Below are 56,533 nucleotides of genomic sequence, written 5' to 3'. Positions count from 1 at the left end.
AACTGAAAAAATACTCAAAACATTCCGTTATTTCTGTAATGGTCGTCGCCATTCTTGTCTTCCTTACTTGCTTTGCCGCGCTGACTTAAGGGCATATCGTTCCGGCCATAGGCTCTCCGGCGTAGTTTCCAGAGCATCTGCGATAATGCGTTCCGCACGAGGGTAATGGCGCTCCAGAGCATTGTTCAGTGTGCGGGGAGCGAGTCCATGGCTGCGTGAAAGGGCTGCAAGAGTAAGCCCGCGTTTATGCAGCGCCGCCACAATATCGGCACGATGCCAGTTCCCGGAACTTCCGTTGCCCCGGTTTTTCTGCGATGCTGTTGAGTTACGCACTGTATTAACTCCATGGAATCAGTACATGGATATTAAATGCAAACAAAAGATACCTTTCAAGTATTTTTATTATCTTTTTGTGGTTTTTGAATTAACGCATTGATATCTGTAATAATTTAGATGGGTAACGCAAAGGCTAATATGGATAAAAAAACCTTACCTTCCACGGTTGCAGATGAACCCAGAGACTGGCTGACGGCTGAAGAATTTACGCGCGTTGAAGGGATGCCGGGCACTGCAAGGGGAGCAAGAATGCGCCTTGAAAAGCTGGCAGAGCTCCACCCGGAAATCCGGCGTAAGCGAAATGTCGGCAAAGGTGTGGTTTATCATATAAGTGCTGCTGCGATGTCGCTTGAAAACGAACGAAGCAGGGCCAAGGATGACGCATTCAGCGTTGCAGGCGCTGATAAACAGCTGAGTCTGTGGGTTCAGCTTTTCCGTAACATGTCACCAGCGTCACGTGCATTGCTGATGGAGCAGGCTTTAAAGCAGGTGACCAAAGATTTGGCCAGCCAGCATCAGGATGTATCCCTCCTGGCTGAACAAATAATGAAACTTCCCCAGGAAGAGCGGGAGCGCTTGCTTGAGCAATTCAAAGACCAGCAATGAGCTTATTTACTATGCCGGTATAGCCGCCCGATAATAAATAACTTTAACTGGTTACCTTTATTTCCCACCACGGCAGGCAGGAGGAACCACCCCGGAACCCTGTCCACCTGCCATGGAGGTAAATCAGTATGCCATTCTTCTTTAGAAATAAATTTTGGGTTAGCATATTAATATTGGGAAATTAGTTTCTTGGTGAAATTATTTGCTTTGCAAGCATATTCCTGGTAAAATGTCATTACTGGATAGTGTCATATTATTCAGTAACTGATGCATAAACTAATAGCTAACTTAGCGTTTCATTTTATATCCCTTCTGGCGGTAGGACGTCCATCGTCTGAATAGTCAGTACGGGTTAGGGTTAATTAGTGGTTTGTGTCATCAACCCAAACGTATATTTACCGGAATAAATACAATGAATATTATCCGTCAGGAAGGGCTGTCCATGCCCGTAAGTCAGGAACTCATTAATATTATACTGGCTGAACTCAGTAAAAAGCCGCCAGTTAAACCGAATATTCGTGCTGTCACATTGCTGTTCAAGGATATCAATTACAGCGCTGAAAATGGTGGGTTTCATCCGGTCGAAATAAGGCTTATTTCCCGCAACGATGAATGGTATTTCGATTACATCACTGACTTCAAATATATGGGAACAGACCCGGAGTTGGAAAAGGAAATCGATATCAGCTGGAGCCAGCGCTATGTCTTCCTGTCCTATGCCGGTGATTTACCCCCAGGGGAAGGGCGCGACATTTTTGCACTCTGGCAGAGAAATTTCGTTCATTACCATTTCCTGAATATCTACACGCTCACCGTGATGTGGGAAAGCTAATCCCGCCACACTGACAGCTAATTATTGATGGAGACATTATCTGTGACTGCTAACAGAGGGATACACGCGTCTGTACAGGGAGAGCTTGACTCTCTTTGCGGCGCGTACTGTGTGGTGAATATGCTGAGCTGGCTTTATGACGGTCGGGTGAAGCGAAAACCACTCATGAACCGACTTCTTCAGGCCTATCAGCAACGCTGGCCTTTGCATGAGTGGCTGACCCAAGGGATAGATGAAAACCGTCTCGACTGGCTGATTGCGCAGGTACTCCGGAAAGGCCACTACCACCGCCAGTTTCCGGTCCAAATCAGCAAACCTTTCGGCGGAAGTCGCGGTCTTGTGGAGGGGCGGGTTTTCAGTGAAATGAGGCGGTTCCTGGCGGTAACAGACCACTCCCGCCTGATTATGCTCAGCGACCAGTTTCACTGGTCCCTTATCACCAGAATGGACGAAGAAACGCTCTGGTTCTTCGACAGCAACGGGCGAACCTCCATGCCCCGCAAGGCCTTCTCCTTACGTGCTGGCGCGGCCCGCCGCCAGTTGTTTCCCGAAGCCATTTACTTCATTGAACGGGAGTTCTGAACATGACGACGTTTACCCTGCGTGAGACCCGCATCCTGGACCAGGCCCGTGACATTATCAGCCGGTGTTACCAGCGTGGCGTTCAGCTTTGCTCTCCTGATGATGTACGACAGTGCGTGATGTATGAAATGGCTCTGCTGGAGCATGAGGAGTTTGGCATCATCCTGCTCGATAACCAGCACCAGTTTCTGCATCGCGAAATGCTGTTCAGGGGCTCGTTAAATACGGTCAGCGTTCATCCCCGTGAGGTAATCAAGCGGGTACTCAGACATAACGCCGCCGCTGTCATCCTTGTGCATAACCACCCCAGCGGCGAGGCTGAACCCAGCAAGTGCGATATTCAGATAACGAAACGGCTGCAGGAGCTACTGCAAATGCTGGATGTGCGCTTGCTGGACCACTTTATTGTGGCCGGGACGGAGACGGTGTCACTGGCTGAACGAGGGCTGGTGTGATGCAGACAGTTACCTGGTTTAATACATGTTATAGCAGGTTAAACGCATGAGAAGGGCTGCACTGCGCCAGATCGCGCCGGTGGTGGAAACCACCGTGCTGGATGCCTATATCAGCGGTCTTGCCCCGTCGGGGCGGCGGGGTATCACCAGCCTGTTAAACCGCAGCGCCAGTATAATCAAACGCGGTGCGGATGCTGCCAGCTACCCGTGGGAGCAACTTAGCTTCGCTGCCGTCGCTAAAGTACGTGCGGCACTGCTGGATGACGGTTACGCCGTGTCGTCGGTCAACATGGCACTGTCAGCACTCCGGGGCATTGCGCAGACGGCCTTTAACCTAAATTGCCTGGAGGCGGACACCCTTGCCCGTATCCGGGCAGTTAAGCGCGTCAATGGCGATAACCAGCGCAAGGGCAGGGCACTCAGCCGGGAGGAGGTTCGTGCACTCGTTCAGGCCGCTAAACGGCATCCGCAGCGTATCCGCTGCTGTCGTGATGCCGCCATTGTAATGACCCTTTGCGGTGCAGGTTTGCGGGCCGGGGAACTGGTCAGCCTTGAATGCCGGGACTATGACAATGGCATCCTTACAGTGAGGCAGGGGAAGGGGCGTAAATACCGTGAGATACACGTTGCGGCAGCGGTAGATAAAGCCATCAGCGCATGGATTAAAGCCAGTGGCGTGAAAGAGGACGGGGATGCATTATTTAACCGCATTCAGCGCAACGGCAGGGTTGCCAGCCAGCCGCTGACAACGACCGGTTTAACCGGCATCCTAGAGCAGTTACAGCAGGGCGCAGCCATAGCGCGTTTTACTCCTCACGATATGCGCAGGACTTTCATTACACGCTTGTTAGAGCAGGGTGTGGATATTAACACGGTACGCCAGTTGGCAGGCCATAGCGACATATCCACGACTACCCGTTATGACTATCGTGAAGAGGGTATGAAAATGAACGCCAGCAGGAACATCCGGTGCTGGTGAATCACTCTTCATTCAGCTTATGGATTTTGTCGTAAACTTTCTGCTTATCCAGTAGAGGCTTTACAGTTTTCTCAGACCATGTCCGCTCCTTACTCCCCTCAAAAACTGCTTTTGGCGTTAATTCCTCTTTTTCAGTCATGAGTTCGGCAATTCCCTCTTCGTTCATGCCCTTAATATTTTTCAGATACCACACTGTATTGTGCAGGCGAAAAAGCCTTTTAGGAGCGATTTTTTTAATTTGGTAGAACTCAGACCCGGTTTCTTTTTTAAGCAAATATTCGAACACATGGGATATTGTCGCCATCCGGCCAGGTGTTGAAGATGCGGGTGGGGGGAGGGTAAGCGTTTTACTTATTTTTTCTATCATTGACAACATTTCTTTGCTAACAGGAATCTCAAGTGAACCGCTTTTTTTCCTGCTGTTTTTTTTGTACTCGCGTTCCTTCTCTCTCAGCGCAGTAAGTTCTTTTGGGGTTAATGTACGTCTGTCAATGTTGGGCATGAAAACATCCTTCTCATCATTACTGACCGTCAGTTTTGGTTTGGAACAATCAGGTTTTTAACATGACAGTCAGTTTTTCTTGGTGAACTGACTGTCAGTATCTTCGTTTGAATTGCATGTTACTTACTGACAGTCAATGTTGTCAATTAAAAATACTGACTGTCAGTTTTTTTGAAAATTATTAACATAAAAATCAATAAATTGCGTGGTTGTAAAAGCACCTTCGGCATCAGGTGATGTCGACTGAAAATAGGTGTGTTATGGCTACTATTCGAATCCTCAAAGTCCCGGAAGTTCTTGAGCGTTGTGCCATTAGTCGGGCGTCGCTCTACAGAATGCTCCAGCGTAACGAATTTCCACGGCAGGTCCGGTTGGGTATCCGTTCGGTAGGTTTCTACGAGCACGAAGTTAACCAGTGGCTGGCTGACCGTCAGCGTGTTCAGTAAATATATATGCGTCTAACAGCACGTTATAAGCGCACTTAAAAGCATGAACAGAGAACATATCAGCCAACATTGACGCTGGGTTAATTAAACCAACAGTAAAGAACAGTTATCAACAATAACTGTACGGGAAGCTATTGCTCTCTGTTCCCCACCAGGTTAATGCCTGAGAGGAACAACAATGACTCTGAATAATAACTGGCTTAACAAGAAGAATGTTGAGCTCAACATATCAACTGAAATCTGCTGTAGTAACTATGGGCACCGGATGACAATGCGAGCTGATGGTATTACATCAGTTTCTCGCTTCCATAGTGAGGAAGAGAAAGAGGAGTTCTTGCAGAAGCTTGAGCGCATTCTTGGGAGGAAATGGAAGCAGTATCGTGTTGAACGCAAATCAACGCAGAATAAAGCAGGTAAGCCTCATCCCTATAAATATGGGCTGTCAGTATATCGGAAGGATGATGACTCACCCATGCTTCTGCACATCAACTGGGGACCTCGCCGCGCCAATACAGGTGGGATACGCTTCGAGTTCCGGCCGCAACATATGGATGCAAAAGCGATGGATCACATGCTGGGATGGCTGAGCGACCGATTCGGTGCCATTTTCTACCGTCTGTTAGCGAGGTCTTGGGTAACCCGCATTGATGTCGCTCTGGATGTATATGGTTGCAAACTCAATGACTATGTCTGGGATTTAAAGGGAATATCTGCCTTCAAGGACCACATTAATTTTAAGGGGTTACCTGGTCTGAACTTAGGCGGGAAGCGGTCTGAGCTACGGTTTAACCTTTATGAGAAGGTATATGCAGGTGTGCTGAATTCGCTGGGTTTTAACCAGCGTAGTGAGGTTGTATTAAAGGACGGCAAGGCCAGGCAGGAACAGTTTATTGAGATCTACCAGGAGGAGTTTGAAAGTTTTCTGCGCATAGAAGCGCGTATCATGCCAGGTCGGCGTGCTGGTTCATGGTCGGTCATGCTGGCGAAGCTCGCTGAACTGAAAAACCCGTTCGGGCGCATTGTGGTTTATAAAGGAAGGCTTAAATCGGTTCTGGTTAATGACTTCATTGAGTCATCGCGGCCAAAGAGTAACAGCGCCAAAGCCTGGGCTAAGCACGCCATGGGTGATGTAAACAGCCGTATGTCACGCCGGTTGAAAAGGGCACTAGTGACGAATGAAACGGAGCTATTCAACAAGGGTGAAGTCTGGGCGTATTGGTCCTCTTGTGTGGCTGCACTGGGTGAGATAATCGCAAAGTTGAAGCCAGAGAAAGCAACGAAGAAGGAGATGGCTGTAAGCCAGTTCGTTGAGTCGAAGCCGAGTAGAAAGCGTAATTCCCGGCGATTAACAAGGCGCGAACAGGTACGTCCGAAGCGTAAACGTCGGGGTTGAACTGGTATGATGGCGGTCGTATGGCTGCCATCATATAATGGATTACCGGAATGTAGTGGTCGATAAAATTTGGCCACGCTATGAGAGCTTTTAGAACCACTAAATGTCTGCTTCTGGCACAGGACTGCTGTTGCAGCCCTGACAACCTTAGACTTCAATCGATTCAGAGATCTCTAACGCATCATCGACTTCAATGCCCAGATAACGGACTGTGCTTTCCAGTTTCCTATGGCCCAACAGAAGTTGGATCACCCGAAGATTTTTGGTTTTCTTGTAGATCAGGTAAGGTTTTGTTCTTCGCATGGAGTGTGTGCTGTAAAGCGAAGCTTCGAGACCAAGCTTTTCTACCCACCCATGAAAAATTCGGCTGTATTGCCGGGTTGATATGTGCCGGTTAGTTCCGATCCGAGACCGAAACAAGAAGTCTTTACTGTGCAAATTGCCAAGCTTTATCAATGCAGCAACAGCTTCTCTTGTCCCTTTGGTTATCTCAAATTGCACAGGGCTACCGGTTTTCTGTTGCAGCACCGTTGCTCTGCTTGAAACCGAGCTACCATATGCAACATCAGATACTTTGAGGTTCACCAGATCACAGCCTCGTAGCTTACTGTCTAAGGCCATGTTGAACAGAGCTAAATCACGCGTTTTACCTTCCAGTTCAAGCCGGATTCGGATCCCCCAGATATGAGATATCTGAAGTGGTCTTTTTTGGCCTATGATACGGTCTTTGTTCCACGGTGACATGATCATACTCAAATCTCCTGCAATGTTGGAGATTTGAGTATGGTTGTCCCTTATGAGCGAGAAGCGGATCTTTAGTTTTCGAATTGAACGTATGTGGTGAGTATTATATGCTCATCCACATACACTACAAAAAGAGACTGTTGATGACGACGTTCGGTGCTATTTTAAAGGCCCAACACATTGACTATAAGCCTACTAACCGTTCATCTTTGGATGAGTGGTTTTATTCTATTTTGGATATACCAATCGATGAACTCAGTATTTTTGACATATCCCGATCAATCAGACAGGATGTCTTTTTGGAGTATGTTTTACCAAGGGCTGAGGTTTTTTTAAACGAAGATCCTTTAGCTGGAGATTATGACGGACAACTTCTTTACGATATTTCGATGCTGGCTGAAGCACAGTCCCCTTCGATAATGGCGATTTTGAAGCGGATTAGCGCCTATTTGAGTCAGTTGGATAAGCATAATCTTGACAGCCAATCAATTAAATCTATTGAAAAAATATCAGCGCTTGCTCGCAATTGATATTTTTAAGAATTGAGAAAAATTCATCCAAAATTAAGATATTACAATGTTAGCAAAATCTACTTCTGGCAATTACTGTGGGGGTAATTACTTCTTCAAATCAGGATACCCGTTTTAAGGTCGAGCTTAAAAGGTTCCCAGCCTCCCGGCGGGTCCCACTCTCCCTGTCCAAGCACTGTATCATTCTCTATTGATGTTATGATTACACCATCTATGGCACACTGCCTGGATTTCCAGATAACGCCCGCTGCAATATCCATTAGAAAAACGTGGCAGTAAGTGGCGACCAGAACCCGGTCATGTAGCTTGTCTGCATAGATGTCAGGAACTGAATAAATATGTCCAACGTAATCATCTAGTGGATGGCTTATGAACATGTGTGTGGCCATGTCAAAAACATGAAAATGGTCGCCACAAATAATAGCCATGTGAGATTCATTCAGGAGAAACTCAGAAAAGGCGCTGGAAATAAGCCAGCCATACTCATCTGCACGTATATATAACTGTAAAATCAGAAGGGGCTCACCGTCGTTACTAATTAGCAATCGCCGATCTTTTTCTCCCTTAGAGCCAAAAGGATTGACGTCTATGATCGGAACACCTTCCGTTTCATCGCCGGGCGTGGCCTGTTCAAGATAGGTCGCTTGTAATGTCATTGAGTATTCCGAGTGTATAATGCAGAAGTATACATACTACTTTACAAGCTGAGGTCATGACAGCAACATATGTTGTCATATTGCACTTACCAGCACCGCAGATTAGTCATTCCGAAGTTAGCAACGTCCGCTTCACGCCCTGAGACATTCGACAAGCTTTTTATGGCTTCAGTAAGGGCGACTTTCGCGCTTCCAGTGCCAGCAAGTATTTCGCTTCGTCGTACCGGGTTTTGGTCTTCCAACAACGGTAAATGATCCTTATCCATTTAAACGCCAGAGCCCGGATAGCTGATTGATGCGATTTCCCTTTTTCTCGCTGGCCCTGGTAATAAAGTCTGGCCCAGTACGATGAGTTAACCGTCTTCGCAGTCCATTCCACGAATGTCTGTCGGACGAACTTCGCGCACTGCCAACGCCAGTGTACCCAAGATTTTTGACCACTTCGCTCGGTTACTGGTGCGATGCCAGCGTAGTTTTGAATTTCTTCTGCGCTGTTGAAGCGGTCGCGGTTATCACCCAGTGCGGCAAGCATCCGTGGGCCCATACACGGTCCCATTCCAGGGAGTGATTTGAACAGTTCTGCATCCGGAAGCGTATCGAATAAGGATTCAATACGTTCGTCGTAGGTTCTGATTAGGTCGCCTGCCAGTTTGATTTGGGATGCAAGTGCTGTTGCCATCAATGCATTTGCCTCGATGACAGTTTTATCTGTGGTCAGGGGAATAGCGCTGGCAATACTTGCAACCCGCTGTTCGGTATATGCAACAGCAGGACCACCTTTAGCGTTCATAAAATGACGGACAGTATCGCTGCGAGCCCGTTTGAGTTGTTGCAGGCTCGGCCAGCGAATGATTAGCTCGCAGAACAGTGAGCTGTCCCGATGAGAGAACCATTCCAGGGGCAGGGGGTAATACTGCTTAAGTGTGTTGATGAGCCGATTAACAAAACGACGCTTGTCTTCGACCAGCAGTCTGCGCTGCTCAACTAATTGCTGGAGTAATTGGATATCCGGATTGTCGGCTTCAATGGCTTTTATCTTGTGGGGATAACGTAGCATCAGGTCTAATGCCAGCTCAGCATCCTGCGGATCATCCTTCGCACCGCTGGGCCAGAAAGCCTGTCGGTAGCGGGCCAGTGACAAGGCGTGTATTAGAAAAACGGTGACAAATGGGTACTTCTGGAGGGCATACACTACCGGGCCTTTCTTCAGCTCAATGGCAATAGCAATCCTACCTTTCACCCTCTGGTGTAACTCATTGAGCCAGATATCAAGCGCCTCAGGCGTATGTTCAATCACATGGAATATGCGATCACCGTTTTTAAACTGAACGCAGACATCATGTTTTTTATCCGCCCAGTCCAGACCAACATGAGCAGCAAACTGATCTTTCGCAGTCATCACCAACTCCTTTTATCGGGGATTGGTATGCATTCCACGCTCTTCGAAAGAAATATAGTCAGCAGTTTTTCTGCATGCCCTGAGTATTCGTTAGCGAACGTGGAGCACTTACTGGCTCGAAAGCAAAGCGGCAATCATCAAATCACATGATTCTGGCACAATATTCGTAACCAATAAGCGCATACCCTGAATCACTTAAAAGTGTAACTCTCAGGGTGTGAATGACTATATCTGGCACACAGCGGACATGCCGCACCTCTTCCATGAGGCAGCAGATTTAGTTCCTGAGGCAACAGACTTTAGCAATTGTCTTTTATGGTGGGCAGACGCAAGCAGCAGTTGTTGTCACTCTTGTATCGTAACGACAACTTTGCCCTTCGCATGTCCCCCGGCAAGATAGTCAAGAGCATCCTTTGTCACTGCAAAGGGATATACCTTGTCGATCACAGGGATAATGTGTTCCGCTTCAATGAGCTTGCTTATTTGAGTTAGTTGAGCGCCATCAGGTCGAACAAAGAGAAATGAATAGGTCAGGCCCCGTTTTTTCGTAAGACGTATAATCTTGCGGCTCATCAGCCCGAGCACAAAACGCAATAAGAAGTTCAATCCCCGGACCCGTGCGAACGCGACATCTAACGGCCCGATGAGAGAAATAATCTTTCCGCCAGGTTTAAGAATTTGAGTGGACTTTGCAATCACATCCCCCCTGAGGGTACCCAGAACAATATCGTAGCCACTCAGCACGTTTTCGAACGCCTGCTTTTTATAATCAATCACCTCATCGGCCCCAAGACGGCGTACCCAGTCGACATTCTCTGTACTCGTTGTCGTTCCCACGCTTGCGCCCAGGTGCTTCGCCAGCTGGATGGCAAAGCTGCCAATTCCTCCGGAGCCTGCGGGTATAAAAACGTTCTGACCAGGCCTGAGCCCGGCACGTTCTGTCAGCGCCTGCCAGGACGTGAGGCTCACCATCGGCAACGAAGCCGCCTCGACGAAACTCAGATTGGCAGGTTTCAGGGCCGCAGCGCTTTCAGGAACCCGTGCAAATTCGGCAAGGGAGCCTGTTCCCGTATCGAAAATACTGGCAAAAATTTCGTCACCCGGGATAAAACGGGTCACACGAGCCCCCACTGCAACGACGACCCCGGCCAAATCACTGCCCAGCGTCGCAGGGAGTTTAAAATGCAATACTGGCTTGAACATTCCGGTTGGGATCATGTTGTCAATCGGGTTAAGGCCCACCGCGTGTACCTTCACCAGGATTTCATCAGCGCCGGGGGAAGGAAAATCCACGTCATCGAATCCCAGGTCAGGGGATTTACCATAGCGTTTAAACGTAAAGGCTTTCATCGTCCTGCTTTTCATTTGTTTTTTATCCTTTGGTATTTGCCAGTAACATTTTTCACAGGGGTTCTGTTACTGAGTAAAAAGGCGGCGCCCAGAAACAGCTCGATTAACACGGCAAAAAGGATCTGTCCGCTGACATGCCCTTCGCGCCATTCAGCGATGCCCAGCACAGCTGAAATAATCGATATGGTGCTGATACCCGCGGCCAGCGCATAACGGGTCGGGGAAGGCCCGGCATTTCTGGCCAGGAAACACATAACGCTTATTCCTGCAAAAAATGCGGCCGAGCGGCGACAAATAACGCGGGTACCCGGCGTTGGTTCAATTCCCCACTGTGTTAAAAGCTGTTCCGGGAAAAACATCCATACCGTGGCCAGGATGAAAAACAACACTGCAGTCAGAACAGCCAGTTGAGAAAATTTCATTTTTACTCCTTCGCATCCAGCTGAAGACTTTTGCGCACGACCTTATCCATGAATGAGGCTGGCGCGAACCTGAGGAGAAAATTCAATTTACCGGCCAGCGTTCCCGCCGTGTAGCGCACCTTCGGACGTAAAGTCTGAGCCGCTTTAACCACTACGTCACCCACCACCTCCGGGCTTTCCGCTTCGGCCATTGCCTTGCTAAGCACTTTCGCCAGCTTCACCCGGATCAGGTCATACTCTTCAAGCCTGGCATCCGGCTCTATATTATTGGCTTCAAACTGTGTTTTCATGTAAGCCGGTTCGATGACAGACACCCGGATACCCTGCGTGCGTAATTCATGATCCAGTGCCCCCGTATACCCCTCGACCGCATACTTACTGGCCGCATAAAGTGCCACATACGGAAACGGAACGACCCCGAGTATCGAGCCGATGTTAATAATGCGTCCACTGCCCTGGCGGCGCATGTGAGGGATCACCGCCCGGGTCAACCTGACGATGCCCAAAAAGTTAGTGTCGAACATCTGCCTGGCCTGTTCGACAGAACTTTCTTCCGCAGCCGCCGGAGCGATCCCAAAGCCTGCATTATTCACCAGAAGATCGATCCGCCCCTCCAGACGCAGCAACTCCTCAATGGCGGCCCCGACAGAAGCGTCGTCTGTCACATCAAGCGTCAGTAACGGAAACGGATGCTTTCCCGCCAGGGCGCCACGCCGGCTTGTGCCATATACCGTATACCCCGCCGCTAAAAGTTTAATTGCCGACGCTTCGCCAATACCTGAAGACGCGCCGGTAACCAACGCTACTCGTTTTTTTGTCATGCTGAATAAGGCCTTCATGATGTGTTTGAGGTTTCTCATCGCTGCTGAGAGGAAACGCTATAAGGGATTGATATCGGGTTTACTTCTGTGCAGAACAGCCGGAAAACCGCTCTGCACAGTGCACCTCATTGACTACAGTGCTTTATATCGTTCAGCGGCTTCATCTTGTTTGATGTCTGAGAGCAGAGCCTGACGCGACGCATCGAGGGTGTCCCAGCGGGCAGCATTATGTAACGGCGGGATGGTGACGAGCTCACGGCGATCAAAGCCAACCAGTGCGGCATCCACCAACTCGCCCACTTCCATGAATTTTGCTGAGTTACTGATATCGATACCCGCACGGTCCCAAATTTCCGTGTAAGTGCCGGCAGGGAGCACCGCCTGGATATAAATGCCCTTAGACGACAGCTCCACATTCATTCCCTGGGACAGGAAAAGCACAAAGGCTTTGGTTGCGCCGTAAACCGTCATGGCAAATTCCGGGGCGAGGCCTACGACGGAACTGATATTAACGATCGAGCCCTCTCCGGCTTTTACCAGTCGTGGTGCCACGGCACTGGCAAGTTTCGTCAGGGCGGTGACGTTAAGCGCAATAAGGCTTTCTATCGATTCCGGCGTCTGCTCTGTAAAACTACCCGACTGCGCGATACCCGCGTTATTGATAAGGATGCCAATCCGTGTGTCTTCACGCAGACGGGCTTCGACCACGGCCAAATCACTCGTTTGCGTGAGGTCGGCAGGCAGAACGTCGACAGAAATGGCATTTTCCTTTCGCAGACGCTCGGCCAGTGTCTCTAACTTCGCTTTGTCGCGCGCGACCAGAACAAGGTCGTGGCCCCGGCGGGCAAACCGTTCAGCGTAAACAGCACCAATACCCGTGGATGCGCCTGTAATGAGAACTGTAGCTTTAGTCATAAGTTGATCTTCGTTATTAATGTGTAAACAGAATTCGCACTGCGCGATGTATGTAGAACCGTGACACCACAGATCTACTTGTTGGTCTCGGCAAGCGACGGATAATCGGTGTACCCTTGCGCGCCACCGCCATAAAGTGTTTCAGGATTGAGTGGGGCCAGAGGCGCGCCCGTCTTCAGTCTTTCGACCAGATCCGGATTGGAGATGAACGGGCGACCAAACGCGAACAGATCGGCTTTGCCTTGCGCAAGTTGAGTGGACGCCAGCGCCAGGTCATAGCCATTGTTGCCGATCCAGGTGTTTTTAAAGCGTCGACGCAATGAGTTGTAATCGAAGGGTGCTACATCACGCGGGCCGCCTGTAGCACCTTCAACCACATGGAGATAAACAATGCCTAATGCATCGAGTTGCTCAGCGAGGTAGTCATATTGAGGTTGCGGGTCACTGCATGAAATCGCATTAGCAGGAGAGACCGGTGAAATGCGCACACCAGTGCGATCGGCACCGATCTCATCTATGACGGCAGCAGTGACTTCTAACAGCAGGCGCGCACGATTCTCGACAGAGCCGCCGTACTCATCGGTACGCTGATTAGCGCCGTCTTTAAGGAACTGTTCCAGCAGATACCCATTCGCGCCGTGGATCTCAACGCCGTCAAACCCGGCAACAATGGAATTGGCGGCAGCTTTTCTGAAATCGTCGATAATCCCCGGTATTTCCTGCAGCTCGAGCGCACGTGGTTCAGAGACGTCCGTAAAACCGTTGTTCACAAAGGTCTTGGTCTCAGCACGGATGGCGGACGGGGCGACTGGTGCCGCGCCACCCGGCTGTAAATCGACATGCGAAATTCGTCCCACGTGCCATAACTGTACAAATATGCGCCCGCCTTTGGCATGCACCGCATCCGTCACTTTGCGCCAGCCATCGATTTGAGCCTGTGTATAGATACCCGGCGTATCCTGATAGCCCTGTGCCTGTGCGGAGATCTGCGTGGCCTCAGTAATCAACAAGCCTGCTGTTGCGCGCTGGGCATAGTAGGTCGCCGCCAGTTCGCTGGGTACCAGACCGGTTCCGGCCCGGTTACGGGTCAGCGGTGCCATCACGATATGATTGGCAAGTGTGATTGGCCCGAGATCATAAGGTTGAAATAATGTCGTCATGTTTATTCTCTTGCTAAGTGGTGGGTCAACGGTCAATTTAATGATGATGATCATAATCTATAAAGTCAACTGGTTTGATTATGATCATCATCAATGTATACTTAGACCCTATTTTTGAGAGGGGTAGCAAAGCATGAAAGTGTCAAAAGAGCAGGTTCGGGAAAACCGGACTCGCATTGTAGAAACGGCCTCCGAACTTTTTCGTGAACGCGGTTTTGACGGCGTGGGCGTGGCGGAACTGATGTCAGCGGCAGGGTTAACCCACGGCGGTTTCTATAAGCACTTTGGCTCTAAGGCTGATCTGATGGCGGAGGCAATGAACTGCGGTTTTACGCGTTCTGCAGAAAGCACGGCAGGTGTGGACCGGGAAAAATTTATTGAATACTACCTCTCCCGACCCCATCGTGATGATATGGGAAAGGGCTGCGTGATGTCGGCACTTGGTGCTGATACAGCCCGGCAGTCTGAATCAATCAGGGAGACGTTTGCGGCCGGAATTGAACGTCAGTTGGCAGTTTTAGAAAATGAACATGAAACGCGTGCAGACCTGCTCGATACCATGGCGCATCTTGTCGGTGCCCTGGTGCTCTCCCGAGCCTGCCCGGATAATTCCGCTCTTGCTGATGAAATTCTGAATGTGTGCCGCACACGTCTTCTCCGTAAGGATTAATGTTGCACGGAGAAATGAATTTTTTCTTACTGAGTTGCATGCAGTTAAAGCCCCCAAATTAGTTTGGGATTTTGATAGCTGCCATTAAGTCATACGCATATGAGAGGTTCTTCAGCGGTATTAGCGATAACATGCTCAACGGCGATGATGATGGCGGTTATGTTGATTTTGGTCACGGTAACGTGCTGCATGTCCATGCCGCTCTGCATTTTGGTAACCAGTCTGAAATGGCTTTAGGTCAGGGCTCATCCACACTTCCGGGCCATGAGCGCGATATGAAGCATAGCGTCAGTGAACTGCCGGTAAGCTAGTGGATAGGTCCGTCGGTGGTTCGGACGTTCAGCTCACAGGGTAACCTGAATATGGGTACGGCAACCCCGGGGAATAATGTCACGTTCAGTCCGTCACAGGACGGTACCTCGGCTGAGTTAGTGGCCAGTGTATCAGCCCAGACTCAGGAGAATGTGACTCAGGGTATTCAGGGTGGATATACCCCCAGTGTCAGCGTGAACGGCGTTGAGGGTTATAACGGACAGGCCAGTGTGAACATATTCTGACAAAAAAACTGGCCCAAAACGCTCCCTGAGCTGGGAGAGTTTTGTATAAAGCGGGTATCGGCAATAATTGGAAGAAAGTGCATAACGTCCACACTCTGGTACTATTTTTGAGTGTAAAAAACAGGACTTGACTGGCTGCTATGAACGATCAGCGGACATATAAACGCCAAATTGGTTAGGTGGGGAGTCATGACTGATAATTATGCCATAACCCATATGAAACAGGCCGGATAACTGATCATCTTAGGCTTCACAAATGATTTCATTGACAATAAAAAGTAATATATAAAAGTCAGTTGATGTTTTTATTCGTATAAAGAAGCCTCTCCTTCCGGACGGGTTTTAAACCGGCGATGCATCCACAGGTATTGTTCTGGGGCGCGGAGGATTTCATTTTCGATGATCTTATTCATGTAACCAGCTGCGACGATCTCGTCTCCCTCGGGATACCCTGGTAAAGGATTACTGACATACATCTGATAACCTTTTTTATCGCTCCGTCGGATCATGCTAAGAGTGATCAAATCTGCGCAAGCAAGTTTTGACAGTGCATACGTTCCATTCGTCGTGGCTGCTTTTTTTACGGAGAAAAAGGGAGCGAAAACGCTACCCTTAGGCCCATAATCCTGATCAGGTGCAAACCACACAGCTTCACCGGCCTTAAGTGCATGAACAAAGCCAGATAAATTACGTCGATTAATCATTGCCTTATTTGAGCGCATACGTCCTTTTGTCTGAACCCATTCCATCAATGGATTATTGTGCGGGCGATAAGTCGCCATCATAGGGTGACATAACCCCATTACTCTTCCGCATAATTCAAGAGACATGAAATGAATCCCGACAACCATTACCCCTCTGGTTGCATTTGTCAGGTTTTCAATTCCTTCGACATCAAACCATTTTTTGACTCTTGCATCACTCCAGAACCAGGCCATACCCGTTTCAATCAGTCCCAGCCCAAGAGAAACAAAGTTTTTACTAACCATCTGGCTTCGGACAAACGGTGTCATCTCAGGAAAGCAGAGTTCAATATTTCTGACCGCAATACCTTCCCGACGTTTCAGAAAGGGTCTGGATATTTTTCCAAGACCAGATCCCAGCACATGTAATATTGGATAAGGAAGTTGAACGATAATCCATAGCAGGCCCAAACCAGTCCATATAAGCCAGTAGCGTGGATGAAGTAAATGGTTAGTAAATGGTTGTGACATGGTTTTTCCTTAAGGCAATTGAAGGTGGTAACGCATAAGGAAAAAATGAGAAATTCGTCTTTAGCGATACACATCTTTTTAGACAGCTTAAGGGGGATTAAATTCAATAAAATAATTTTTCGCTACTCTTAAGAGATTCGGAAGATTGCGCGAAATTTTTAATCCAATGATTTTTGACGAAAAATTAATATTTTTATTATTAACGTCCAACAAATTATCTTGTTGGTTTGTCATTCTCAACACATTCAATAGGGTGAAAACGAATTTTGGGAAATTAGCTATCGTTTTTCTAGAGAACCTCGCCTTGTTTGAAGAAATCCCAGAAATTTCCGGGGCGATTGCATATTTGTCATTATTAAATCGAATTCTGTGAATAAAGAAAGGTTGACCTACCTGTGATGGCGACTCTAAGGGACATTTTGCTCAACAAGTACTGGAGGTTTCATTTCATTATCCTGTCGTCTTCAACTGCAGTAAAAAGAAATCTTTTGATCTTCCTGTATTGTCACGTTCGGTTACAAGGACTGATCAACTGCCGATGCACTAACATTCTGGTGCACTACATAATTACATTCAGGGCATTCCAGAACCGATTCTTTTCGTAATTTCCACACTGTCTGAGCGGCCCTGTGTGTATGTCTGGCAGGCAACATGAACAGGTTTTTCTTTAAAATGGCTGAGTTCTTGCGTATAAGAAATGAGTGTCTGTAAACTATAATATTTATTATGTGTTTTTATAAAAATGACTGTATTGAATTCCGACCATTGATAACTGAATCATAAATTGAATCTCTGTTTTATGATACAATACCCTTCCATGAGAAATTTATGATGAAATCTGATGATACACTTGATTGGTACCCGGCACAGTTGCCGCCAGTGAAAATGATCCTTGGTGAAGCCCTGCTGGCTGTGGGCAAACAGGGCAGGCCGATTAACACCCGTACGTTGCTTGAATATTTACAGGTGATGCAGGGCAAGCAAAAAAGACGGGATGACAAAGTTGCCATGCAGACCGCGATTGATGTTCTCAGGGATAATCAGCGCATTAACGGCAGGCGTTAATGCGCATTTTAATTCCGCGTCAGTTCTGAATGATTTCCACTGTATGGTTTTGTCCGTCATCCAGCAGAGGAATTCTGTCATCAGGCAGACTGTGACCATCCAGAGTGACCCGATATACTCCGTCACCGCGCGAAATATTAATCTGATAATGGCTTTCGCCATATTGGTATGTCATAGCAAAAGATGACCACTCCTCCGGCAACCGAGCATGGACAGTGAAGGCGGTACCGGATCGTTTTATTCCCAGTAATTCCTCGGTCAGAAGACGCCAGGCCCAGCCTGCGGAACCGGTATACCAGCTCCAGCCTGCTCGTCCGGTATGGGGAGCAACGCTATAGACATCAGCACTCATAACGTAGGGTTCTGCTTTATAGACCGCAACTCCTTCTGCATCCAACGTGTGATTGATCGGGTTGAGCATTGACCAGAGTTGCCAGGCGCGTTCTGTATTCCCCATTCGGGCAAATGCCATTACTGCCCAGATGGCACCATGTGTATACTGCCCTCCGTTCTCCCGAACACCAGGCAGATATCCCTGAATGTAACCCGGGTTAGAACCATGCCCATCGAAAGGGGGGATTAACAGTTTTATTAATCCTCCTTCGTTATCTACAAGGTGCTTATCCAGCGCCTGCATGGCCTGTGTGTAGCGGACCGGGCTTGCGGCCCCGGACAATACAGACCAGCTCTGTGCAATCGCATCAATCCGGCAGTCCTGCGAAGCTTTCGACCCCAGGGGAGTACCATCGTCAAAATACCCGCGCCGGTACCATTCGCCATCCCAGGCGTGGGCTTCGAGATTGTTTTGCAGGCGCAGGGCCTGTGAACGATATATCGAGGCGACAGTGTCATCCTCCCTGCGCTCCGCCAGGGCTGCAAACCGCTGCAAAATGTCGTACAGGAAAAAGCCCAGCCAGACGCTTTCACCTTTACCTTCAATACCAACCCGGTTCATCCCGTCATTCCAGTCGCCTGCCCCCATCAGAGGCAGGCCATGCTCTCCGAACCGCAGACCATATTGAATCGCTTTGACGCAGTGGAACCAGAGAGTCTCTTCGGTATCGCTGATGATCGGTGTGTCATAGACAGACTCTTCACCTGGCAGAAGCGGACGCCCCTCCAGATAAGGGATACGTATTTCCAGAACATCCTTATCCCCCGTCGTTTCCACATAGTGGCAAACGGCAAGTGGAAGCCACAGGTAGTCATCAGAACAGCGGGTACGAACACCGTTGCCATGTGGCGGGTGCCACCAGTGTTGCACATCTCCCTCAATAAATTGCCGTGATGCACAAAGTATTATCTGTTCACGCATTCGGTTCGGATCGGCATGACTCAGTGCCAGTGTATCCTGCAACTGATCGCGAAAACCAAATGCACCGCCAGACTGATAGTAACCACTGCGGGCCATAAGGCGACAGGCGACTGTCTGATACATTAGCCAGCCATTAACCAGTAAATTTACGGAAGTGTCGGGGGTGTTAACCACGATTTTATCGAGCACATTGTGCCAGTGGTTGTGAACCCGGTTTAGCTCCTGGCGGACCGTATTCTCATTCATATAATGGGCAAGACTCTCTTGAGCACGTGCGTGATTTTCATCTGCGCCGAGGATAAAAATAAATGTCCTCTGATCCCCATCAATTAATGTGACCGCCGATTGTACCGCCCCGCAGGGATCCACCCCTGCTCCCGTCTTACCTGAAAGTCTGCGCAATTTCATAGCAGACGGATCGTGCAGAGAACCATTACGGCCGATAAACTCGCGACGGTCGCCTGTCAGTGAACAATCATTACCGCTGACGGCAAAAAATGCAGTACGCTCACCACCGTTATCACCGTAAAAATTGTTCGCCAGTACCCCGCAGCCGCCAGATATACTGGCCGCCTGTGTCACAATGTGAGGAGCTGAACGCGTTCGGGCCTCTCCGAGTGTCCACTCAACATAGCCAGTGGCAGAGAGTTTACGTGTCCGTCCCGAAGTGTTACTGATCGTCAGGAGCGCCAGTTTTACCGGCGCCTCTTCGGCAACCAGGACCGTCAGCTCGCTGTCTATACCGTTCTCACGATGGGCAAAAACGCTGTAACCAAAACCATGACGAGTCAGATAATTACCGTGTCCGCGAACAGGCAAAGCCGTCGGTGACCAACACTCACCGCTCTCTTCATCGCGCAGATAAAACGCCTCGCCGCTGCGATCGCTCACCGGATCGTTCTCCCACGGTGTTAACCGGTATTCATGTGCATTCTCATACCAGGTGTAAGCCTGTCCCGCCTCTGAAATCACGCTGCCAAAATGGGAATTAGCCAGTACGTTTGACCAGGGGGCCGGTGTCAGCGCATTTTCACGCAGGACAATCTGATATTCCCGACCATCCTGCGAAAATCCACCGTACCCATTGAAATGGCATAACTGACTGATGTCGGGAATCCAGTCCGTATGTTGATTACGCTCCCGCACAGCATGTGGAATGAATGCTCTTACCGGAGGTTTCAGGGTATTAATACGCTGGTTAAGCTGCTCATTAATTCCACCTGTGCGGTCATCAAGATAAAGACAGGCCACGCTCATCAAAAGCAACTTATCCTCAGCGGAGAGGTGCTCGCCATTCCGGACAAAAAGCCCGCCCGGTTTATCCAGCAGACTGGCCTCAGACCCGGCATAAATTAAATCCATAATCTGATTTTGTAATTCCTGCTGGTAGCCCCCGGGGCTGTTATTCATGATCACTAAATCAACATCCAGTCCTTTCTGTCTCCAGTACCGGTGTGCCTGAATCAGTGTGGTAACGGAGGCGATACTTTCCTCGCTGGTAATAATGAGCAGCACTATCGGCAGATCACCTGAAATTGCCCAGCCCCACAGACCTGACTGACCACGCCGGTTTCGGCTGATCACCCGACCTTCGGCGCGTAGCTCCTGGACAGGGTAAAGCACTGCGCTGGCGAGACGATTAAACAAGGTGGCATCATCTTCACTGGCGTTCATCTGGCGTAATACCACCAGACTATGAGACCAGGCCAGTTCAAAGACTCGATCAGCAATAGGGTAGTCGCGATATTTCTCCAGCAACTCCAGACTCTGCTGGCGGTTATCGCTGATACCATAAATGATATCAATCGTGACCGGCTGCCCCGGCTGCAGAATGATGGTGTTGCGTATCGCCAGTATAGGGTCCAGTACTGGCCCCGATGTGTTGCTGAGCGACCCTCCGCCCTCTATTGCAAGGGCGTTAGCGGGAGTTCTGCCACGACCAAGAAATTTTGCCCTGTCCGTTTCAAACGAGACGTTATGACGGTTATCGCCATGCACCACCATCATATGAAACAGGCAGGGACTCGATTCATCCGGTGAGCGCGGGCGCCGGTGGCAAAGAATAGCGTCACGTTCAGGATTCAGCTCAGTCTGAATAAACAAATTGCTGAATGCCGGGTGTGCCTGATCGCTGGCATCAGGTGCCAGTACCACTTCGGCATAGGTTGTCAGCTCCAGGGATCGGGGCTGGCGACCACGATGAATCAGTGTGAGCCGTCGCAGCTCAATATCATCCTCAGGGGAGATCACAACCTGAGTTTTGACGCTGAGTCCAGCGAAGGTACGTCTGAATTCAGCGCTCGCATCGGTGAAGATCACTTCCTCGTCGTGTTCGCTGGCATTGCATGTCGGCTGCCAGGTATTGCTCCACACGTCGCCCGTCTGCATATCGCGGATATAGCAGAATGTTCCCCAGTTATCGCGCGTAGTATCACTGCGCCAGCGCGTAAGAGCAATATTATTCCAGCGACTGTAACCTCCCCCTCCCGCTGTCAACATCAGATGATAATGGCTGTTAGACAGCAACTGAATATCCGGGGCTGGTGTGTCTACCCCATTGAAAATCCGGGGTTCATAGCGAACGGGTTTCATTCTGCCCTCATGAGATTCAAAATGACGCCGCGGGCTATAGAGATCGACCGCATCCGGCACGCGTTCCTGTAAGAGCAGACTCGCTGACCGGAAAACTGTACTGGACATGAATCGCTCAGCCATGGGGGCACCAAGCAGCACATGGGCCAGCGCCTGAAAAGCCATGCCCTGGTGATGTGCCATCCATGACTGCACCACCGCATAGAGCTGACCGGTTGCGAGGCGTGAGGGGGTATAGTCCAGCGCTTCGTAAAAACCGTATTCTCCATGGGCGCCATTTTTTTGCAGTCTGAACAGATTCTCACAGGCTCTCTGTGGTGAGACTATCAGCGCCAGCAGTGTGGCGTACGGGGCGACAACCATGTCATCCGCAAGTCCCCTGCGCAGACCGAGCCCCGGTACGCCAAATGCCTGATATTGATAATTACGCTGAACATCAAAAGCATGATAACCAGACTCTGAAACTCCCCATGGTACCCCGCGTTCTTTCCCCCAGTGAATCTGGCGCATAACCGCAGACTGACTCATCTCATCAAGCAGACTGCCTGGCCAGGTGGGCATCACCAGATTCGGCATCAGGTATTCAAACATAGACCCGCTCCATGACATCAGGGCCGTTTCATTATCAATCGTGGTAAACAGCCGCCCCAGCGCGTACCAGCTTTTAAGAGGCAACTGATTAGTCGCAATAGCGAGAAAACTAGTCAGGCGGATTTCAGAGGGCAGCAGATCATAATGGCTCTTATCAGGCGTATTCGTGTCACAGTTATAACCGACACTGAGCAGACTGGTTGCTTCGCTGTACAGAAAGGCGAAATCCATTCGGGCATGCTCATTCAGCCGCTGTTCAAGCTCGGTGATAATATTCAGTCGCATCCGGGCCTGCTCTGCCGCTGACGCCGTAGGTGTTCCCTTACCGGAAAATGTTGCCCGGGCAAGCTCGCTCAGCGTCGGCAGCGGCTGTTCGTTCCTGGAGGCAGGTAGCCAGCCAAGCAGCAGCGACCACTCATGGCAAAGCTGAACCAGTTGATGCTCCAGATGCCCTGACCAGCGCATCTGAAGGGGAGACCCCTGATGACAGTGCGTTGTCAAATGGTTGCACTGGGTACGCATTCTTTTCAGCTCGCTGAAAAACGCCTGCGGAGGTAGCGACACCGCACTCAGCCAATGTTTGCGTAGCAGCCGCAGGCTATCAGGCGGGTTCTGACCCCACTGTTTTTCCAGAATATCCAGCGTATCGTTCAATCCAGCCAGTATCCGTTGGGTGTTTAAAACGGGCTGATGACGCATAGCGGACAGCCCTTCACGCAGTGTCAACAAGTGCCCCGCCATGTTTCCGCTGTCGACGCTTGAAACATAGCGTGGGCTGAGGGGGGCCAGTGTACGGGTGTCATACCAGTTATAAAGATGGCCCCGGTAATGCTCCATTTTATCCAGTGTGTCGAGGGTGAGCGACACGCGTCGTAGCACCTCTCCGCCGGGCAGGTAGCCAAAGTCCCAGGCTGTCAGGTTAGCCATAAGGGAAAGGCCAATATTGGTAGGAGAAGTACGATGGGCCACCGTCGGTTGCGGTATTTCCTGGTAGTTATCAGGCGGAAGCCAGTTTTCTTTTTCTGTGGCAAAGGTCTCAAAAAATGACCAGATTTCACGGCTTGTCTGGCGTAACAGCTGTATTTGTTCCTTATTTGGCGAAAACACCTTGTGCACAGGCTGGCGACTCAACCAGCTCATCAGCAGCGGTGCCAGACACCATAACAAACCGATCGACAAGGCAATCGACAGTAGTGGCGGTGCAAATTGTCCAGTCAGTATTGTAAGCGTCACGCCACATGCAACATTCAGCCACATCGCCTGATAAAAACGTGCAACAGAGGGTTTGTCCTGATTGCTGTCCAGACTGTGACTGACCCACTGGCTGAGGTGACGCCTGCTGACTCCCAGTCGCCATAGCGTCACGGCAATCGCCTTGAGCGAATATCCGGCTTCATGCGGCAGTATCGCAAAATTAAGGCCGACGCCTGACAAACGCTTCAGCGCGCCTGCCCCCACCAGTAACAGATACGGCCTCAGGCGACGACGCAGAGGCTTATGCAGAAAGTTGTGGACGATGCTGAGGATGGTAGGTAACAGCCATATCAGTGCCAGTACGCCAAGCCAGTAAAATGGATTGGGTACCCAAATCAGGGAAAAGAACAGCAATACCAGTAAAGAAGGGGCGACCATACTGCGACGCAAATTATCGAGTAATTTCCAGTAAGAAAGAGTGGACAGCGGGTTCTTGTCCCGGGTTCCATCAGTTTTTCTGACATGTGGCTTCAGCCAGTTAAGCAATTGCCAGTCGCCCCGGATCCAACGTGAACGACGCGCGACGTCCGAAAGGTAATTATTGGGGTACTGTTCGTAAAGTAAGACCTCACTTAGTAGCCCCGATCGTGCATAGCACCCTTCAAGTAAGTCATGGCTGAGAACCAGATTTTCCGGGCAAGTGTTGGCAGTGGCCTGTACAAAGATATCGACATCATAAATCCCTTTACCGACGAACGATCCTTCCCCAAAGAGATCCTGATAGATATCCGAAGACATCATCGAATAGGGATTAGTGCCCGGTATGCCGCTGCGCATGGCGGCGTAACGTCCCTGACCGTTAAGAGGTATCTCCTCTGCAAGGCCGGGTTGCAGAATGCCGAATCCTTTGACAACCCTCTGACTTGCAGGATCATACTCTGGCGTATTCAGCGGATGCGCCATCGTTGCGACCAGTTTGTGCGCCGTATCGCGTGGCAGCACCGTATCACTGTCCAGAGTAATGACGTATTTAATATGACCCGGTAAAAGCTGAGCAGGCATATCGGCAACGCTGACGAATTGTGTCCCCGGATGGCGCAACCAGCTATTCAGCAGTGCCAGTTTTCCCCGCTTGCGTTCATAACCCATCCACGTTCCTTCTGCGGGGTTCCATTCAGGCTGGCGGTGTAACAAATAAAAACGTGGGCGGTTGGAGGGATAACGGCGATTAAGTGCCTGCGTATCGACAATAGCCTGTCTGAGCAGAGCATTACTTTCCGGTGAGGGTTCATTCTCAGAATCAGAGAAATCGGTGAGCAGAGCAAACCTGAGATTTTCGTTTTCATTCCCCAGCCAGCAGACTTCCAGACTGGTGAGGAATTTGCTGAAACTGTCGTGGCTGGTCAGCATGCAAGGGATGACGATCATGGTTGCACTGTCAGCGGGAATGCCGGTTGAAAAGTCCATGCCTGGCAATGGACGAGGAACGCGAAAACGGGTTGTTGCGTCACTAAGTAAATCACTCATTAACTGAGTGAGAGCAATAATTAGAGGCAATGTTATCGGGATCAGCAGCCAGTCTGCACCCTGCAGGGCAGTTTCGTGCAATATTGCCGCTGTTGTTGCGGTAGTCAACAACGCAAGACTTCCAAGCCATGACAGCAGGGTTACTCGGTTGAAACTGTGGCGCAAACGTATGAGCCAGGAGGTGTTTGCCAACAGATGAATCTCCAGCTCCTGTCGCCCCTCACCCGCGAGATAATACCCTACGTGATGTTCCTGTTCGTCGGAAGCCTTACCCCCTGAAAGTGCCAGTACTCTCTCAGCAACCTCAGGCTCACTGAGACCACTATCCCTGGACAGGAGCTCAACAACGTGGCGGTAATGATCCCGGGTATTGAAGTGCATCCGGGAATAGATACCTGCAGGATCATTGCGTAATGCCTGTTCGACGACGCTTATCGTTTCGGCGAAATCAGCCCAGTCCGTTTCGCTCAGTAATCGCAGACCCGCGATGCTGTTACTGACAGATAGCTGGCTGGCGGCAAGCTGTTGATTGAAGCCATGTATGAGAAAATCAGTGGTGCGCCCTTGTTCCCGGAGGCACTGATCAACCCAGGTAAGAGGTAACGACAGCGTGTTACCATGTCCTTGCAGGCGCCTCACCAGCTCAGCGACAAACGCACTGGTTAACGGAGGACGGGAGCGCGCCATATCGGCAACCACCATGATTAAATCACCAGGCTTGTTCTCCGCACATTCGAAAATCCTTGTTATCCACGTATCTGCCAGGTTTCTGTCCTGTTGAGCTTTTATCACTTCCATACTGATACGCCGAAGATTTTCAATCAGCGCCAGGCGCAGCATACCCGGTAAGGCCCAGACTTCACCCAATGTCAACGGTGTCACTTGTTGATAGGCTGTGAGATAGCTTGTCAGGCTGGAGGTATCCCAGCGGCCATCACCGTGAGCAATGGCCTCAGATGCAATATTGTAAATTCGTGGGCAATTCAGTGGTGACATCAGCGATGGAAGACCTTTACCGAAGCTTTTCGGCAAGTGCTGGCGGACAGTGCGGATTTGTTCTTCAATCAGGTAGTAATTGTCCAGCAGCCATTCCCCGGCGGGCATAATGCTCGTTTTTTTTCCGGCATTGAGCTCGTAACAGTTTTGCGTGATAACAGTTTCATTGTCGCTGAGCCGTTTCAGAAGGTAGTAAGCGGGTTTATCCGGCGATAATTTATGCGTGCGTGCCAGCTTCTGACCATAGCGTTCCATCTGTACGGTCGAAAAGAGTTCTGGCTGTGGAGTGTTTTCACCGGCAGGATCGTTCGCCGGAAACATAACGCGTCCGGAGGTATTCGTCGGAATACGGGAGCGGTCAAACCACGCCCAGGGTTTCATTTTCATAGCGTTGCTCTGATGCGACGTTAGCGCGCAGGAGCAGTTGCGAAATCAGTTCAGAAACGTTCTCTCAGGATGGGCGTAAGGCATCAGGGATTTAACAGCTGCTGGAATTTAACCTAAGTAGTATAGAACACCGGATTTCTGCGTGGATGAGTGTCATGATGAGTGTGGTAAGACAAACAGCGCCTTACAACCCGGGCACAGCATTGTCTGTTGGCGGCGAACTCTGGAGAGAATTTGAGATGAGCGTAAGCCGCAAACCGGGCAGATGACAGAGGACGTCGATGAGCCACCAATTAATTTCATTGCGTAATCGATGAGAGACATGATGAGTAGCCTTTCAATGAATGAGCTTCACCGTAACACGTTTGATTGAAATTTAATCATTTAATTTTTCCTCCCATATCAATTTTCCAATAGTGGGATATCACAGGGAGAGATGACGTTGTTTCAGGAAAGATAGATGTTTGCAGCCACCGGACCACAGAGACCGTTGATCCGACAAAATTCGATGCGTATCCCTGGAATGAGTAATTCTGATTCTCTGGAGTTAACGGCTGAAATGTGAAGAAAAACGTCTTTTCGACCATCTGAAGGGATGATGAGGCCTTTGCCACTGAGACTGTCAAAACTTTTGACAATTCCTGTCATTTTACGGGACAAGTCAATTCCTTTTATTGAAAACACATAATAACTATACGTTGAAATAAATTTAATGCCACTTTTAATTTATCCTCTCGGCCCTCTGGACGGCTAAAATATAATTTGCTTATTATAACTCCCCGTGCCTTAATGAACTCATCAGTTCGATGTACAAACGAACGTAAAACATTTTCCGTGCAGTCCTCATTACCAGGCGCTATCGCTGATATCCCCTTCTTTTGAGTCCATACGCTTAATACTATACGTTTACTATCAATACTAATGTGTAACGGGAGTCAGTATGACCTCAAGAATTAAAGGCCTGGTAAAGTGGTTTAACGAAGACAAAGGTTTTGGTTTCATCTCTCCACTCGATGGAAGCAAAGATATCTTTGTTCATTTTTCTGCGCTTAACGGTGATAACTTCAAAACTTTATTTGAAGGCCAGAAAGTTGAATTCGCAATACACGCGGGTGATAAAGGCCCGTCAGCTGCAAACGTAATACTTTGCGATAAATAAATATTTGTGGATCTGCGACAACGATGAGGGTTCATTCCTGAGTAGACAGATCCATAGGTTAATTTAGTGAAGGTAGTGAAGGGCAGATTATTCTTAACATCAGGTTAGTACATTTTTGCTCATGTATGAGTGTGCTGACCGATGTGATGAAGTGCAGGTCTGCTGCATGAACAGTCTAAAAGCAGAAGCTAACTGCTTGTAAAAACATTAAAGTGCGTAAGAGGTAAGACAACCTCCACAAGCATCACTTCTTCGATTTTAAGTGGTTTTTTTGCTAAAATACATTCCCATAACAGGTATTATTATTCTTTTATCCCTCATCATCCTTGAAAGAGTGAGTTTTTTAGGATGGTTGTATTGATTTGAATAAATCACTGCAATAGGGTATGGGAAGTTGAGAGCCTTTTGGGCGCAGCTAAAATATGTTCTCAATTTTTGGAACAGCCCGTTCATGGATGTTTAATTAAGTCATTATGACGGGAACATATATATTTACGTCCGGATACAGGTATCTCCAGAACAACCAGTTAACAAAATTATGGTGGCATATGAAAAAAGTTATTGTTTTTTTTAATGCCGAACCGTGCAAGGTTATCAATGTTCTTAAAGGTATTACCTCTATCCGTGAGGAGTACCCAAACGGTGAAGAAATACATCTTCAGATAATGTCTGCCGGTTTTCCTTCGTTGACTACAGAGCATGGTATTGTACATGTAGCTTCAGACAGGGAACTGACATCACAGGAAATACTGGATGCTGCCAGAAAGTATCTGTAGCAAACCGTGAGGTTTTTTATTCCTCTAATCCATGTTTGATCGTGTACTGGCGGTTATAGAAACTATCTTTTCCCGTATAAATCAGATGAGAAAATAAAAAAGTACGTAAAAACCTTTGATAGCCTGCATTAAAATGCAGGCTTTTTTTTCTTTATACCAGCAATGCTGGTTATAGACGATGGGCGTCGATATTATCAACCTCTCGGAGGTATTGATATTATCCGTAGCGATTCAACGATTATAATTGTGCTGAATCGCAAGCATCTAACAATACGAGAGAAACGCCACGACGTAGTTGTCAGAAAACCTAATGCTCAGCTTAAGATTTAAATGAGGAATTCATCAAGTTTTTTTCCTTCAGCCATTTGTTTAGCTATTGTTTTTGGCATGCGCCCCTGGCCCGTCCAGGTTTTAATCTTATTGTTTTCATCTAAATACTTGTATCGAGCGGGCCTTACAATACGAGTTGACTTTTTTTTACTTGTATTTTCTGAAAACTTCATTAATTCTTCCGGGTCTATACCTTCTGCGAGCATAAGTTGTCGAAGGTTTTCCAGCTTGACTTTTCGTCCACTTTCTTCTTCTGCTTTGGCAGCAGTAGTATTTCGTATTTCGGAAACAATGGTGCTGAATTTTTCCAGGATAGCCTCAAGTTCTCCAAGTGAAAGGTCACGTGTTTGTGTACGAAGAGAACGAATGTTATTAAGCATGCTGATTAAGTCTGACATAAAATTCCTCAAGATTAAATTTAACTACATTATGAGTGTAATCTATAAAGAAATAGTATACATCACCTTTCTGATTATTAGGTCATTTCTGTAGCGGCAGAAATTATTTATTTCCAGACTCGATAAACCATAAATAATTATTGAAACATATACCGATGCTTATCAAGCGGAGCATTCCGGTATAAGTGTTTTAAAATAGCCAACTCCACATCATCATGAAGCTTTTATCGGTATATTAATGCAGCCTATCATTTGATGTCTGCAGCTGACATAGCTTTGACCTGTTCCCTGTTGGTTAGCACATCGCGACGTTAGCGATGTCCGCTTTTGGCACGAAAAAGTCGATCAGGGGGTAGCCATGTCTGCTCAGAACGAACAGCAGAAGTTCGTAATTTATCCCATAGTTGATGACGCGTGTTAATAAATGGGGATCAGGTCAATAGGGAGCAATAAAAAAAGGCCGCCTAAGCGACCTATTTATTTTACATAAGCTTTATTTTTACTTTATACCCCTCAAGACCGGACATGGTCTCACTCGGTATAAACTCGATCTCAGAAACTTCTTTGCCTGTTTTTTTTCCGTAGCTCAGCGATTTTTTTAGTAATAAGAGCAGAAATTTCTTGCTCAGCTTTACGCTCCAGTTCTTCTGGTTTCATATATGTACTCCTTTTTCATACCCAACCTTTTATAAATCATAGGGTATCTTCCATGAGTGCGCTCAGGAATCCTCCCTCACGCCACCGGTAAATCGGGAGTTGGTTGCAATACCCACGCCGCCGATGCCGGTCGCCTCGTTCGCAGGACATCTGATGTCGAGCCACAGCCGACGCTTGACAGATTTTTTCCTGGCATTATCGCAGACCCACAGTGAATGCCTGTTGTAATGTCGTAATAATCATTCCTCTGCCGTTAATAAAACTTTTTTGAATTAATTCTTCCGCTTACGCTTGTTGTAAATGGTTTGTAGACCACACTTGGAGAGGCTCTTAAAGGATGCGCACCCCGACCCAGGGAATGACTTATGGATGAGTCCACACCTTCAGCGGGAGCTGAGGGAACTGAAAATAAGAACCGATGCTGTACCTCAAGATTGCCTTCGCTTAGAGGGCTTTTTTTTAATTTCAGAAATTAACCAGCTCAAGCTATTTCAAAAGTTTGTTTGCAGCTTCGACGATTTCATGTGATGTAACCTCTCTGTCTGAGGCAACACAAAACTCAGTATGATCGCCAGTTAGCGAATGAACTCCCGCATACATAATCTTAAGGTGAGCTTCCTCACCATTCGGGTATTCACGGAGTATTGTGGTAGTGCCATCTACAACCCTGACAACCACCACCGGCTGTCGATTGAAGAACACCAGAACATTTTTCATAGGGATCCCTAATTTTGAGAAAAGGCCACAATAAGTGGCCTTTGATTAGTATCAGCTTGAAGTCAGAATAGTGATTCGCAGGAGCCACCCAAGCGATCCATGTATCCAGATCCACCAATAACCGCTGCCTTTCTCGTGTAGGCGAGGTGGCGGTGAATGGAGTCTACCGAGTTTTCACGTTTTCACATGACAAAGGGCAAGATGATGGTAGTTATGCTGCTACCTTTGATTTTCATCTCCGATTAAACTGTTTTAGCAGTTTTAACCACTGCAAGTCGTGCATGTTTGCCCCCACAGAGGCAACCTTTCAGTTCTTGCTATCTGCCCGGTTGACCTGCGCCCTTCAGATTAACACACTACGCATTTAGCAACGTCCTCCACTGGCACTCAGCAGAAGTTCGAATCATTTACATGCTGTACATAGAAAGTGTTTGGAAGGGCTTGCATTTGAAAGGGAGCGAAGCAAGGCTTTTAAGTATTTGACTATACGTGATGAGCAAAAACCTCGAAAACTATGGGTACTTAGTATTCACCGCTTACATATACTGTAGGTAGATTTGTAGGTTTAAATTATAAATTAATAAAAATCTATGTTAATCAACAATAAAACACCAATGCATCATCGGCGTGTGGGCGTCGAAATTCTCTAGTGTACTCATCGGTTTGTGATGTCCATTTTCTTAAATTTTAATGAGTTAGCGATGTTTGTTGTTCTCATTGAGTTTCACGCCTCATTGATTTTGATGAATGCCGGGGCATTTCATAAATGCGCAGATTGCATGATAACGGAGTCTGTGAGGGAGGAAAACCAGAGGGAAGGCCGCTGTTGTTTAAAACGAGAGAAATGATGAAGCCGGGTGACAACGATAAAGCCGATATTGGCAAAAATCGTGGTTTACGTGTCATCCAGTGATGTCACCGGGGTTAAGCCTTTTTTCTACCATTACACGAGTCCTGTGACTGGAAAACTTGCTCAGGTCAAAATTGGCAACTTCCCGCAGGCTTCTCTCGCCGCTGCACGCCTTAAACTCAACGAATTAAAGCTTCTCCGTCAGGAAGGTCGGTGCCCTGCGTCAGAGCTTAAGCAAGATAAGCTCCAGCGTGCGATTGAAGCTGAACAGGCTAACATCCCTGAATTGACCGTACTGGGATTAGTTGAACTGTATCTTACCGAACGTATTGAAGATCGTAAAACGAAGGGCGGGAAGGTCATTCCCGGTGCCAGAAAGCCGAAAGGGCAGGCTGAGGTTCGTCGTACTCTCTATTTTAAACTCTTCGGGATAACGCTTACCGTTCATGGGCACCTCTCTTTAAACCATCTTAATGGACTGTCCCCTCTATGGAGGAAGAAAATCAGCGCCTTAATTCCTCTGCGAAAGGGGGCAGGATACTGGCCGGTGGAATATGCAGACCGGAACCGTGCGGTTGCAAATCAGCGACTGAGTGGGAGCAAGGCCCGGTGGAAATGGACAACAGATTATAACCATCGGTCGATAGCGGAAACGGCGATGTGCAGAGTAAAGCACTATTCGGGGAGGCGCTGACACTGCGTGATTACGATGGTCAGGTCGCAGAGGCTCTGGTCATGGTACGTGCGCTGAACAAAATGACGAAGGCAGGTATGTCAGAAAGCGTACGTATCGCCTGAAAACCTGACCGCTACGGAGATGCTTACCCAAAATCTGGTTTATTCAACAAAGCTCTTATAGGAATAATCCTAACTACTCATTTTGTTTGAGCCGGAATAATGAAATAAGTTTTTTTCATATGATAAGTACAAGTGAAAGAGCAATAAAAACAAGATGGAATAAATCATTATGTCTTACACTATTTTCATCAAACGTTTATGGCAGAGCGAAAATTCAACAATAAGTGAATTCTCGATATCCGGCACTGAAATCTCCGGTTATTTTCTGGAACGCCCCGGGCCGGATACGACGGAAGCAAATTTACGAAAAAGAATCCCTGACGGCTCCTATAGCTTGAAATGGCATGCCAGCGGCAGGATGCGGAAATTCAGTCCATTACCTAATTTGTTCAATGCGAGTGTACCCTCAAGTCGCGCTATATTGATCCATCCAGGCAACGTTCCCGACGACACGGATGGTTGTTTATTGCCCGGGAAGTCAAAAGGAGATGACCGAATAGGGCAAAGCCTGGGGTTATATGAAGAGATTAAGCAATTGATGGTTGATAAAGGGATAGAAAATTTTAATGTATTAATCACCTCATGCTACGTGGATTGCAAAAAATGAAAAAATACGCCAGTTTGATGTTCCTTCTTTTTATTTCTGTGTTCTCTCTTCGCGCAATGGCGACGGTGGAAATAAAGAACGGTGTACTCCAGGCTTACTGGCAACCGAACTGGAATGCTGATGCAACGGTCAATACGCCAGAGTTAGAGTTTCGCTATTTTGCCCTGGGTAATAAAAAGAAAGATAACAAAATAATTGATATTACTGCTAAAGGCAGTGAAGCGCAGAAGATCGCATTTATCAAAAAGAACTTTAAGAATATCCCGGATAACTTTTTTACCTTTAAAGAGTGGTACGTTAACCAACCCGGTACGATTAAAGTACCTGCGGTGGTTAACTATATGGAGTGCAACACAGATAACTATAAAGCCGATCTGCAGTCATTTCAGCCGGATAATGCTGCGCAAAACGCTGACGATATGATGACCCAGGATTTTGGCGGCTGTGGATCAGAAACGCCTTATCTCGTGTTGTATCAGTTGAAAGAGGGTGAAAAAACGTTATCCCTGAAAAGCGAGGCCAGTGAAACAGCGTCAGATTTGGTCTCAGTCAACAGTAATGAAACGCTGGCTAAAATCAGAACCGTCGATAACGCGTGGATCTATGTTGCAGTTTACGACGAAGCGGAAAAAGGGCATCTGAGCAACAAACGTGGGTTTGTTAAATTGAGCTCTCTGACACCGCTGAACTGATAACGTGTATTAGCTCAAACTTTTTCTGAAAAAGGACATCATCTTCAGTGGGGATGTTTCATGAACTAAATGAGTGGTGGACTAAATTTAACATAAAATAGATTATGCACATCATCTATCTAGTAACAAAGTTGTAATGTCCGTTCTGGGCTAAGTACATGTCCGTCACGTAGATTTACCCTCAAGGGATTCTGATGACGGCTCATGCAGCGGAGTTTTTTACTTTGGATGAAGTTAACCGACTCAAAATCATTCAGGATGTCGTGGACCGGCATCTGACCACGCAACGCCTGGGTATCCATCAGTTTATGATGTCCATTTTCTTAAATTTTAATGAGTTAGTGATGTTTATTGTTCTCATTGAGTTTCACGCCTCATTGATTTTCATGAATGCCGGGGCATTTCATAAATGCGCAGGTTGCATGATAACGGAGTCTGTGAGGGAGGAAAACCAGAGGGAAGGCCGCTGTTGTTTAAAACGAGAGAAATGATGAAGCCGGGTGACAACGATAAAGCCGATATTGGCAAAAATCGTGGTTTACGCGTCCTCCAGTGGAGTCATCGGGGTTACGCCTTTTTTGTGTCGATATACGAGCCCTCTGACATTTTGCGTTAAGTCTCATCACTTATTAACCTGGGCGCGTCATGAAATAACGCTCAGTGCTTATGTATCACAATGGTGCGCGCTGCACTGACATAATGCGCGTTACTCTCGCCATCAGGCCTGTATACCGCTTTCCTCGGCTGTTTTTAACAGTTGGCGCATAAATTGCTTTCTCCAGACTACCGCATCCTGCGTGGCAGGAACAGGCACCGTAGCCTGGTAAGCGGCTTGTGGCGACCAGCCACTCCAGTACATCGATTTCAGGCGAAGAAGCCCTACCGGCAATGCTGTCGGCGGGGCTTTTTTTTTGGAGTAAATCTATGAGTAAGTTGAAAGCATGGTTTCAGGGGCCACAAGATATCACCGAAGCAGAGGCCGTTGAGGATTACGCGGTTGGCCGCGTGCCGTCGCACTATCGCTGGCCCATCCCGGCCATTATTCTGGTGTTGCTAGGCAACTCTACTGCCATGTTCTGGTTCAGCCTTGGCGCGGACATGAGCTACCAGGTCGGCTGGCCAATGTTGCTGCTGCCGATTGGTTATATGGTGGTGTTCGCCACCTTAATTGGCTCGTGCATTATGAAGATGGCGAGCAAAGAGGGACTTTCACTCAATCTGATGACGCGCGGTCTGGGGTTTGGCTATATGGGCTCAGCCTTCACCTCGCTGATTTACGCCGTAAACTTCATCTTCTATTTCCTGTTCGAAGGTACCATTGTTTCTCATGCCATTGCCAACTATGCGGGCGTGCCGGTTAACTCGTTTACCGGCATCGCCATCTTTGCGCTGATGGGGCTGGCCGCCATCTGGTTTGTCTGGAAAGGCATGTCATCAATGCAATTTCTGCAAACCTGGGGCGTTCCCATTTTCATTGTGCTATTTGGCTTCTGTATCTGGCAATTGACGCACCACTATCCGGCGGTCAGCTTCAGCGGCTGGCAGCCAAAAGGGGAGATTGACAGTAACGCTCTGTGGCTGGTGATGAATATGGCCAACGGACAAATAGTCTTTCAGGGGTTGATGGCCACCGATTATGGTCGTTTTGCCCGTCCGGGCATCAGCCATAAAGGCACCGCGACCATTATGCTGGGGATGCTGATCCCCATCGTGGTGGTCATGCTATTTGGCGCGTTTATGGCCTACACCCTGATGCCGCATATTCAGGGAGAAGATGTCTGGTCGCTGGCGCTCGATCCGGGCTTTGTCTTTCCGCTGATCATTGGGCTGACCGGTGTGTTATTTGCGGTGATTACCCAGATCCGCATTAACGTGCTCAATCTCTACTCTGGTTCGATTGCACTGTCGAATACCATGGACATGGCGTTTAACTATCGTCCGGGACGTCAGTGGTGGATGTTGCTGGTCTGGTTGCTCGGCGTGGTGTTCTATATCTGCAATATCTTGCAGTATACCGGCACCTTCCTGTCCATTACGGGCATTCTCACCAACACCTGGGTGTTTATTATCCTTGCTGATTACTTTATCTGCCGCAAAGTGCTGCATCTTGCGCCATCCGATTTTGTGGAGTTTCGCAAAGAGTATCTGCGTATGTGGAACCCGTCCGGCGTAATTGCATTGTGCGTCGCTGTTGCGATAGGCGCGGCCGGCGTGCTGGGTCTGTATCCGATGGTATACGCCTCGTTTATTGCCATGCTGGTTGGCCCTGTGCTGCATGTCGCTATCAGCGTGGCTACCCGCGGCAGCTATTACTTCAAAACCTTCCCTGAGGATATGCAAACCAACTGGAAACCCTCCGATGCTTACCAGGGACCGAAACCGGTATTTAATCCGTTACTGAGCAAGGAGGCAGAATAATGCGTATCAACGTTGCAACCATCCAGTTTGAACCAACGCAGTTCAGAAAAGAGGAGAACGTCACTCGCCTGCTGGCATTAGCAACCCAGGCCGCGCGTGATGGCGCGCGCTTAATCGTTATGCCGGAAATGGCCACCACCGGCTACTGTTGGCTGGATCGCGCGGAAGTCGCCCCCTATGTAGAAACAGCGGACGGAGCCACCAGCCAGGCATTTGCTGCCGTTGCGCGTGAGTTTAACTGCTTTTTGGTCTTTGGCATGCCGGAGCGGGACCCGGTAACCGACCTCTACTATAACAGCGCCATTTTGGTCGGGCCGCGGGGCGTGATTGGCGTCCACCGTAAAACTCACCCCTATATTTCGGAACCGAAATGGGCAGCTAACGGTGATGTAGGGCATCAGGTATTTCATACGGAGATTGGCAATATTGCGCTGTTGATCTGTATGGATATTCACTTCATTGAAACCGCCCGGCTGGCCGCGTTGGGGGGCGCACAAATTATCTGCCACATCAGCAACTGGCTGGCTGAACGCACACCTGCGCCTTACTGGCTCACGCGCGGTTGGGAGAATGGCTGTGCGCTGATTGAAAGTAACCGCTGGGGATGGGAGCGGGGCGTGCAGTTCAGCGGCGGCAGTTGCATTGTGGATAGCCACGGGAATGTGCTGGCCAGTTGTGACAGCGGCGATCGGATACTCAGCGCTGAATTACAACTTCCTGAGGAGAATCCGCAACTGAAGAAGCGTCGGCCTGAGCTGTACCAGCGTTTGATTACCAATACTTTCTTTTGGAATCCGCAGGACTTTTTTGGCTTATACGGACGTAATCCACTGCCCGACGGCAAAGCTTCCCGTATTGCGGTGGCGCAGTTTCGCCCGCAAAACGATGTTGATGTCAATCTGGCACAGATTCGGCACTGGGCCGAACAGGCGAAATCGGGCGGCGCGGAACTGCTGGTATTGCCGGAACGTGCGCTGACCGGCGGTGACGGTAGCCGCTACGCGCTGACGCTGGATGATGCGCCTGTACAAGCGCTGATCGCGCTGGCGATGGAGCTGGATATCGCGCTGCTGGCGGGGTTCGCCGAGCGGGAAGGGGAGCAGTGCTATAACAGTGCGGTGCTGGTGAGCAGTGACGGGATGAATGCGCACTATCGGCAGATTCATGTCAGCGAACAGGATCGGCAATGGGCCTGCGCGGGCAATCAGTGGGTAACCTGTGATCTGCCCTGCGGGCGGGTCGGTATTTTGCTGGGGGAAGATCTGCTGGTGCCGGAAGCCGCGCGGATTCTGGCGCTGGAAGGCTGCGATATCATTGCTTGCCCGGCGCAGCTTCATTCACCTGTGCCAATGGCGCACGCGGGCACGGCCATCCCCCATGTCTGGCCGATTCCGCGCGGTGCCGATCCTTACCACTGGCTGCTGCCGCGCGTTCGCGCGGGTGAGAATAATGTCTGGCTGGCTTTTGCCAACTGGCCAGCCGCCGAAGGAGAAAGCTTTGGTCTGAGCGGGGTATTTGGCCCGGATACGTTTGCTTTTCCGCGTAAGGAAGCGAAAGCTCTCGGTGAGAAAGGGCTGGCGGTGCTGGATATCTCCACGGGGTCAGCCGGTACCACTTATCCCGATCATGTGGTAAGACGTAAAGATTTGGTGCTGATGCGTCAGCCGCATTACTACACTGCGCTGGTTGTTCAACCTCCGCGATGAGCCACAGACGCGGCCTGCGGGCCGCGTTGATTCAGGAGCTATTATGTCTGCCACTCAGCCGCTGCCTAAACGCGTTATTCCAGTCGGTATTCTCTATTCTGTTTCCGGCGATTATGCGGTTATCGGGCGCGAGATGCTCACCGGTATTCTGTTGGCGATCGAGGAGATAAACGCCAATCCTGCCCATCAATTTACCCTTGCTCCCGTGATCCGTGATCCGCAGGGTTCGCTGGATCTCTACTATGAATATTGCCACGACTTACTCTATCGCCACGGCGTGCGTCATGTGATCGGCTGCTACACTTCCGCGGCGCGTAAAACCATTCTGCCGTTGATCGAAGGCGCCAACGCGCTGCTGTGGCATTCCGCGCGCTACGAGGGGTTTGAGAGCAGTAACAGCGTGATTTACCTTGGCGCCACCCCCAATCAGCATATCTTGCCGATGCTTAGCTGGCTGTTACAGCAACAGGCAGCGGAGATCTATCATGTCGGTTCTAACTATGTCTGGTCCTGGGAGATGGATCGCATTACCCGTGAAGCCGTGGTCCCCGCCGGTGGCAGCGTGGTGCAGAGTAAATTACTGCCGCTGGGTGACGAAAATGTGGAGGCGTTAATCGCTGATATTATCGCCAGTCGCCCGAAAGTGCTCCTGAATACTATGGTCGGCAAAAGCGCCTACAGTTTTTACCGCGCCTGGCACCAGGCCTGCCAGCAGCAACCGTGGTTAAACGAAGTGCTCAAGCTAAGCCTGACGCTGTGTGAGCCGGAAGTTCAGTTAATTGGCGCAGAGGCGCTGGAGGGGTATCTGGTTTCTGCCAGCTGGTTTCAGTCGATTGACAGTAGCGCCAATCGGCGCTTTCTGAGCAGCTATCGCCAGCGCTTTGGTGAGCATGTTTCGCCGTCAGTGGACAGCGAGAGTGCCTGGCTGGCCGGGCATTTGCTGGCGAGAGCCATTGCGCGCCACGGCAATGCTGACGTTGAAGGCGTGCGCAATGCGGTATTGCAGGATGAACTGGATTCGCCAGCCGGACGGATTCGCCTCGACGCCGACAATAATCACTGCTGGTTGACCCCGCATCTGGCGCGCTGTCATAACGGCAGGCTGGAGAGTTTCTGGCAGGCTGATGCCGCGGTGAAACCCGATCCCTGGCTGGCCTGGGTGGATCTTGCGAGCCTCACGCATCGCGGAGGTCACGAATGAGCCGGAAAAACGTGCAGATGCGCGGATTAAAAGCGTGTGTGATTGGCTGTTCCGATCGTGATAACCATCACCTGGCGCAGCAGTTTAGCCGTATAGGCATTGAAGGAGTGTTCTGTGCTGTGTTTCCGGACGAGAGCCAACTGGCTGACCAACACTTACTGGTGTTCGACGGTGATAACTCCACCCTGTTTCATCCCACAAACCCGCTACCCTGGCCCGCGCTGCCGAAGATTGCGCTCACCGCCATTGAAACGCCATCGCGTTTACAGTGGATTGCCGAGCAGAAGATCGACAGCTATATGCGAAAACCGGTGCGCTTTGATGGTGTGATGACCGCTTTTACACTGGCGCTTAATCATGCCGCGCATATCAACCAGCTTGAAGCGCAGCTCCGGCGGCAGGAGGAGCGACTACGAGCGCGTAAGTTTCTGTTTTCCGCGCAACTGCGGGTTATGCACGCGCTACGGCTGGAGGAGGACGATGCCTACAACTTGCTGCGCCGCGCCTCCATGGCGCAACACATGACCATTGAAAACCTCAGTTGTGAGTTGCTGAACGACACGGAGTCCTGGATTAACCGGTTAAGATCACTGCTGGCGGAATGGTAAGTATCCACGCAATGTCCTGAGCGACATAAACCTATCAGTAGGTTTCTTAGCATTGACCTGCACCATTGATTAAAACAGTGTGATGTTTGCACTGTCCGCTCCTGGCGCTCAGCAGGCGTTCGCCAGGTTTATATTAAAAATCACTCAATATCTGTATTAATCAACAATAAAGCACCCATGCATCATTCGGGGGCGTCGAAACCCGCTGGTGTACCCCTCAGTTTAGGATACCTGTTTTCTTAAATTTTAATGAGTGAGTGATATTTGTTATTCTCATTGAGTTCCGCGTTTTTAGATTAAATTCAGTATCTTTTTTATCCACAAGCTTTAATCACTCATAAACGCTATTCTGTTTTTTATCGCTGAGTCCTCATCCGCTAGGCCCCTGGCAGGTCAAGATTCCATCCTTAAACCTATGGTGTGGTTGATTCAGACGTTGTCTGAATATTTATCTCCAGCGAATGAATGCGCTTCATGGACATTAACTGCACCCGAAGAACAAAGAGGTAGTTATCAATCTGTTCATCGGTTAACTGGAAACAGGGCGAAATATTGTGTAACGCAACACATCTTTTTATAACCTGTTCTGTCCTGGGTAAAATATTGTGATTATTAAATGGAGGCATGACCTCTAATAAAAGAACTAACTGTGTTTGCTGATACTCAATATTTTCTGACCTGATTCTCTCATGTGATATAAGAATAATATCGGATTCATCCACGACAGACTGCCCGTTGTCCTGGACCCAGCAGGGAAACTTTCTTGCCAGCAGATTGGCGCGTTCGTTATCTTCGGCTGAAAGAAAAACATGAGCGTGTGGATCACGGCGGAACAATTCGACCAGAAAGGTTTCAGTCAGATCATTTATTCCAAGGATGCCTATTCGCGCCATATCGCCACCTTTTTGCCGTAATGCTCATTTGAATAAACACATTTTTGCTCTATTTAAAAAGCCAGCGAGTCCATTTATCCGGGTTTATTTGCCATTTCGCCAGGTAATGAAGATTGCCAGCCACCGCCCAGCGCCGTGAATGCCGCCACGGCTGCCTGGGCCGATTCTGTCTGCGCCTGCGCTCTGGCATCGGACGCCTGGAGAAGCGTTTCATCGTTGTGCAGCACGTCAATCAGGCTGGCGGTACCTTGCTGAAAAGCAATAAAAGTAGATTGTCGGGCGCTGGCCAGGGCGGTTTCACCGCCGGTCAATGTGGCTGTTTGTGTCTGGCGATTGACCAGTGCCGAGAAGGCATTCTCAACATCTTCCGTTGCGCGCAAGACTGACAGACGATAAGCGGCAAGCGCTTCTGCTTCCTGGCCTTTTGCCTGCTCTATTTGCGCGTTGATACGGCCAAAGTCAAAGAGCCGCCAGCGTAACCCCAGCACACCTGAAGACTGGCTGGCGCCGGCAGTGAAAAGATGGTCGCCTGACACTGCCGTTGCGCTGCCCAGCAGCGCGTTAAGGGAAAACTTTGGATAATACTCGCTGACAGCCACACCGATACGGGCGTTCGCTGCAGCCAGATGGCGCTCGGCCACAATAATATCGGGTCTGCGGCGAAGCAGGTCAGCCGGGGTGCCCATTGCGGTAATTTCGGGGGGATGAGGAATAGCTCCCGGTGAAGCCAGTTTCGCGCGATGCGTCCCTGGCGGCGTACCGAGCATAACGTCCAGCGCATTCATGGCGGCATCAAGCCCGTTGTTCAGAACCGGTACCGTTGCCTTTACCTGTGCCAGTGCACCTTCTGTCTGACGGATCTGATATTCTGGTGCCAGCCCTCTACTGTGCAACAGTTGAACCCTTTCCAGCAGTTGTTGCTGTGTGATGACCTGTTTATTCGCAATATCCAGACGGGTCTGTAATCCACGCAGGGTGATATAGATATCCGCAGTTTGCGCGGCGACAGCAAGACGTGTCGCCGCGACACCGGCCTCAGAAGCCTGATAATCGGCCAGAGCAGCCTGACGGCCTCGTCTCAGGCCGCCAAACAGGTCTATCTCCCAGCCAGCATTGAGATCGGTTTCATATGAATTGCCGTAGCGATTATAATCCGGCGTTGAACTGACCACCTGACCCAACGGCGTTTCCACCGACTGATAAGCGCGGGCAGCTTGTCCGCTGATATTTCCCGAGGGAAGCAGGGCCGCCGTGGCAGCACCCAGCCCGGCTCTTGCCTGCGTCATCCTGGCAGAAGCCTGGGCCAGGTCGAGATTTTGCGAGAGTGCGTCTGAAACGAACTGACTTAACAAAGGATCGCCGAAGCTCTCCCACCAGAGGCGGGAACTGTCGGGTTCGGGTGTTTTACGTTGCTGTGAGGCCGGTTGAGCCTGATAACGTTCCGCAAGTGGAGCCGCAGGGCGATGGTAGTCTGGCCCGACGGTACAGCCTGTAAGGGTGCAGGCACCCACAATCAGTGCAAGTGCATTTCGGGAAAACATGAAGAACCCTTGAGTCGAATTTGAATTGTGACTACATTACCAAATGGTCACTCGTTGTCAATCAGGCTTCATTGAGCTAAGCTGGAAAAATGACTAAACAGATGAATGAAAACCCTTTCAGGGGACCTTCCGACCACAGCGTCCGTGATCAGGTTGTTGAAGCGGCTACAGAGCATTTCGGCCACTTTGGCTACGAAAAAACCACTGTGTCCGACCTTGCCAAAGCAATCGGTTTTTCGAAAGCGTATATCTATAAGTTTTTCGACTCCAAACAGGCCATCGGTGAAGTGATCTGCGCTAACCGGCTGGCGATCATCAGGGACATTGTCAACGCAGCGATTGCGGATGCGCCCACAGCCGCAGAGAAAATAAGGCGGTTATTCAGGGCATTGTCAGAATCTGGCAGCGATTTGTTTTTCTGTGACCGGAAGTTGTATGACATTGCGGCGGTGGCTGTGCGTGACAAATGGCCGTCAGCACAAGCTCATGAGCAGCACCTGCGGCAGCTCATTGAGCAGATTATTGTTGAAGGGCGCCAGGCGGGTGAATTCGAGAGAAAAACGCCCCTGGACGAGGCGGCAGATGCCATTTTTATGGTCATGAGGCCTTATATCAGCCCGGTGCAACTGCAATATAATCTGGAAACCGCCCAGACAGCGGCGGTGTTATTGTCATCACTCATCCTGCGAAGTTTGTCTCCCTGATTCTGTGACTATTGACAAAAATGGTCACTAGTTTGAATATGGGGTTCCTGTCCTCTTTCATGAATTAAGGGAACCCATGCTCGGGCTTAAACCTGTCACCTTTGCTGCTTGCCTGTTGCCGTTTGCCCTTGTGGCCTGCGGTGACGTGTCCGATAACAGCGATCCACGTAGCCTGCCACCTTTGGTCAGGTCTGCTATTGCGATCAACGCAACCGACGTTTCCCGCGCCTTCACAGGGGTCGTTGTTGCGCGAGTACAAAGTGACCTTGGTTTCAGGGTTCAAGGCAAAATCCTGGAACGCCTTGTTGATACCGGTCAGACGGTGAAACGTGGCCAGCCATTAATGCGTCTGGACCCGGTTGATCTGAGCCTGCAGGCTCAGGCCCAGCAGCAGGCTGTCGCCGCAGCAAAAGCACGCGCCCGACAGACAGCGGATGACGAATTACGATATCGCGGTCTGGTCACCACAGGTGCTGTATCGGCATCCGCTTATGATCAGATTAAGGCCGCCGCAGATACGGCCAGGGCCGACCTCAGCGCCGCCCAGGCGCAGGCGAATGTGGCGCAAAACGCCATGAGCTACGCGCTCCTGGTGGCCGATGCCGACGGTGTGGTGATGGATACGCTGGCCGAACCAGGTCAGGTCGTCAGTGCCGGACAGCCGGTTATCAGGCTTGCAAGAGCAGGGCAACGCGAAGCGATCGTCCAGTTGCCTGAAACGCTGCGCCCGGTTGTTGGAAGCGCGGCACAGGCTTTTCTGTACGGCAGCGATAAACAGCCCGTTTCCGCGACACTGCGGTTACTCTCTGATGCGGCCGACCCGCTGACCCGCACGTTTGAGGCGCGGTATGTGCTCGATGGTCCATTGTCTGGTGCCCCCCTGGGAGCCACGGTCACCCTCCATATTGCGCAGAGCAGAGCATCGCAGCCGTTGCTGCAGGTGCCTTTAGCCGCCGTTTATGACGCGGGTAAAGGCCCGGGTGTCTGGAGTATTTCAGGCAATCCCGCCAGAGTGGCATGGCGGCCCGTGCAGGTTGTGAGCCTCGGAGATAATGCGGCAAGCGTGACCGGCAGCCTTAAGCCCGGCGAGCAGGTCGTGGCGCTGGGCGCTCATCTTCTGCATGACGGTGAGACAGTCCGGCTGGCGAAGCAGAGCGATGTCAGTGTCGCCGGGAGTCGGCCATGAGTCGCGGGCGTTTCAATCTTTCCGCGCTTGCCGTGCGCGAGCGTTCCGTTACGCTGTTTCTTATCCTGCTTATCACCGTTGCCGGTATTCTCGCGTTCCTTGGTTTGGGCCGTGCAGAAGACCCGCCTTTTACCGTCAAACAGATGACCATCATTACGGCGTGGCCCGGCGCGACGGCTCAGGAAATGCAGGATCAAGTGGCCGAACCGCTGGAAAAACGCCTTCAGGAACTCAGGTGGTATGACCGCACAGAGACCTACACGCGCCCCGGTCTGGCTTTTACCATGCTCTCATTACTGGACAGTACTCCCCCCTCCGAGGTCCAGGAAGAGTTCTATCAGGCCCGCAAAAAACTCAGCGATGAAGCCAAAAACCTGCCGGCAGGAGTGGCTGGTCCTATGGTCAACGATGAGTTCTCGGATGTCACATTTGCGCTCTTTGCGCTGAAGGCAAAAGGCGAGCCGCAGCGACTACTGGTGCGCGATGCCGAGTCATTACGCCAGCGCTTATTGCATGTACCCGGGGTGAAAAAGGTCAATATTATCGGTGAGCAGGCCGAGCGGATATTTGTCTCCTTTTCCCATGATCGTCTGGCAACGCTGGGTATCGCACCGCAGGATATCTTTGCTGCCCTGAACAACCAGAACGTGCTGACGCCAGCCGGTTCAATAGACAGCCATGGGCCGCAGGTTTTTATCCGTCTGGATGGGGCATTTGACAAACTTGAGAAAATTCGTGAAACGCCGATTGTGGCGCAGGGAAGGACGCTCAAGCTTTCTGATGTGGCGACCGTTGAGCGCGGTTACGAAGATCCCGCGACCTTTATGGTCCGTAACCAGGGGGAACCTGCACTTCTGCTGGGGATCGTGATGCGTGAGGGCTGGAATGGTCTGGCGCTGGGTAAAGCGCTGGATAAAGAAGCCGCCAGCATCAATGCGGACATGCCTCTTGGGATGACATTCGCGAAAGTCACCGATCAGTCCGTTAACATCAGCTCCGCCGTTGATGAGTTCATGATCAAATTTTTCGTCGCATTGCTGGTTGTGATGGTGGTCTGCTTTCTCAGTATGGGCTGGCGTGTGGGCGTGGTGGTCGCTGCGGCGGTGCCACTGACACTGGCTGTCGTCTTTGTGGTCATGGAGGCGACAGGTAAAAACTTCGACCGTATTACCCTGGGCTCGCTTATCCTGGCGCTGGGGTTGCTGGTGGATGACGCCATCATTGCCATTGAAATGATGGTAGTGAAAATGGAGGAGGGCTACGACCGAATCAAAGCCTCAGCCTATGCCTGGAGCCACACCGCGGCACCAATGCTGGCCGGTACGCTGGTCACGGCCGTCGGCTTTATGCCCAACGGGTTTGCGCAATCCACGGCGGGTGAATACACCAGCAACATGTTCTGGATTGTGGGGATTGCACTCATTGCTTCCTGGGTGGTGGCGGTGGTGTTTACCCCGTATCTCGGGGTGAAAATGCTGCCAGAGATCAAAACGGTTGAAGGGGGGCATGATGCTATCTACAACACCCGACGCTATAACCGTTTTCGTCAGTTGCTGACGCGGGTCATCGCGCGAAAATGGCTGGTCGCAGGTTCTGTCGTCGCGGTATTCACCGTTGCTATTCTCGGCATGGCGCTGGTGAAAAAACAGTTTTTCCCGACGTCTGACCGGCCTGAGGTTCTCGTGGAAGTGCAGATGCCGTACGGCACGTCCATCGAACAAACCAGCGCCGCCGTGACGAAAATTGAAGACTGGCTAAAGCGCCAGAAAGAAGCAAAAATCGTCACGGCTTATATCGGACAAGGATCACCCCGCTTTTATCTCGCCATGGCGCCGGAACTGCCCGATCCTTCCTTTGCGAAAATTGTTGTCCTGACCGACAGCCAGGAAGCCCGTGAGGCGCTCAAGTTTCGCCTTCGCCAGGCTGCGGCTGACGGGCTGGCACCGGAGGCGCGGGTTCGCGTGACCCAACTGGTCTTTGGCCCGTATTCACCTTATCCGGTTGCCTTTCGTGTGACAGGGCCGGATCCGGGTGTATTACGAGACATTGCAGATAAGGTGAAAACGCTGATGCAGGCCAGCCCGCTGATGAGAACGGTCAACACGGACTGGGGCTCACGCGTACCGACACTGCATTTCACCCTGAATCAGGATCGTCTGCAGGCGGTGGGGTTGACATCAAACGCAGTAGCTCAGCAGCTTCAGTTCCTGCTTTCGGGCGTTCCGGTCACCGCCGTGCGTGAAGATATCCGCTCGGTGCAGGTCGTGGGGCGCGCAGCGGGTGATATCAGGCTGGATCCGGCGAAAATAGCGGGTTTCACCCTGGTTGGCACTGCAGGGCAGCGTGTGCCGTTATCGCAGGTTGGCGAGGTGGAAGTGCGCATGGAAGACCCGGTTCTGCGCCGTCGCGACCGTATGCCAACCATTACCGTACGGGGCGATATCGCCGAATCTCTTCAGCCGCCGGATGTCTCCACTGCGATGATGAAGCAGTTGCAGCCCATCATCACCACCCTTCCGGATGGATACCGGATTGAACAGGCTGGCTCGATTGAGGAATCAGGGAAAGCCACCAAAGCGATGGCACCTTTATTCCCAATCATGATAGCCATGACACTGCTGATCATTATCCTTCAGGTGCGCTCGATGTCGGCGATGGTGATGGTCTTTATGACCGCGCCACTGGGGCTGGTGGGGGTGGTGCCAACCTTGCTGCTCTTCAACCAGCCTTTTGGCATCAATGCGCTGGTTGGTCTGATTGCCCTGTCAGGGATTTTGATGCGTAACACGCTGATCCTCATCGGCCAGATTCATCACAACGAGCAAGAAGGGCTTGCACCCTTTCATGCGGTCATTGAGGCAACGGTGCAGCGCTCCAGGCCTGTACTGCTCACGGCGATGGCGGCCATTCTGGCCTTTATCCCGTTAACCCATTCGGTGTTCTGGGGAACCCTGGCCTACACCCTGATAGGCGGGACACTGGGGGGCACCATTATTACGCTGGTGTTCCTGCCTGCTATGTATGCCATCTGGTTTCGGATCAAGCGTCCGGATTCAACCTCGTTGACCGAAAACCATTCCACTTCTGAGGGATTAAACAATGTCTGAACATAAAGTCGTTCTGATTACCGGCGTTTCATCAGGCATTGGCAGGGCGGCAGCCCTGGCCTTTAAAGCCAGAGGGTGTCAGGTATTTGGAACGGTCAGGGATATCGATGCCGCCTCGCCTTTGCATGGTGTCGGACTAACGCAAATGGACGTCCGGGATGAACATTCGGTGCAACAGGCAATTGAAAGGGTGATAGCCAAAGCCGGACGTATTGATGTCCTGGTTAACAGCGCGGGTGTGTCCCTGATCGGTGCGGTTGAGGAAACCTCAATAGAGGAGGCCACCCGACTGTTTGATACCAACTTTTTCGGGGCATTACGTACGACAAAAGCGGTATTGCCACACATGCGAAACCAGAAAAGCGGGCGCATCGTGAATGTGAGTTCCGTGCTGGGTTTTCTGCCTGCGCCCTTTATGGGCATCTACGCTGCGTCCAAGCATGCTCTGGAAGGGATGTCGGAAACCCTGGATCACGAACTACGTGAAAGCGGCGTTCGCATTACGCTGGTTGAGCCGACTTTTACAAGAACAAAACTTGATGTGAATTCCGCTGAAACGGCAGAAAAGATAGCCTTTTATGAAGAGGCGCGGGGCCAGACCCTGGAGGCCATATTGAAAAGAGTCGGTACGGCGTCCTTACCCGAGGTTGTGGCTGGAACCATTGTGACCGCTGCTCTGGGTCCATGGAAAATGCGCAATACCCCAGGAGGTGAAGCCACGCTGCTAGCCAGATTACACCGCTTTGCGCCAGCAAGTATGGTAAGTAAAGGACTACGAAAAACCTTTGGAATGAAAGAGTAAGACCTAAGGCATCGCGTCCTGACGGATATGCCCGTTGCTCCGCATCAGCAACGGGCATCACTTTTCGTGTCAACCTCTTCTTATCAGTACCCCCTCAGGTGGGCCCTCTCGCGTCGAGATATCTAATCCAGTAAGCCGCAATGTTAGCGCGAAATCGATTTATGGCAGGAAGCGAAAAAGCGACAGGGGAGTGAATGCTATTTTGAAGAGTATCGATGTTGCATTGGTAATAGAATTATCCTTGATTAAATAAGCGGCATGTTAATGCTATTTGAGATAGTAACTATTTCAATGTCAGCAGCATTCGTTTCTGACACAAGGTAGACAAGTTTGCCTCGCTGAACGCCTGCTGTGAGCGAAATATAGCCATTCGCAGTTTTTCTATAATTGATATAGGTTTGCGACGCAGTAGCGTATTCTCAACAGGGAGCAGATAACTTGCATAGCTGTCACGGTGGATGAATCATAAATATATTATTCAGACTACACTTAACTGTGTTGTTTCCTGAATAAATTCCCTCGCACTTATCGTGAAGTGGTAAAACAGGGATTTCAGATAGTTGGATGCTCATTTTTCAAAACTCAGCAGGTAATCGCATGATCTTAAGTGCTAATCACGTTGGTTTTTCAGTTAAAAATATTGAAGACTCATTATTCTTCTGGACTCAAATCCTCGGAGGGAAGTTATTACGCGAAGGAAACATGTCTGGACCTATAATCGATGAAGTCACAGGCGCAAGGGGAGCTGATGTACGAATGGCTTTGCTTGAACTGGCTGATATTAAGATTGAATTACTACAATACAATAACATTGAGCAGCCAGAAGAACCTTCAGCACCCTATATCCCAGGCTACGCTCACCTTGCTTTTATCGTTGAGGATCTTGATACGCTCTTGAGCAAAGTATCGGACTATGGCTGGAAGACGCCGGGTAAACCTCAGACAGTGTTGTCAGGCCCCATGCAGGGAACCAGAGTCATATATTTACAAAGCCCTGATGGCCAGACGCTTGAATTGATGGAACTCAGTCAATGAAGTCCACATCTTATGACCTGTTATCCTCTCATTAAAACAGTGATGTCTGCAACGTCAGCTCCTGGCACTCAGCAGCCGGTCAGGAAGCTGGCACGTGCGTTAAGCGCGAACAGCTGAAGATAATCATTGTTATCCAGTCCGTTGGATCAAGGCTTGTCGGACACATGTTCTGTCTCCCGTTTCTGTTTCGGCCAGCAAATGGCTTCAGTCACTGGCGTAATCATGCCCCTGGCTTATCTCTCGTCTGGTTCGCGCGCGTCATCGAAGCGTTTATGTGCTTCGACAATGGTGAATCGGTTGTCGTTTGCCCAGTTCACGAGCGCCATCACAGGCACTAACAACGTCCGGCCGAGTTCGGTGAGTTCGTATTCGACGCGTGGCGGAATCGTCGGATAAACCGTCCGGGTAACAATACCGTCGCGCTCCATTCCTCGCAAAGTCAGCGTCAGCATCCGTTGGGAGATGCCTTCAATAGTGCGCCTTAACTCATTGAACCGCCGCTTCCCGTTGGCCAGCGAGGCAATGATGTAGAGACTCCATTTGTCGCCGATACGATCCAGTATCTCGCGGGTAGCCTGACAGCCTCCCGAATCAGGGGTTGGCAATTCTTCGGGCAAGTTTTTGTGACTCAGTGACATGGATGTGCCTTCTTGTTAAATGCAGACAGGAATCTTAGTATCCTCTGTATCGATAGATAACCAGGGATGTAAATGTTACCTGGTATCTATTTTATACCACATGAGGAGTCACCATGAGCAGAATCTTGCTGATCACGTCCAGTCCCCGCGGGGCTGAAAGTCTTTCCACGCGCTTCGCCACGGAAATTGCCAATGGTATCAGGATGCAGTCCGGGGGCTCGCTGACCGTTCGCGACCTGGTTACCAACCCGGCGCCGCACATTACACAAGACTATATCAAGGGCCGCGTGATGGCGCCTGATGCCCGTACAGCAGAAGAGACTCAGGCTGTCGAAGGTGCCATGGAACTGGTTGATGAGTTGCGTGCCGCGGACGTGATTGTGATTGGATCGGGCATGATGAATTTCGGTCCATCTTCGCAACTCAAAGCCTGGATTGACAATGTTACCTGGCCGGGAGTCACCTTCAGTTACGGGGCAGGTGTACCCCAGGGCCTGCTGACTGGCAAGAAGGTTTATCTGGTCACTGCTGCCGGAGGGGTTTTCTCGGAGGGCGTCTATGCACCGTTCGATTTCCAGACCAATTATCTTCTGCATATGCTCGGCTTCATCGGGTTGACCAACGTCGAGCTCCTCCGCATCGAGGGCACGGTGCAAGGCCCGGACGCGGCACAAGCTGCCATCGCCAGTACCGAGGCGGCTGTGCAAGCCCTGTTGGCGAAGGTGGCATGACCATAACCCGAGCGCGCGCAGAACGACGTTGCGGCTGCCTGTGGATTCAGCAGGGATGAGGCCCGCACCCTCGCACTCGATACCACCTGTCGCACGCAGATTGAGCAAGACGCGGCGAACGCCACGGCGGCAGGCGTTCGTTCGGTTCCGCACTTCGTTTTTGACAACCGCTTTGCAATCAATGGCGGGCGCAGTGAAGACGAAATAGCCGCCGCTATTAATCATATCCTGCGCCTCTCTGTTCATGGGGACTGAGTGTATGTATTAATCCACCGGGAACAGGGCAGCCTGAACGTCAGGGCCCATCCGAATTGATAACAGCATAGAATTTAACGATCCCGAAGCAATTCATATAAGACAACTTTCCATCAAATGATAAGGTTGGATTTCCCTAAACCTTATAAGCAGGAACGAACGTGAGTATTTCGCAGCAACGTGAATGGCATAAGGATAACTACCTGATCAGTACCGACAGAGAAAAACTGGACGTGCAGGCAATCCATCGCTACCTGACAAGATCTACCTGGGCTAAAGGTATTACTCTGGCTATTGTCGGCGCATCAATTGAAAACAGCCTTTGTTTTGGCGTTTACCATGATAATGCACAGATAGGTTTCGCCCGTCTGATAACAGATTACGCTACGTTCGCTTACCTTTGTGATGTCTATGTTCTGGAAGAATATCAGGGCGAGGGGCTTGGCAGATGGGTGATGGAATGCATCCATGATCATCCTGTGTTTGAGCAGCTACGCAGGATCATGTTGTTCACAACAACCGCGCCCTGGCTTTATGAAAAATTTGGCTACGAGCCCGTAAACCAGCAAAACTATGCATGGACCATCACCCGGCCTGATATTTATACCCATGGGAAAAAGTCTGGCTGACTTACGCTTATGTTCAGTTCTATGCAGGCCTATTTACGCCTGAGTTCCCAATCCGCTTCTGCCACGGAGCGAACGTTGAGGGATTCTCCGCTGTGCGTCGTAGTGTCGTGGTTCAATAGCAGACTGGGAAAACGATAGATTCCACCCGCAGTGGAATCTATCACTGAGCCATTAAATCGACTGTCCGCCGGACACTTCAATGCGCTGACCAGTGACCCACCGGTTGTCCTCACCCAACAGGCTGGCAATCATCGGACCGATGTCGTCTGGTACGCCCACGCGACCAAGCGCAGTCATCCCTGCAAAGGCTTTGTTGTAATCGGGAATGTCACGTACAGCGCCTCCCAGGAAATCCGTTTCGATAGCGCCTGGAGCAATGGTATTGACCGTAATACCGCGACTGCCCAGTTCTTTAGCCATATAAACGGTGAGCACTTCCACTGCGCCTTTGGCAGCCGCGTAGGCCGAGAACCCAGGGAAAGACACTCGGGTCAGGCCCGATGAGAAATTGATGATCCGTCCGCCATCGGCGAGGATCGGCAGAAGTGACTGGGTCAGGAAAAATACGCCTTTCACGTGGACGTCAAAGAGGGCGTCAAACTGCGCTTCTGTGGTGTTCACGAAGTCGGCCATTTCACCATGCCCGGCGTTATTAATCAGATGTTCAAACGTATCGCGCCCCCAGGTGTCTTTCAACGCTGCGCGTACCGCGGCCACGAAATCGGGAAAGGAGAACATATTGCTCATGTCCAGTTGAAGTGCGATTGCCTTACGACCAAGGGACTGGATCTCAGCCACCACTGCGTCTGCCGCTTCTTTCCCATTACGATAGGTAATGATCACATCGCCACCATGGCGGGCAATGCTTAGTGCAGTATTTCGACCAAGGCCCCGACTGGCACCGGTCACAAGAGTAATGTTTGTCATGGAATATCTCCTGATGAAGGGAGATAAAATACTAACCATCACGACACATTTTAGGTTGCCCGATAATACCGAAGGCTTGCCTGATAATGTTGAAATTTCTGTTCAACCAGAATCGTACTACGATTAGCGTATACTCAAGCCACATTTATTAGCCTAAAAATATGATAGTGATGCCCCGATTATCTGAAAAATATGTCTCAGGCACTGATGAGTCTGAAGGCGAAAGGACGACTGCGGCACTACTACGGTTGGCGCGGAAATATGCTGACGCGCACCTCACTAAAGACGGTGTGGCAACTACCCCGATTCCAGGGGTATTCATTTTAAGCGAGGCCGCACCTTCCCTATTGCAGTTCGCCATTACTAAACCGTTGCTCGCACTTGTGCTGCAAGGCCGCAAACGTGTGACGATGGGCAATCATACTTTTGAGTTTGGTGCGGGGGAGTCGTTGCTGGTTACTGTGGATGTGCCGACAGTAAGCCAGGTTATCACCGCCAGCGCCGCTACCCCCTATTATTCACTGGTTGTGGAACTTGACGCCGCTGTGATTACCGAACTGGTTAGCGATATGGGAAAACTGGAGGTCACACCGGATTTGCCAGTGAGGGTTGACCAGATTGAACAGGACGTTGCAGAAGCCGCGTTGCACCTGCTGAAATTGCTCGACAGACCCCATGCGTTGAAGATGCTGGGGCACCAGATGGTGCGTGAGTTGCATTACTGGTTGCTCTCCGGACGATATGGCAAATCTATGCGCACCCTCGGAAACATTGATAGCCATGCCCGCCGGATCGCCCGGGCTGTCGAGATTGTTCGGACGAAATATGATCAGCCGTTGCGAGTCAAAACACTGGCCGATGCGGCGGGTATGAGTCTTTCGGTATTCCATACGCATTTTCGCAATGTCACGACACTTACACCGCTGCAATTTCAGAAACAGCTGCGCCTGGTAGAAGCTCGCAGGCGTATGCTTGCAGAAGGTGCGGCAATCAGCACCGCTGCCCATGGTGTAGGCTATGAGAGCGTGACGCAGTTTACCCGTGAATATTCGCGCATGTTCGGCCACCCACCGGCCCGCAGTATTCGTGAGGCGCGCAAAAGCGAGGAGTTGGCGAAGCCCGAACTACGTTCGCCTTCAGGGAAGGGTAGGACCAGGTGAATATGGCGTCCGCAATGCGCCAGGCGTTCAATGAGGGGATACTACGCATTCTTAAGCGAGACATCTCTTCTGGAGAAGAGTAATGAAAAGCGTCAATAACGACGCCACGTAAAACAAAAGGGTAATAAGATGATAATGAAGGATTTTTATTATGCATATATAGACTGCCTGAATCGGCGCGCGTGGGATGAGCTTGGGCTGTATGTTGCTGAGAATGCCAGGCACAATGGCCGGCCGTTTGGCTTGTCAGGTTATCGTTCAATGCTTATTCAGGATGTTGAGAATATCCCCAATCTTACGTTCGTTGTCGAACGTCTGGTATGTGAACCTCCTCTTATTGCAGCCCGACTGATGTTTAATTGTTCACCAAAAGGCGAATTTCTCGGGTTAAAAATTAATGGGCGGCATATTTCCTTTGCTGAAAATGTTTTCTATGAAGTGAATGACGGGAAAATTACCCACGTGCTTTCCGTCATTGATAAAGCGGCAATCGAAGCACAGATTGCTGAGTAACTATTTATCCCTTCCGGGACGGCAAAATTTTGCAACAGGCAAAACGTCGACCTGCGCAAGTGCCGGGCATAGCAATAACTCAGCCTTCCAACCACACGTTCGCAACTTCTGATCCTGCCACGAAGCGGCAAATGCAGATACAGGCAGGTTTTCTTTGAGTGAACAGCGGACAAACTATCGGTGGGCAATTTCCGTTTCTGGTAAATCAATGATAACCAGTATGCCAAAGCTGCCTGTTTCTACAGTATGAGGAATACCCGCTTTCGCCACATAAAGCTGGCCAGACGTAACAGAGATTTTTTTTCCTTCCACACTCAGTTCCAGACGTCCATCAATGACCAGTAATCCCTCGTCATACGTATGTACTTCTTCAATTACTGAGCGTTCATCCATTCGTAAAACTTTGAGATTTGCTGTGCCAATACGGCCTAATACAATAGAGTGCCAGGCATCAGTTAATGCATGTGCTTCGGTTCTAAGGTCATACAGCGTCATAACGTCATTCCATGTGATATTCGTTTATTGCTCTTATGCCATATAAGTTCCATGGCGTCATATAACAAATATGGAAAAACAAGTTGAATAAAAAACTATATCCTTACTTCAAACACACTTATTTTCGCAGTACCACATGCTGCCATCTGACCTGACCAGAACCCTATTGAACAATGAGCCGATGGGTTAATCGCGTTAGCGAATGGCACAAAGCTGACGTTCATCTGAAAATAGTTTTAAAAGGCTGGCGAGTAGCGCGGCGCGGCCGCTCATGAGCTTATATACCGCGCTCTAAAACTCTGCTTACAAAATCAATAAAAGCTCTCACTTTAGCAGGAGGAAGACGCCGGGATGGATATAACGCATAAAGCGGAAAACTTTCGCTTTCCCAGCCAGTAAGCAACTCGACCAGACGACCCTGGGCCAGGAGATCTTCAATGCCGCTGGCTTTAATTCGTGCTATTCCTGCGCCCGACACACAGGCTCCGATTAGCGTTCCGGAATCATTCACCATCAGGCGACTGGATATTTTGACAGGAATAACGTTTCCATTTAATGCATATTCCCACTCTAATGGCTGCCCGGTCATTGAACTTCTGACCTGAATGCAGGAATGATGAATTAAATCCGCCGGCGTTTCAGGCTTGCCATGCTGCTGGATATATTCCGGAGACGCCACAGTTTTGGTGGGCACTTCAAGCAACCTGCGGGCAATCAAAGAAGATGCAGGCGGGTTACCAAATCGTACAGCAATATCAAATCCTTCTGAGACCAGATCCCCGAGCTGATCGCGCGCAACAATTTCCACTGAAATACCCGGATAGAATTTCATAAACGCATTGATAGTCGGAGCCAGCGTATGTCGTGAAAAAAAGGGGTCAACATTCACACGCAGGCGCCCGGTAACGGCGGTTGAAGCTCCGGAAGTCAGACTGATAGCATCACTGATCCCTGCCAGTAGAGGGCTTATCTCTTCATACAGCCTTCTGCCTTCATCAGTCAGCTTAACTGCGCGAGTGGTTCTGTCAAAAAGCCTTACACCAATACTGGTTTCCAGTCTGGTGACGGCCCTGCTTACGCCTGATGCTGACATGTTGAGAGATTCTGCTGCCCGGGCAAAGCTGCCGCTGTGCACAATCGCCGCCAGCACGCTGATATTTGACAATTGCCGCCCGTCAAAGCTCATGAGCATTTCTCCTGGTTGTTAATAGATGACGTTATGTCACTAATGTGGTGAGTGTTTGAGCATTCTGTCAATAATTTATCTTCCTTATACTCGCGCTCACTGACTGACCGCTTTGAGGAAACCTTTATATGCCACAGGCCGTGTCTCGCCGGGATGGGCTCAAAGGCGCATCTATTCCTGGGCTATCAGCTGTAAAACCTCCCATCCGTTCGACATATCGCCGCATGTCCGGCGCGATTTTTACCCAGACGCTGCTTTTTTACGACGATGCAGTCATGAAGCTATACGGTGAGTTTGCACGTGAACTCGGGCGGGCCTTAAAAAACGTTTGACCCCTGTTCTTTCAGAAAGAGGAAATTAATAAATGTATGTTATCACTGGAATTACCGGCAAAGTGGGCGGCGTTGTTGCCCGCACGCTGCTGAGCAAGAATCTTCCCGTTCGCGGCGTCATGCGTAACGCAGCTAAAGCCGGGGAATGGCGAGAGGCTGGGTGTGACGTCGCGATGGCTGAGATGGATGATGCCGACGCTCTGGCTGAGGCTTTTAAAGGCGCGAAAGGGGTGTTCATCCTTCCTCCTTCCGATTTTGACCCGGCGCCGGGGTTCCCGGTCGCATGTCGTATCATCGATGCGCTTGTCCGGGCTATTCGTAGCGCTGAACCAGGGAAGGTTGTATGTCTTTCTACCATCGGCGCGCAGGCCTCACAGATGAACCTGCTAACTCAGCGCACGTTGATGGAAAAGGCGTTGAACGATCTGGAGTTGCCGGTCGCGTTTCTTCGTCCTGGATGGTTTATGGAGAACTGTGCCCTGGATGTTGTCTCTGCCAGTGAGGAAGGCGTCGTTCACAGTTTTTTACAACCCCTGGATAAGGCCGTTCCGATGGTAGCCACAGCCGATGTTGGTAAGTTAGCTGCCTCGTTATTGCAACAAAACTGGGCTGGAAAACGCGTCGTTGAACTGGAGGGGCCATGTCGCGTCTCGCCAAATGATATTGCCAGCACTTTCTCGCAAATTTTAGGCCGTCCGGTTGTTGCCGAAACCGTTGCGCGTCACACCTGGGAAACCTTATTTCGTGAGCAGGGGCACCAATTTCCTTTGCCTCGTATGCAGATGATCGATGGCTTTAACGAAGGCTGGATTTGCTTCGAAGGGAGTGAAGATGAGCGGGCTATCGGTGACACGCAACTGGAAGAGGTGCTTCGCGGTTTACTGAAAGCTGGAAATTAATCTTTCTCCCTTTAAAAGCAGGTATCCACGCTTCATCAGGTTTTATAAACAGAAATACAAGCCCGGATAAAATGCGGCAAGCACCGCATCCGGGACATTCCCCGGTGGCGCTTGCGCTTACCGGGGCTACAGGCAAAACCGCGGCCCGAATGAGGGATCGTAGCCCGGATAAGGTGCGGCAAGCACCGCATCCGGGACATTCCCCGGTGGCGCATGCGCTTACCGGGGCTACAGGTAAAACCGCGGCCCGAATGAGGGATCGTAGCCCGGATAAGGTGCGGCAAGCACCGCATCCGGGACATTCCCCGGTGGCGCATGCGCTTACCGGGGCTACAGGCAAAACCGCG

General features: G+C 50.1%; 55 protein-coding genes and 3 pseudogenes (1 of these 58 cut by a window edge). 34 read left to right on the top strand and 24 right to left on the bottom strand.

The genetic code is table 11. From position 1 onward, the window contains the following. Nucleotides 1–52: the 5' portion of a hypothetical protein gene (locus L2097_RS25360; protein ID WP_047370582.1), read on the bottom strand. 476 nt of this gene lie to the left of the window's left edge; 52 of the gene's 528 nt are visible here — the first part of the coding sequence; it begins with the start codon at nt 50–52; its stop codon lies beyond the left edge, outside the window. Between the two features lie 11 nt (nt 53–63). Next, on the bottom strand, nt 64–333 hold the full coding sequence (locus L2097_RS25355) for a helix-turn-helix domain-containing protein (protein WP_047370581.1): 270 nt from the start codon (nt 331–333) through the stop codon (nt 64–66). A gap of 141 nt (nt 334–474) precedes the next feature. On the opposite strand from L2097_RS25355, the gene L2097_RS25350 reads away from it, so the two are divergent. The 5 genes from L2097_RS25350 to L2097_RS25330 all read left to right on the top strand — a co-directional run bounded on the left by L2097_RS25350 (nt 475) and on the right by L2097_RS25330 (nt 3,790). Further along, entirely contained in the window at nt 475–942 is a 468-nt protein-coding gene (locus L2097_RS25350) for a hypothetical protein (protein WP_250353907.1), read from the top strand. A gap of 412 nt (nt 943–1,354) precedes the next feature. Continuing rightward, on the top strand, nt 1,355–1,774 hold the full coding sequence (locus L2097_RS25345; RefSeq protein WP_039079231.1) for a DUF2787 family protein: 420 nt from the start codon (nt 1,355–1,357) through the stop codon (nt 1,772–1,774). A gap of 120 nt (nt 1,775–1,894) precedes the next feature. Next, a complete protein-coding gene (locus tag L2097_RS25340; RefSeq protein ID WP_284454107.1) occupies nt 1,895–2,356 on the top strand; it encodes a hypothetical protein in 462 nt (153 codons plus the stop codon). 2 nt (nt 2,357–2,358) lie between these two features. Next, the gene (gene radC / locus L2097_RS25335; protein ID WP_250353905.1) at nt 2,359–2,811 is read left to right on the top strand and encodes a RadC family protein; all 453 of its coding nucleotides are present in this window, start codon (nt 2,359–2,361) and stop codon (nt 2,809–2,811) included. A 46-nt stretch (nt 2,812–2,857) separates the two neighbouring features. Then, entirely contained in the window at nt 2,858–3,790 is a 933-nt protein-coding gene (locus tag L2097_RS25330; protein ID WP_250353904.1) for a tyrosine-type recombinase/integrase, read from the top strand. Nucleotide 3,791: 1 nt separating this feature from the next. Here the strand turns inward: L2097_RS25330 and L2097_RS25325 are convergent, their stop codons facing one another. After that, entirely contained in the window at nt 3,792–4,292 is a 501-nt protein-coding gene (locus tag L2097_RS25325; RefSeq protein ID WP_250353903.1) for a hypothetical protein, read from the bottom strand. Between the two features lie 260 nt (nt 4,293–4,552). Between L2097_RS25325 and L2097_RS25320 the strand changes: the two genes are divergently transcribed. Both L2097_RS25320 and L2097_RS25315 read left to right on the top strand, forming a co-directional pair. Next, nucleotides 4,553–4,738, top strand: coding sequence for a helix-turn-helix transcriptional regulator (locus tag L2097_RS25320; protein ID WP_250353902.1), 186 nt, complete (start codon nt 4,553–4,555; stop codon nt 4,736–4,738). Nucleotides 4,739–4,916: 178 nt separating this feature from the next. Continuing rightward, a complete protein-coding gene (locus L2097_RS25315) occupies nt 4,917–6,131 on the top strand; it encodes a hypothetical protein (RefSeq protein WP_250353901.1) in 1,215 nt (404 codons plus the stop codon). Nucleotides 6,132–6,278: 147 nt separating this feature from the next. On the opposite strand, the gene L2097_RS25310 is transcribed toward L2097_RS25315, so the two are convergent. Beyond that, nucleotides 6,279–6,881, bottom strand: coding sequence for a site-specific integrase (locus L2097_RS25310; protein ID WP_250353900.1), 603 nt, complete (start codon nt 6,879–6,881; stop codon nt 6,279–6,281). Nucleotides 6,882–7,018: 137 nt separating this feature from the next. Between L2097_RS25310 and L2097_RS25305 the strand changes: the two genes are divergently transcribed. After that, entirely contained in the window at nt 7,019–7,405 is a 387-nt protein-coding gene (locus L2097_RS25305) for a contact-dependent growth inhibition system immunity protein (protein WP_142516035.1), read from the top strand. A gap of 95 nt (nt 7,406–7,500) precedes the next feature. Here L2097_RS25305 and L2097_RS25300 read toward each other — a convergent pair whose 3' ends face one another. The 7 genes from L2097_RS25300 to L2097_RS25270 all read right to left on the bottom strand — a co-directional run bounded on the left by L2097_RS25300 (nt 7,501) and on the right by L2097_RS25270 (nt 14,128). Continuing rightward, a complete protein-coding gene (locus L2097_RS25300) occupies nt 7,501–8,061 on the bottom strand; it encodes a hypothetical protein (RefSeq protein ID WP_142516036.1) in 561 nt (186 codons plus the stop codon). Nucleotides 8,062–8,221: 160 nt separating this feature from the next. Beyond that, the gene (locus L2097_RS25295; protein WP_250353899.1) at nt 8,222–9,460 is read right to left on the bottom strand and encodes an IS110 family RNA-guided transposase; all 1,239 of its coding nucleotides are present in this window, start codon (nt 9,458–9,460) and stop codon (nt 8,222–8,224) included. A gap of 345 nt (nt 9,461–9,805) precedes the next feature. Then, complete coding sequence (locus L2097_RS25290; RefSeq protein ID WP_250353898.1) at nt 9,806–10,825, bottom strand: NADP-dependent oxidoreductase; 1,020 nt, start codon at nt 10,823–10,825, stop codon at nt 9,806–9,808. Beyond that, complete coding sequence (locus tag L2097_RS25285; protein ID WP_142517121.1) at nt 10,822–11,232, bottom strand: hypothetical protein; 411 nt, start codon at nt 11,230–11,232, stop codon at nt 10,822–10,824. The genes L2097_RS25290 and L2097_RS25285 overlap by 4 nt, the downstream gene beginning before the upstream one ends. A 2-nt stretch (nt 11,233–11,234) precedes the next feature. After that, entirely contained in the window at nt 11,235–12,053 is an 819-nt protein-coding gene (locus L2097_RS25280) for an oxidoreductase (protein ID WP_250353897.1), read from the bottom strand. A 132-nt stretch (nt 12,054–12,185) separates the two neighbouring features. Further along, nucleotides 12,186–12,968 (bottom strand): SDR family NAD(P)-dependent oxidoreductase, encoded by a 783-nt coding sequence (locus tag L2097_RS25275; protein WP_250353896.1) that lies wholly within the window; start codon nt 12,966–12,968, stop codon nt 12,186–12,188. A gap of 74 nt (nt 12,969–13,042) precedes the next feature. Beyond that, nucleotides 13,043–14,128: an alkene reductase gene (locus L2097_RS25270; RefSeq protein WP_284454105.1), complete on the bottom strand. Its 1,086-nt coding sequence runs from the start codon at nt 14,126–14,128 to the stop codon at nt 13,043–13,045. Between the two features lie 133 nt (nt 14,129–14,261). Here L2097_RS25270 and L2097_RS25265 point away from each other — a divergent pair, with 133 nt between their 5' ends. The 3 genes from L2097_RS25265 (at nt 14,262) to L2097_RS25255 (ending at nt 15,355) form a co-directional block, all read left to right on the top strand. Continuing rightward, nucleotides 14,262–14,798 (top strand): TetR/AcrR family transcriptional regulator, encoded by a 537-nt coding sequence (locus tag L2097_RS25265; RefSeq protein WP_085007563.1) that lies wholly within the window; start codon nt 14,262–14,264, stop codon nt 14,796–14,798. 131 nt (nt 14,799–14,929) lie between these two features. After that, a complete protein-coding gene (locus tag L2097_RS25260) occupies nt 14,930–15,109 on the top strand; it encodes an autotransporter adhesin family protein (RefSeq protein ID WP_250353895.1) in 180 nt (59 codons plus the stop codon). Nucleotides 15,110–15,160: 51 nt separating this feature from the next. After that, on the top strand, nt 15,161–15,355 hold the full coding sequence (locus L2097_RS25255; protein ID WP_250353894.1) for an autotransporter adhesin family protein: 195 nt from the start codon (nt 15,161–15,163) through the stop codon (nt 15,353–15,355). A gap of 305 nt (nt 15,356–15,660) precedes the next feature. On the opposite strand, the gene lpxP is transcribed toward L2097_RS25255, so the two are convergent. After that, nucleotides 15,661–16,569: a kdo(2)-lipid IV(A) palmitoleoyltransferase gene (gene lpxP, locus L2097_RS25250; RefSeq protein WP_250353893.1), complete on the bottom strand. Its 909-nt coding sequence runs from the start codon at nt 16,567–16,569 to the stop codon at nt 15,661–15,663. An 831-nt stretch (nt 16,570–17,400) separates the two neighbouring features. On the opposite strand from lpxP, the gene L2097_RS25245 reads away from it, so the two are divergent. Further along, entirely contained in the window at nt 17,401–17,634 is a 234-nt protein-coding gene (locus L2097_RS25245) for a YnaE/YdfK family cold shock protein (protein WP_045514395.1), read from the top strand. Between the two features lie 19 nt (nt 17,635–17,653). Here L2097_RS25245 and L2097_RS25240 read toward each other — a convergent pair whose 3' ends face one another. The 3 genes from L2097_RS25240 to cspF all read right to left on the bottom strand — a co-directional run bounded on the left by L2097_RS25240 (nt 17,654) and on the right by cspF (nt 26,896). Beyond that, nucleotides 17,654–26,236: a GH36-type glycosyl hydrolase domain-containing protein gene (locus L2097_RS25240; RefSeq protein WP_250353892.1), complete on the bottom strand. Its 8,583-nt coding sequence runs from the start codon at nt 26,234–26,236 to the stop codon at nt 17,654–17,656. 153 nt (nt 26,237–26,389) lie between these two features. Next, nucleotides 26,390–26,560: a YnfU family zinc-binding protein gene (locus L2097_RS25235; RefSeq protein WP_267501232.1), complete on the bottom strand. Its 171-nt coding sequence runs from the start codon at nt 26,558–26,560 to the stop codon at nt 26,390–26,392. Nucleotides 26,561–26,683: 123 nt separating this feature from the next. Next, complete coding sequence (cspF, locus tag L2097_RS25230; protein WP_250353891.1) at nt 26,684–26,896, bottom strand: cold shock-like protein CspF; 213 nt, start codon at nt 26,894–26,896, stop codon at nt 26,684–26,686. Nucleotides 26,897–27,176: 280 nt separating this feature from the next. Between cspF and L2097_RS25225 the strand changes: the two genes are divergently transcribed. Both L2097_RS25225 and L2097_RS25220 read left to right on the top strand, forming a co-directional pair. After that, nucleotides 27,177–27,395 (top strand): cold shock domain-containing protein, encoded by a 219-nt coding sequence (locus L2097_RS25225; RefSeq protein ID WP_250353890.1) that lies wholly within the window; start codon nt 27,177–27,179, stop codon nt 27,393–27,395. Between the two features lie 548 nt (nt 27,396–27,943). Next, nucleotides 27,944–28,171, top strand: a complete 228-nt coding sequence (locus L2097_RS25220; protein WP_045511129.1) for a hypothetical protein — start codon at nt 27,944–27,946, stop codon at nt 28,169–28,171. Between the two features lie 326 nt (nt 28,172–28,497). On the opposite strand, the gene L2097_RS25215 is transcribed toward L2097_RS25220, so the two are convergent. The 3 genes and pseudogenes from L2097_RS25215 to L2097_RS25205 form a co-directional block, all read right to left on the bottom strand. Further along, the gene (locus tag L2097_RS25215) at nt 28,498–28,899 is read right to left on the bottom strand and encodes an H-NS family histone-like protein (protein ID WP_250353889.1); all 402 of its coding nucleotides are present in this window, start codon (nt 28,897–28,899) and stop codon (nt 28,498–28,500) included. A 482-nt stretch (nt 28,900–29,381) separates the two neighbouring features. Further along, a pseudogene (locus L2097_RS25210) lies at nt 29,382–29,556 on the bottom strand (GnsA/GnsB family addiction module toxin). A gap of 486 nt (nt 29,557–30,042) precedes the next feature. Beyond that, nucleotides 30,043–30,273 carry a hypothetical protein gene (locus L2097_RS25205; protein WP_085007568.1) on the bottom strand — a complete coding sequence of 77 codons (231 nt, stop codon included), beginning with the start codon at nt 30,271–30,273 and terminating at the stop codon, nt 30,043–30,045. An 857-nt stretch (nt 30,274–31,130) separates the two neighbouring features. Between L2097_RS25205 and L2097_RS25200 the strand changes: the two are divergent. From L2097_RS25200 to L2097_RS25160, 9 genes and pseudogenes are all read left to right on the top strand, one after another. Continuing rightward, nucleotides 31,131–31,301, top strand: a pseudogene (locus tag L2097_RS25200) (hypothetical protein); the annotation flags it as partial. Between the two features lie 309 nt (nt 31,302–31,610). Beyond that, a pseudogene (locus L2097_RS25195) lies at nt 31,611–31,921 on the top strand (transposase); the annotation flags it as partial. Between the two features lie 169 nt (nt 31,922–32,090). Beyond that, a complete protein-coding gene (locus L2097_RS25190; RefSeq protein ID WP_250353888.1) occupies nt 32,091–32,528 on the top strand; it encodes a DUF5675 family protein in 438 nt (145 codons plus the stop codon). After that, nucleotides 32,525–33,220 (top strand): hypothetical protein, encoded by a 696-nt coding sequence (locus L2097_RS25185; protein WP_250353887.1) that lies wholly within the window; start codon nt 32,525–32,527, stop codon nt 33,218–33,220. The genes L2097_RS25190 and L2097_RS25185 overlap by 4 nt, the downstream gene beginning before the upstream one ends. 194 nt (nt 33,221–33,414) lie before the next feature. Then, nucleotides 33,415–33,711 carry a hypothetical protein gene (locus tag L2097_RS25180; protein ID WP_250353942.1) on the top strand — a complete coding sequence of 99 codons (297 nt, stop codon included), beginning with the start codon at nt 33,415–33,417 and terminating at the stop codon, nt 33,709–33,711. Between the two features lie 433 nt (nt 33,712–34,144). Next, nucleotides 34,145–35,638: a purine-cytosine permease family protein gene (locus tag L2097_RS25175; protein WP_007371353.1), complete on the top strand. Its 1,494-nt coding sequence runs from the start codon at nt 34,145–34,147 to the stop codon at nt 35,636–35,638. Continuing rightward, complete coding sequence (locus L2097_RS25170) at nt 35,638–37,344, top strand: nitrilase-related carbon-nitrogen hydrolase (protein WP_250353886.1); 1,707 nt, start codon at nt 35,638–35,640, stop codon at nt 37,342–37,344. The genes L2097_RS25175 and L2097_RS25170 overlap by 1 nt, the downstream gene beginning before the upstream one ends. Nucleotides 37,345–37,387: 43 nt before the next feature. Then, nucleotides 37,388–38,545 carry a transporter substrate-binding domain-containing protein gene (locus L2097_RS25165; RefSeq protein ID WP_250353885.1) on the top strand — a complete coding sequence of 386 codons (1,158 nt, stop codon included), beginning with the start codon at nt 37,388–37,390 and terminating at the stop codon, nt 38,543–38,545. Further along, nucleotides 38,542–39,153, top strand: coding sequence for an ANTAR domain-containing response regulator (locus L2097_RS25160; protein ID WP_250353884.1), 612 nt, complete (start codon nt 38,542–38,544; stop codon nt 39,151–39,153). Before L2097_RS25165 ends, L2097_RS25160 begins: the two co-directional genes overlap by 4 nt. A gap of 413 nt (nt 39,154–39,566) precedes the next feature. Here L2097_RS25160 and L2097_RS25155 read toward each other — a convergent pair whose 3' ends face one another. Beyond that, the gene (locus L2097_RS25155; RefSeq protein ID WP_250353883.1) at nt 39,567–40,046 is read right to left on the bottom strand and encodes a hypothetical protein; all 480 of its coding nucleotides are present in this window, start codon (nt 40,044–40,046) and stop codon (nt 39,567–39,569) included. A 74-nt stretch (nt 40,047–40,120) separates the two neighbouring features. Continuing rightward, a complete protein-coding gene (locus L2097_RS25150; RefSeq protein WP_250353882.1) occupies nt 40,121–41,587 on the bottom strand; it encodes an efflux transporter outer membrane subunit in 1,467 nt (488 codons plus the stop codon). An 89-nt stretch (nt 41,588–41,676) separates the two neighbouring features. Between L2097_RS25150 and L2097_RS25145 the strand changes: the two genes are divergently transcribed. The 5 genes from L2097_RS25145 (at nt 41,677) to L2097_RS25125 (ending at nt 48,421) form a co-directional block, all read left to right on the top strand. After that, entirely contained in the window at nt 41,677–42,291 is a 615-nt protein-coding gene (locus tag L2097_RS25145; protein ID WP_250353881.1) for a TetR/AcrR family transcriptional regulator, read from the top strand. 76 nt (nt 42,292–42,367) lie between these two features. Beyond that, nucleotides 42,368–43,477 (top strand): efflux RND transporter periplasmic adaptor subunit, encoded by a 1,110-nt coding sequence (locus tag L2097_RS25140; RefSeq protein ID WP_250353880.1) that lies wholly within the window; start codon nt 42,368–42,370, stop codon nt 43,475–43,477. Beyond that, entirely contained in the window at nt 43,474–46,584 is a 3,111-nt protein-coding gene (locus tag L2097_RS25135) for an efflux RND transporter permease subunit (RefSeq protein WP_250353879.1), read from the top strand. The genes L2097_RS25140 and L2097_RS25135 overlap by 4 nt, the downstream gene beginning before the upstream one ends. Continuing rightward, nucleotides 46,577–47,386 (top strand): oxidoreductase, encoded by an 810-nt coding sequence (locus L2097_RS25130; protein ID WP_250353878.1) that lies wholly within the window; start codon nt 46,577–46,579, stop codon nt 47,384–47,386. The genes L2097_RS25135 and L2097_RS25130 overlap by 8 nt, the downstream gene beginning before the upstream one ends. 597 nt (nt 47,387–47,983) lie before the next feature. Then, nucleotides 47,984–48,421, top strand: a complete 438-nt coding sequence (locus L2097_RS25125) for a VOC family protein (RefSeq protein WP_250353877.1) — start codon at nt 47,984–47,986, stop codon at nt 48,419–48,421. Between the two features lie 233 nt (nt 48,422–48,654). Here the strand turns inward: L2097_RS25125 and L2097_RS25120 are convergent, their stop codons facing one another. Next, nucleotides 48,655–49,059 (bottom strand): winged helix-turn-helix transcriptional regulator, encoded by a 405-nt coding sequence (locus L2097_RS25120; RefSeq protein ID WP_250353876.1) that lies wholly within the window; start codon nt 49,057–49,059, stop codon nt 48,655–48,657. A 113-nt stretch (nt 49,060–49,172) separates the two neighbouring features. Between L2097_RS25120 and L2097_RS25115 the strand changes: the two genes are divergently transcribed. Together L2097_RS25115 and L2097_RS25105 are read left to right on the top strand one after the other, a co-directional pair. Next, entirely contained in the window at nt 49,173–49,790 is a 618-nt protein-coding gene (locus L2097_RS25115; RefSeq protein WP_250353875.1) for an FMN-dependent NADH-azoreductase, read from the top strand. 416 nt (nt 49,791–50,206) lie between these two features. Further along, nucleotides 50,207–50,674: a GNAT family N-acetyltransferase gene (locus L2097_RS25105; protein WP_250353874.1), complete on the top strand. Its 468-nt coding sequence runs from the start codon at nt 50,207–50,209 to the stop codon at nt 50,672–50,674. A gap of 171 nt (nt 50,675–50,845) precedes the next feature. Here the strand turns inward: L2097_RS25105 and L2097_RS25100 are convergent, their stop codons facing one another. Continuing rightward, nucleotides 50,846–51,601 carry an SDR family NAD(P)-dependent oxidoreductase gene (locus L2097_RS25100; protein ID WP_250353873.1) on the bottom strand — a complete coding sequence of 252 codons (756 nt, stop codon included), beginning with the start codon at nt 51,599–51,601 and terminating at the stop codon, nt 50,846–50,848. Nucleotides 51,602–51,849: 248 nt separating this feature from the next. Between L2097_RS25100 and L2097_RS25095 the strand changes: the two genes are divergently transcribed. Continuing rightward, entirely contained in the window at nt 51,850–52,761 is a 912-nt protein-coding gene (locus L2097_RS25095; protein ID WP_250353872.1) for an AraC family transcriptional regulator, read from the top strand. A gap of 129 nt (nt 52,762–52,890) precedes the next feature. Then, nucleotides 52,891–53,274, top strand: coding sequence for an ester cyclase (locus L2097_RS25090; RefSeq protein WP_085007028.1), 384 nt, complete (start codon nt 52,891–52,893; stop codon nt 53,272–53,274). Between the two features lie 174 nt (nt 53,275–53,448). On the opposite strand, the gene L2097_RS25085 is transcribed toward L2097_RS25090, so the two are convergent. Together L2097_RS25085 and L2097_RS25080 are read right to left on the bottom strand one after the other, a co-directional pair. Continuing rightward, nucleotides 53,449–53,769: a cupin domain-containing protein gene (locus L2097_RS25085; RefSeq protein WP_250353871.1), complete on the bottom strand. Its 321-nt coding sequence runs from the start codon at nt 53,767–53,769 to the stop codon at nt 53,449–53,451. 277 nt (nt 53,770–54,046) lie between these two features. After that, nucleotides 54,047–54,955, bottom strand: coding sequence for a LysR family transcriptional regulator (locus tag L2097_RS25080; protein ID WP_250353870.1), 909 nt, complete (start codon nt 54,953–54,955; stop codon nt 54,047–54,049). A gap of 364 nt (nt 54,956–55,319) precedes the next feature. On the opposite strand from L2097_RS25080, the gene L2097_RS25075 reads away from it, so the two are divergent. Both L2097_RS25075 and L2097_RS25070 read left to right on the top strand, forming a co-directional pair. Further along, nucleotides 55,320–56,186 (top strand): NmrA family NAD(P)-binding protein, encoded by an 867-nt coding sequence (locus tag L2097_RS25075; RefSeq protein ID WP_085007032.1) that lies wholly within the window; start codon nt 55,320–55,322, stop codon nt 56,184–56,186. A 71-nt stretch (nt 56,187–56,257) separates the two neighbouring features. Further along, the coding region (locus L2097_RS25070) for a hypothetical protein (RefSeq protein WP_250353869.1) at nt 56,258–56,533 on the top strand (276 nt) is incomplete at its 3' end.

The sequence above is a fragment of the Citrobacter sp. MNAZ 1397 genome, assembly GCF_023613995.1.
GTDB lineage: Bacteria > Pseudomonadota > Gammaproteobacteria > Enterobacterales > Enterobacteriaceae > Phytobacter > Phytobacter ursingii.
Note: the sequence above shows the minus strand (reverse complement) of the source record. Positions and strands in the feature narration are given on the sequence as shown.

What these genes read in the sequence shown, in the direction of transcription:
- L2097_RS25265 (WP_085007563.1), top strand. Translation starts at nt 14,262, where the DNA reads ATGAAAGTGTCAAAAGAGCAGGTTCGGGAAAACCGGACTCGCATTGTA.
- L2097_RS25295 (WP_250353899.1), bottom strand. Translation starts at nt 9,460, where the DNA reads ATGACTGCGAAAGATCAGTTTGCTGCTCATGTTGGTCTGGACTGGGCG.
- L2097_RS25310 (WP_250353900.1), bottom strand. Translation starts at nt 6,881, where the DNA reads ATGATCATGTCACCGTGGAACAAAGACCGTATCATAGGCCAAAAAAGA.
- L2097_RS25225 (WP_250353890.1), top strand. Translation starts at nt 27,177, where the DNA reads ATGACCTCAAGAATTAAAGGCCTGGTAAAGTGGTTTAACGAAGACAAA.
- L2097_RS25205 (WP_085007568.1), bottom strand. Translation starts at nt 30,273, where the DNA reads ATGAAAAATGTTCTGGTGTTCTTCAATCGACAGCCGGTGGTGGTTGTC.
- L2097_RS25345 (WP_039079231.1), top strand. Translation starts at nt 1,355, where the DNA reads ATGAATATTATCCGTCAGGAAGGGCTGTCCATGCCCGTAAGTCAGGAA.
- L2097_RS25300 (WP_142516036.1), bottom strand. Translation starts at nt 8,061, where the DNA reads ATGACATTACAAGCGACCTATCTTGAACAGGCCACGCCCGGCGATGAA.
- L2097_RS25130 (WP_250353878.1), top strand. Translation starts at nt 46,577, where the DNA reads ATGTCTGAACATAAAGTCGTTCTGATTACCGGCGTTTCATCAGGCATT.
- L2097_RS25090 (WP_085007028.1), top strand. Translation starts at nt 52,891, where the DNA reads ATGATAATGAAGGATTTTTATTATGCATATATAGACTGCCTGAATCGG.
- L2097_RS25220 (WP_045511129.1), top strand. Translation starts at nt 27,944, where the DNA reads ATGAAAAAAGTTATTGTTTTTTTTAATGCCGAACCGTGCAAGGTTATC.
- L2097_RS25270 (WP_284454105.1), bottom strand. Translation starts at nt 14,128, where the DNA reads ATGACGACATTATTTCAACCTTATGATCTCGGGCCAATCACACTTGCC.
- lpxP (WP_250353893.1), bottom strand. Translation starts at nt 16,569, where the DNA reads ATGTCACAACCATTTACTAACCATTTACTTCATCCACGCTACTGGCTT.
- L2097_RS25285 (WP_142517121.1), bottom strand. Translation starts at nt 11,232, where the DNA reads ATGAAATTTTCTCAACTGGCTGTTCTGACTGCAGTGTTGTTTTTCATC.
- radC (WP_250353905.1), top strand. Translation starts at nt 2,359, where the DNA reads ATGACGACGTTTACCCTGCGTGAGACCCGCATCCTGGACCAGGCCCGT.
- L2097_RS25165 (WP_250353885.1), top strand. Translation starts at nt 37,388, where the DNA reads ATGTCTGCCACTCAGCCGCTGCCTAAACGCGTTATTCCAGTCGGTATT.
- L2097_RS25215 (WP_250353889.1), bottom strand. Translation starts at nt 28,899, where the DNA reads ATGTCAGACTTAATCAGCATGCTTAATAACATTCGTTCTCTTCGTACA.
- L2097_RS25350 (WP_250353907.1), top strand. Translation starts at nt 475, where the DNA reads ATGGATAAAAAAACCTTACCTTCCACGGTTGCAGATGAACCCAGAGAC.
- L2097_RS25240 (WP_250353892.1), bottom strand. Translation starts at nt 26,236, where the DNA reads ATGAAAATGAAACCCTGGGCGTGGTTTGACCGCTCCCGTATTCCGACG.
- L2097_RS25180 (WP_250353942.1), top strand. Translation starts at nt 33,415, where the DNA reads ATGACGGCTCATGCAGCGGAGTTTTTTACTTTGGATGAAGTTAACCGA.
- L2097_RS25160 (WP_250353884.1), top strand. Translation starts at nt 38,542, where the DNA reads ATGAGCCGGAAAAACGTGCAGATGCGCGGATTAAAAGCGTGTGTGATT.
- L2097_RS25325 (WP_250353903.1), bottom strand. Translation starts at nt 4,292, where the DNA reads ATGCCCAACATTGACAGACGTACATTAACCCCAAAAGAACTTACTGCG.
- L2097_RS25190 (WP_250353888.1), top strand. Translation starts at nt 32,091, where the DNA reads ATGTCTTACACTATTTTCATCAAACGTTTATGGCAGAGCGAAAATTCA.
- L2097_RS25340 (WP_284454107.1), top strand. Translation starts at nt 1,895, where the DNA reads ATGCTGAGCTGGCTTTATGACGGTCGGGTGAAGCGAAAACCACTCATG.
- L2097_RS25135 (WP_250353879.1), top strand. Translation starts at nt 43,474, where the DNA reads ATGAGTCGCGGGCGTTTCAATCTTTCCGCGCTTGCCGTGCGCGAGCGT.
- L2097_RS25330 (WP_250353904.1), top strand. Translation starts at nt 2,858, where the DNA reads ATGAGAAGGGCTGCACTGCGCCAGATCGCGCCGGTGGTGGAAACCACC.
- L2097_RS25280 (WP_250353897.1), bottom strand. Translation starts at nt 12,053, where the DNA reads ATGACAAAAAAACGAGTAGCGTTGGTTACCGGCGCGTCTTCAGGTATT.
- L2097_RS25305 (WP_142516035.1), top strand. Translation starts at nt 7,019, where the DNA reads ATGACGACGTTCGGTGCTATTTTAAAGGCCCAACACATTGACTATAAG.
- L2097_RS25100 (WP_250353873.1), bottom strand. Translation starts at nt 51,601, where the DNA reads ATGACAAACATTACTCTTGTGACCGGTGCCAGTCGGGGCCTTGGTCGA.
- L2097_RS25075 (WP_085007032.1), top strand. Translation starts at nt 55,320, where the DNA reads ATGTATGTTATCACTGGAATTACCGGCAAAGTGGGCGGCGTTGTTGCC.
- L2097_RS25260 (WP_250353895.1), top strand. Translation starts at nt 14,930, where the DNA reads ATGCTCAACGGCGATGATGATGGCGGTTATGTTGATTTTGGTCACGGT.
- L2097_RS25315 (WP_250353901.1), top strand. Translation starts at nt 4,917, where the DNA reads ATGACTCTGAATAATAACTGGCTTAACAAGAAGAATGTTGAGCTCAAC.
- L2097_RS25115 (WP_250353875.1), top strand. Translation starts at nt 49,173, where the DNA reads ATGAGCAGAATCTTGCTGATCACGTCCAGTCCCCGCGGGGCTGAAAGT.
- L2097_RS25120 (WP_250353876.1), bottom strand. Translation starts at nt 49,059, where the DNA reads ATGTCACTGAGTCACAAAAACTTGCCCGAAGAATTGCCAACCCCTGAT.
- L2097_RS25140 (WP_250353880.1), top strand. Translation starts at nt 42,368, where the DNA reads ATGCTCGGGCTTAAACCTGTCACCTTTGCTGCTTGCCTGTTGCCGTTT.
- L2097_RS25290 (WP_250353898.1), bottom strand. Translation starts at nt 10,825, where the DNA reads ATGAAAAGCAGGACGATGAAAGCCTTTACGTTTAAACGCTATGGTAAA.
- L2097_RS25255 (WP_250353894.1), top strand. Translation starts at nt 15,161, where the DNA reads ATGGGTACGGCAACCCCGGGGAATAATGTCACGTTCAGTCCGTCACAG.
- L2097_RS25175 (WP_007371353.1), top strand. Translation starts at nt 34,145, where the DNA reads ATGAGTAAGTTGAAAGCATGGTTTCAGGGGCCACAAGATATCACCGAA.
- L2097_RS25185 (WP_250353887.1), top strand. Translation starts at nt 32,525, where the DNA reads ATGAAAAAATACGCCAGTTTGATGTTCCTTCTTTTTATTTCTGTGTTC.
- L2097_RS25275 (WP_250353896.1), bottom strand. Translation starts at nt 12,968, where the DNA reads ATGACTAAAGCTACAGTTCTCATTACAGGCGCATCCACGGGTATTGGT.
- L2097_RS25125 (WP_250353877.1), top strand. Translation starts at nt 47,984, where the DNA reads ATGATCTTAAGTGCTAATCACGTTGGTTTTTCAGTTAAAAATATTGAA.
- L2097_RS25145 (WP_250353881.1), top strand. Translation starts at nt 41,677, where the DNA reads ATGACTAAACAGATGAATGAAAACCCTTTCAGGGGACCTTCCGACCAC.
- L2097_RS25155 (WP_250353883.1), bottom strand. Translation starts at nt 40,046, where the DNA reads ATGGCGCGAATAGGCATCCTTGGAATAAATGATCTGACTGAAACCTTT.
- L2097_RS25235 (WP_267501232.1), bottom strand. Translation starts at nt 26,560, where the DNA reads ATGTCTCTCATCGATTACGCAATGAAATTAATTGGTGGCTCATCGACG.
- L2097_RS25080 (WP_250353870.1), bottom strand. Translation starts at nt 54,955, where the DNA reads ATGAGCTTTGACGGGCGGCAATTGTCAAATATCAGCGTGCTGGCGGCG.
- L2097_RS25245 (WP_045514395.1), top strand. Translation starts at nt 17,401, where the DNA reads ATGAAATCTGATGATACACTTGATTGGTACCCGGCACAGTTGCCGCCA.
- L2097_RS25170 (WP_250353886.1), top strand. Translation starts at nt 35,638, where the DNA reads ATGCGTATCAACGTTGCAACCATCCAGTTTGAACCAACGCAGTTCAGA.
- L2097_RS25150 (WP_250353882.1), bottom strand. Translation starts at nt 41,587, where the DNA reads ATGTTTTCCCGAAATGCACTTGCACTGATTGTGGGTGCCTGCACCCTT.
- L2097_RS25320 (WP_250353902.1), top strand. Translation starts at nt 4,553, where the DNA reads ATGGCTACTATTCGAATCCTCAAAGTCCCGGAAGTTCTTGAGCGTTGT.
- L2097_RS25085 (WP_250353871.1), bottom strand. Translation starts at nt 53,769, where the DNA reads ATGACGCTGTATGACCTTAGAACCGAAGCACATGCATTAACTGATGCC.